The sequence below is a fragment of the Microcoleus sp. Pol12B3 genome, assembly GCF_036701355.1.
Lineage (GTDB): Bacteria > Cyanobacteriota > Cyanobacteriia > Cyanobacteriales > Microcoleaceae > Microcoleus.
In genome coordinates this window covers 1-57,671 of the sequence record NZ_JAUBQS010000035.1, presented here as the reverse complement: position 1 = coordinate 57,671, position 57,671 = coordinate 1, and the positions used below count along the sequence as shown (strand labels likewise).

At 44.1% G+C, this 57,671-nt stretch carries 46 protein-coding genes, 1 other RNA gene and 1 pseudogene (1 of these 48 running past the window's edge); 31 read left to right on the top strand and 17 right to left on the bottom strand.

Annotation, left to right across the window (positions count from 1 at the left end; all coding sequences use genetic code 11):
- Positions 1 to 489: the 5' end (the start) of a CHAT domain-containing protein gene (locus tag QUA53_RS18385; protein ID WP_333248996.1), read on the bottom strand. Its footprint begins 1,041 nt before the window's first position; 489 of the gene's 1,530 nt are visible here — the first part of the coding sequence; the start codon lies at positions 487 to 489; the stop codon falls past the left edge of the window.
- A gap of 292 nt (positions 490 to 781) precedes the next feature.
- Between QUA53_RS18385 and QUA53_RS18380 the strand changes: the two genes are divergently transcribed.
- From QUA53_RS18380 to QUA53_RS18365, 4 genes are all read left to right on the top strand, one after another.
- The gene (locus QUA53_RS18380) at positions 782 to 964 is read left to right on the top strand and encodes a hypothetical protein (protein WP_333099019.1); all 183 of its coding nucleotides are present in this window, start codon (positions 782 to 784) and stop codon (positions 962 to 964) included.
- A 538-nt stretch (positions 965 to 1,502) separates the two neighbouring features.
- Positions 1,503 to 3,503: an FAD-dependent oxidoreductase gene (locus QUA53_RS18375; RefSeq protein ID WP_445305241.1), complete on the top strand. Its 2,001-nt coding sequence runs from the start codon at positions 1,503 to 1,505 to the stop codon at positions 3,501 to 3,503.
- 292 nt (positions 3,504 to 3,795) lie between these two features.
- The gene (locus QUA53_RS18370) at positions 3,796 to 4,482 is read left to right on the top strand and encodes a methyltransferase domain-containing protein (protein ID WP_333220304.1); all 687 of its coding nucleotides are present in this window, start codon (positions 3,796 to 3,798) and stop codon (positions 4,480 to 4,482) included.
- On the top strand, positions 4,482 to 5,552 hold the full coding sequence (locus QUA53_RS18365) for an aromatic ring-hydroxylating dioxygenase subunit alpha (RefSeq protein ID WP_333099016.1): 1,071 nt from the start codon (positions 4,482 to 4,484) through the stop codon (positions 5,550 to 5,552). The genes QUA53_RS18370 and QUA53_RS18365 overlap by 1 nt, the downstream gene beginning before the upstream one ends.
- Before the next feature lie 247 nt (positions 5,553 to 5,799).
- On the opposite strand, the gene QUA53_RS18360 is transcribed toward QUA53_RS18365, so the two are convergent.
- A complete protein-coding gene (locus QUA53_RS18360; protein WP_333099015.1) occupies positions 5,800 to 6,273 on the bottom strand; it encodes a hypothetical protein in 474 nt (157 codons plus the stop codon).
- A gap of 151 nt (positions 6,274 to 6,424) precedes the next feature.
- On the opposite strand from QUA53_RS18360, the pseudogene QUA53_RS18355 reads away from it, so the two are divergent.
- A pseudogene (locus QUA53_RS18355) lies at positions 6,425 to 6,770 on the top strand (type II toxin-antitoxin system RelE/ParE family toxin).
- Positions 6,757 to 7,137, top strand: a complete 381-nt coding sequence (locus tag QUA53_RS18350; protein WP_333099013.1) for a transcriptional regulator — start codon at positions 6,757 to 6,759, stop codon at positions 7,135 to 7,137. The pseudogene QUA53_RS18355 and the gene QUA53_RS18350 overlap by 14 nt, the downstream one beginning before the upstream one ends.
- A 16-nt stretch (positions 7,138 to 7,153) precedes the next feature.
- Here the strand turns inward: QUA53_RS18350 and coaBC are convergent, their stop codons facing one another.
- From coaBC to QUA53_RS18325, 5 genes are all read right to left on the bottom strand, one after another.
- A complete protein-coding gene (gene coaBC / locus QUA53_RS18345) occupies positions 7,154 to 8,353 on the bottom strand; it encodes a bifunctional phosphopantothenoylcysteine decarboxylase/phosphopantothenate--cysteine ligase CoaBC (protein WP_333099012.1) in 1,200 nt (399 codons plus the stop codon).
- A gap of 248 nt (positions 8,354 to 8,601) precedes the next feature.
- On the bottom strand, positions 8,602 to 8,814 hold the full coding sequence (isiD, locus tag QUA53_RS18340; protein ID WP_006632739.1) for a protein IsiD: 213 nt from the start codon (positions 8,812 to 8,814) through the stop codon (positions 8,602 to 8,604).
- Between the two features lie 45 nt (positions 8,815 to 8,859).
- Positions 8,860 to 9,483, bottom strand: a complete 624-nt coding sequence (locus tag QUA53_RS18335; RefSeq protein WP_333099011.1) for an alpha/beta hydrolase — start codon at positions 9,481 to 9,483, stop codon at positions 8,860 to 8,862.
- 522 nt (positions 9,484 to 10,005) lie between these two features.
- On the bottom strand, positions 10,006 to 12,096 hold the full coding sequence (locus QUA53_RS18330) for a CHASE domain-containing protein (RefSeq protein WP_333099009.1): 2,091 nt from the start codon (positions 12,094 to 12,096) through the stop codon (positions 10,006 to 10,008).
- A 375-nt stretch (positions 12,097 to 12,471) separates the two neighbouring features.
- A complete protein-coding gene (locus tag QUA53_RS18325; protein ID WP_333099007.1) occupies positions 12,472 to 14,382 on the bottom strand; it encodes an ATP-binding protein in 1,911 nt (636 codons plus the stop codon).
- A 367-nt stretch (positions 14,383 to 14,749) separates the two neighbouring features.
- Between QUA53_RS18325 and QUA53_RS18320 the strand changes: the two genes are divergently transcribed.
- Both QUA53_RS18320 and QUA53_RS18315 read left to right on the top strand, forming a co-directional pair.
- Entirely contained in the window at positions 14,750 to 14,947 is a 198-nt protein-coding gene (locus tag QUA53_RS18320; RefSeq protein ID WP_333070153.1) for a hypothetical protein, read from the top strand.
- A gap of 537 nt (positions 14,948 to 15,484) precedes the next feature.
- Entirely contained in the window at positions 15,485 to 16,330 is an 846-nt protein-coding gene (locus tag QUA53_RS18315) for a cyanophycinase (protein WP_333099005.1), read from the top strand.
- Between the two features lie 161 nt (positions 16,331 to 16,491).
- On the opposite strand, the gene QUA53_RS18310 is transcribed toward QUA53_RS18315, so the two are convergent.
- Positions 16,492 to 16,740 carry a hypothetical protein gene (locus tag QUA53_RS18310; protein WP_333099002.1) on the bottom strand — a complete coding sequence of 83 codons (249 nt, stop codon included), beginning with the start codon at positions 16,738 to 16,740 and terminating at the stop codon, positions 16,492 to 16,494.
- Between the two features lie 808 nt (positions 16,741 to 17,548).
- Here QUA53_RS18310 and QUA53_RS18305 point away from each other — a divergent pair.
- The 3 genes from QUA53_RS18305 (at position 17,549) to QUA53_RS18295 (ending at position 20,400) form a co-directional block, all read left to right on the top strand.
- Positions 17,549 to 19,237: an alpha-amylase family glycosyl hydrolase gene (locus QUA53_RS18305; protein ID WP_333098999.1), complete on the top strand. Its 1,689-nt coding sequence runs from the start codon at positions 17,549 to 17,551 to the stop codon at positions 19,235 to 19,237.
- A 277-nt stretch (positions 19,238 to 19,514) separates the two neighbouring features.
- Positions 19,515 to 19,886: a BON domain-containing protein gene (locus QUA53_RS18300; RefSeq protein ID WP_333098997.1), complete on the top strand. Its 372-nt coding sequence runs from the start codon at positions 19,515 to 19,517 to the stop codon at positions 19,884 to 19,886.
- Between the two features lie 97 nt (positions 19,887 to 19,983).
- On the top strand, positions 19,984 to 20,400 hold the full coding sequence (locus QUA53_RS18295; protein WP_333098995.1) for a DUF2294 domain-containing protein: 417 nt from the start codon (positions 19,984 to 19,986) through the stop codon (positions 20,398 to 20,400).
- Here QUA53_RS18295 and QUA53_RS18290 read toward each other — a convergent pair.
- Positions 20,369 to 20,827, bottom strand: coding sequence for a response regulator (locus QUA53_RS18290; RefSeq protein WP_333098993.1), 459 nt, complete (start codon positions 20,825 to 20,827; stop codon positions 20,369 to 20,371). The genes QUA53_RS18295 and QUA53_RS18290 overlap by 32 nt on opposite strands.
- Before the next feature lie 555 nt (positions 20,828 to 21,382).
- On the opposite strand from QUA53_RS18290, the gene QUA53_RS18285 reads away from it, so the two are divergent.
- Positions 21,383 to 22,186: a DUF2267 domain-containing protein gene (locus QUA53_RS18285; RefSeq protein ID WP_333098992.1), complete on the top strand. Its 804-nt coding sequence runs from the start codon at positions 21,383 to 21,385 to the stop codon at positions 22,184 to 22,186.
- 361 nt (positions 22,187 to 22,547) lie between these two features.
- Positions 22,548 to 25,181: an EAL domain-containing protein gene (locus QUA53_RS18280; RefSeq protein ID WP_333098991.1), complete on the top strand. Its 2,634-nt coding sequence runs from the start codon at positions 22,548 to 22,550 to the stop codon at positions 25,179 to 25,181.
- 103 nt (positions 25,182 to 25,284) lie between these two features.
- Here QUA53_RS18280 and QUA53_RS18275 read toward each other — a convergent pair whose 3' ends face one another.
- Positions 25,285 to 26,937 carry an alpha-amylase family glycosyl hydrolase gene (locus tag QUA53_RS18275; protein WP_333098990.1) on the bottom strand — a complete coding sequence of 551 codons (1,653 nt, stop codon included), beginning with the start codon at positions 26,935 to 26,937 and terminating at the stop codon, positions 25,285 to 25,287.
- Between the two features lie 485 nt (positions 26,938 to 27,422).
- Positions 27,423 to 28,142, bottom strand: coding sequence for a response regulator transcription factor (locus QUA53_RS18270; protein ID WP_333098987.1), 720 nt, complete (start codon positions 28,140 to 28,142; stop codon positions 27,423 to 27,425).
- A gap of 398 nt (positions 28,143 to 28,540) precedes the next feature.
- Here QUA53_RS18270 and QUA53_RS18265 point away from each other — a divergent pair, with 398 nt between their 5' ends.
- A complete protein-coding gene (locus QUA53_RS18265) occupies positions 28,541 to 30,409 on the top strand; it encodes a PAS domain-containing sensor histidine kinase (RefSeq protein ID WP_333098986.1) in 1,869 nt (622 codons plus the stop codon).
- A gap of 252 nt (positions 30,410 to 30,661) precedes the next feature.
- Here QUA53_RS18265 and QUA53_RS18260 read toward each other — a convergent pair whose 3' ends face one another.
- Positions 30,662 to 31,189 (bottom strand): orange carotenoid protein N-terminal domain-containing protein, encoded by a 528-nt coding sequence (locus tag QUA53_RS18260; protein WP_333098984.1) that lies wholly within the window; start codon positions 31,187 to 31,189, stop codon positions 30,662 to 30,664.
- Positions 31,190 to 31,516: 327 nt separating this feature from the next.
- Between QUA53_RS18260 and QUA53_RS18255 the strand changes: the two genes are divergently transcribed.
- Positions 31,517 to 31,885, top strand: a complete 369-nt coding sequence (locus QUA53_RS18255; protein WP_333098983.1) for a hypothetical protein — start codon at positions 31,517 to 31,519, stop codon at positions 31,883 to 31,885.
- 208 nt (positions 31,886 to 32,093) lie between these two features.
- Here the strand turns inward: QUA53_RS18255 and QUA53_RS18250 are convergent, their stop codons facing one another.
- Positions 32,094 to 33,272, bottom strand: a complete 1,179-nt coding sequence (locus QUA53_RS18250; RefSeq protein WP_333099033.1) for a glycerate kinase — start codon at positions 33,270 to 33,272, stop codon at positions 32,094 to 32,096.
- Between the two features lie 96 nt (positions 33,273 to 33,368).
- Positions 33,369 to 33,701 (bottom strand): DUF565 domain-containing protein, encoded by a 333-nt coding sequence (locus QUA53_RS18245; protein ID WP_333098981.1) that lies wholly within the window; start codon positions 33,699 to 33,701, stop codon positions 33,369 to 33,371.
- Positions 33,702 to 34,062: 361 nt separating this feature from the next.
- Here QUA53_RS18245 and QUA53_RS18240 point away from each other — a divergent pair, with 361 nt between their 5' ends.
- From QUA53_RS18240 to nuoK, 13 genes are all read left to right on the top strand, one after another.
- Entirely contained in the window at positions 34,063 to 34,641 is a 579-nt protein-coding gene (locus QUA53_RS18240) for a hypothetical protein (protein WP_333098979.1), read from the top strand.
- 281 nt (positions 34,642 to 34,922) lie between these two features.
- Positions 34,923 to 36,875: a glycosyltransferase family 39 protein gene (locus QUA53_RS18235; protein ID WP_333098977.1), complete on the top strand. Its 1,953-nt coding sequence runs from the start codon at positions 34,923 to 34,925 to the stop codon at positions 36,873 to 36,875.
- 42 nt (positions 36,876 to 36,917) lie between these two features.
- Positions 36,918 to 37,445 (top strand): GNAT family N-acetyltransferase, encoded by a 528-nt coding sequence (locus QUA53_RS18230; RefSeq protein WP_333098976.1) that lies wholly within the window; start codon positions 36,918 to 36,920, stop codon positions 37,443 to 37,445.
- A gap of 137 nt (positions 37,446 to 37,582) precedes the next feature.
- Positions 37,583 to 38,026 carry a hypothetical protein gene (locus QUA53_RS18225; RefSeq protein WP_333098974.1) on the top strand — a complete coding sequence of 148 codons (444 nt, stop codon included), beginning with the start codon at positions 37,583 to 37,585 and terminating at the stop codon, positions 38,024 to 38,026.
- Positions 38,027 to 38,205: 179 nt separating this feature from the next.
- Positions 38,206 to 38,424: a hypothetical protein gene (locus QUA53_RS18220; RefSeq protein ID WP_333098973.1), complete on the top strand. Its 219-nt coding sequence runs from the start codon at positions 38,206 to 38,208 to the stop codon at positions 38,422 to 38,424.
- The gene (locus QUA53_RS18215; protein WP_333098971.1) at positions 38,421 to 38,690 is read left to right on the top strand and encodes a ParE family toxin-like protein; all 270 of its coding nucleotides are present in this window, start codon (positions 38,421 to 38,423) and stop codon (positions 38,688 to 38,690) included. Before QUA53_RS18220 ends, QUA53_RS18215 begins: the two co-directional genes overlap by 4 nt.
- A gap of 58 nt (positions 38,691 to 38,748) precedes the next feature.
- Positions 38,749 to 38,988 carry a type II toxin-antitoxin system Phd/YefM family antitoxin gene (locus QUA53_RS18210; RefSeq protein ID WP_333098970.1) on the top strand — a complete coding sequence of 80 codons (240 nt, stop codon included), beginning with the start codon at positions 38,749 to 38,751 and terminating at the stop codon, positions 38,986 to 38,988.
- Between the two features lie 61 nt (positions 38,989 to 39,049).
- Positions 39,050 to 40,831 carry a serine/threonine-protein kinase gene (locus QUA53_RS18205; RefSeq protein WP_333098969.1) on the top strand — a complete coding sequence of 594 codons (1,782 nt, stop codon included), beginning with the start codon at positions 39,050 to 39,052 and terminating at the stop codon, positions 40,829 to 40,831.
- A 168-nt stretch (positions 40,832 to 40,999) separates the two neighbouring features.
- Positions 41,000 to 41,390: a transfer-messenger RNA gene (gene ssrA, locus QUA53_RS18200) on the top strand.
- A gap of 365 nt (positions 41,391 to 41,755) precedes the next feature.
- The gene (gene nuoH, locus QUA53_RS18195; protein ID WP_333098966.1) at positions 41,756 to 42,874 is read left to right on the top strand and encodes an NADH-quinone oxidoreductase subunit NuoH; all 1,119 of its coding nucleotides are present in this window, start codon (positions 41,756 to 41,758) and stop codon (positions 42,872 to 42,874) included.
- A gap of 103 nt (positions 42,875 to 42,977) precedes the next feature.
- Complete coding sequence (gene ndhI, locus QUA53_RS18190; protein WP_333098965.1) at positions 42,978 to 43,553, top strand: NAD(P)H-quinone oxidoreductase subunit I; 576 nt, start codon at positions 42,978 to 42,980, stop codon at positions 43,551 to 43,553.
- Between the two features lie 116 nt (positions 43,554 to 43,669).
- Positions 43,670 to 44,293: an NADH-quinone oxidoreductase subunit J gene (locus QUA53_RS18185; RefSeq protein WP_333070831.1), complete on the top strand. Its 624-nt coding sequence runs from the start codon at positions 43,670 to 43,672 to the stop codon at positions 44,291 to 44,293.
- A gap of 79 nt (positions 44,294 to 44,372) precedes the next feature.
- Positions 44,373 to 44,678 (top strand): NADH-quinone oxidoreductase subunit NuoK, encoded by a 306-nt coding sequence (nuoK, locus tag QUA53_RS18180; protein WP_228042566.1) that lies wholly within the window; start codon positions 44,373 to 44,375, stop codon positions 44,676 to 44,678.
- A gap of 105 nt (positions 44,679 to 44,783) precedes the next feature.
- On the opposite strand, the gene folB is transcribed toward nuoK, so the two are convergent.
- Both folB and QUA53_RS18170 read right to left on the bottom strand, forming a co-directional pair.
- Positions 44,784 to 45,140 carry a dihydroneopterin aldolase gene (gene folB / locus QUA53_RS18175; RefSeq protein ID WP_333098963.1) on the bottom strand — a complete coding sequence of 119 codons (357 nt, stop codon included), beginning with the start codon at positions 45,138 to 45,140 and terminating at the stop codon, positions 44,784 to 44,786.
- 153 nt (positions 45,141 to 45,293) lie between these two features.
- Positions 45,294 to 46,661 carry a serine/threonine-protein kinase gene (locus tag QUA53_RS18170; protein ID WP_333098961.1) on the bottom strand — a complete coding sequence of 456 codons (1,368 nt, stop codon included), beginning with the start codon at positions 46,659 to 46,661 and terminating at the stop codon, positions 45,294 to 45,296.
- Between the two features lie 982 nt (positions 46,662 to 47,643).
- On the opposite strand from QUA53_RS18170, the gene QUA53_RS18165 reads away from it, so the two are divergent.
- Complete coding sequence (locus QUA53_RS18165; RefSeq protein WP_333098960.1) at positions 47,644 to 50,538, top strand: response regulator; 2,895 nt, start codon at positions 47,644 to 47,646, stop codon at positions 50,536 to 50,538.
- The gene (locus QUA53_RS18160; RefSeq protein ID WP_333098959.1) at positions 50,535 to 52,352 is read left to right on the top strand and encodes an EAL domain-containing protein; all 1,818 of its coding nucleotides are present in this window, start codon (positions 50,535 to 50,537) and stop codon (positions 52,350 to 52,352) included. The genes QUA53_RS18165 and QUA53_RS18160 overlap by 4 nt, the downstream gene beginning before the upstream one ends.
- Positions 52,353 to 52,374: 22 nt before the next feature.
- Here QUA53_RS18160 and QUA53_RS18155 read toward each other — a convergent pair whose 3' ends face one another.
- Positions 52,375 to 55,587 carry an ATP-binding protein gene (locus tag QUA53_RS18155; protein ID WP_333098958.1) on the bottom strand — a complete coding sequence of 1,071 codons (3,213 nt, stop codon included), beginning with the start codon at positions 55,585 to 55,587 and terminating at the stop codon, positions 52,375 to 52,377.
- Positions 55,588 to 55,936: 349 nt separating this feature from the next.
- On the opposite strand from QUA53_RS18155, the gene QUA53_RS18150 reads away from it, so the two are divergent.
- Entirely contained in the window at positions 55,937 to 57,322 is a 1,386-nt protein-coding gene (locus QUA53_RS18150) for a response regulator (RefSeq protein WP_333098956.1), read from the top strand.
- Positions 57,323 to 57,671 lie beyond the last annotated feature (349 nt).

Here is a 57,671-nt window from a genome sequence, read left to right as displayed (position 1 = left end):
GATTAATTCTAGTTGGTCGGTGCGGGGGATAGCGTAAATTAAAGCAGGATTTTTCTTTGTTTGAACTGCTAGGCGAGAGAGAGTTTTTGATATTGCTTCGGCGGTTTTTGTACGGGTTCCAAAGTCTTGTTCAAAGTATGTTTGATAGTCTTCTTCCCAGCTTTCTTCGATTCTGGTTACGGCTTCGGTGAGGTTGCCCCGATCGAGTAAATTTCTCATTTCTTGCCCGTTAAGCCCGCCCTGACCTGTGTTTTGGGCAATTGTAGCGAGGTTCGCGGTACTCCAGAAGAAAAATATTGCTGTCAAACAGTAAAAAATAGCTTTTTTAATTTTTTTCTGAGTCGTGTGTTTTTGGCGTTGCTGCTGGGATTGGTAGTGCATGATTTTGGGGCGGTTAAGGGCGCCGTTGGCGGCAGCAGTTGGCAAAAGTTGGGATGTGGGTGGGAATTTTGACTGTGCTGGCGATCGCCGCACGATTATAGCATTCAAGACGAACCGCAAATATCTACCGTAGGGTGTGGACACCAGCACTAACTGAGTCCCCGCACCAAGAAATTCGCGATTTATGTAAAAGTTTGTAAATTATGCAGGGGTTTTGCATAAACAAGACTTACACAAAAACCCGGTTTCTTCAAATAAGTCCTGTTTTTTACCTAGCAGCCAGGTGCATTTAACTGAGATGTTACACCATTCTCAATAATTCTTTTACGAACAGACTTTCCGGCCTGTTCCACAAAAAATTGATCACTTGTGGAATGGGCCCCAGAGCCCGTTCTTAAGAATGGTGAAAGATGTGAGTTTAACCGACATTACCTCTACGGGCGTCTTTGACTTTTTGCGGCACATCCGCACTTCTCAAGTTGAATCGGGTTTGCTCTTGGTGTTGAATGAGGAATATCATGAACCGAGCGACCTTATATTGAGTGATTTCAGTAGATATATTCTCTGCATTTACTTGTTTTAAAATAGTTAAGTCTTTTCACGCCAACTTACTTAAACATCGACTGATTAATTGTTTACTCTCGGAGATATTTCCCGTTATTTCGTACAATTAGTCTAGACTGCCTTTTGCCTAAGATTTAGTCGGAAAATATCCTAGTTTTTTAGCATCATTCGCGGCGGTTGCCAAGAGTTGAGCAACATAAATAAAAACACTTAATTATTTAGAGGATTTTACGCTCTGGGGTCGATCGCTTTTTCCTTTTTGATTATTGGTTCTCTGCTAGATAAATAAAGTCTGCCTCCTTCCACTATACATTGTGTGCGATCGCACTTGACCGAAAGCATCCAGGATACAAACCCCCGGATTCATCCGTCCATAAATAAAAACCTGTATCCGATGAAACTTGCCCCCCGAATTTATCCGTGAAGTCAAGACTTCAATTCTTTAATCTAAAATCTAAAATCTCAAATCTCAAATCGATTGACACGGTGCGATCGCGATCGGACTGAGGAATGTGTCTTAGTATTTCTTCACACATCCTGCTTTCAGTCTATGATATATGCCTTATGGCGTATTTGTGTTTAAAGCCCGTTACCGCGTACCGCTGATGAGTCAATCAACCAATTCACCGCTATCCCAACCAGTTTCTCGACGCACCGCCCTCAAATTCCTCGGAGTTGGTGCCGCTGGCGGGCTGCTGGGCTACTCTCGATTTTCCAAGCCAGAGCCCACCATTTTTGTGCAAGATTCTCTTGACTTGCCGCGAATGCTGAATAAGCGCAAAACCGTTGCAGTTGTGGGGGCAGGCTTGGCCGGGCTCGCCTGTGCTTACGAACTCTCCCAGCGAGGTTTCGCCGTAACATTGCTCGAAAAATCGCCCCAACTCGGTGGCAAAATTGCTAGTTGGCCGATTCAAGTCGGGAACGAAACTTTTATGATGGAACACGGTTTCCACGGTTTTTTTCCGCAATACTACAACCTCAAAAGTGTGGTTGAAGAACTAGAAATTACTGATAACTTTGTATCTTTAGAATCCTACGCCGTTCTGTTTCGAGACGGCAAATACAAACCCGAAATTTTTCGTCCCAACCATTCAGCTTTTCCCTGGAATATAGTTGACTTGGGGATATCTTCTCCCAATCGGCTTAAGTGGGGAATCAATCTGACAAAACCCGCTCACTGGCAAGTATTTCGGGAAATCGGCGGTTTTCAGACTCAAAAAAGTTTTGAGAGACTAGACAATATATCCGTTGCCGACTGGGTAAAAGGTGAATTCCCGCGCGGACTTTATGACTTGTATTTTCTGCCTTTTGCAAAATCCAGCCTCAACGCTCCCGACGAATTGAGCGCAGGAGAATTAATGCAATTTTTCCACTTTTACTTTTTCGGAAATCCAGAGGGTTTGGCTTTCAACGGCACGCGGCAAGATATGGGCACGAGTTTGGTGCAGCCTATTGCCAGAGCCATTGAAAGCAAAGGCGGCAAAGTATTGACAGATGTCGCAGTCAGTCAGATTCGCTGGGAAAAGGGTCAGATTGATTCTTTGACTTACCAATCGGGAGACGTGCAAAGTAAAATACCTTTTTGGGTAAAGCGAAATGCACTGTTAACTGACAGCAACTCTACCGAATATTTCGGCGCTGGGGACAGCGTATTTGCCGCCGCGCCGTCGGGAAAAGAGGCAATTTCTCTGAGCTGCACTCACCAAGGTTGCACTGTTCAGAAACAGAATGACGGTCAATTTCACTGTCCTTGTCACGGGGCTGTTTTTGATGCCGAAGGACGAGTTGTCAGCGGGCCTGCTCAGCGGGATTTGCCTCGATTTAAGGTAGTCGATGAAAAAGCAGATGAAATACAGTTAGCAGCAGCGGTTAACCAATCGCAGCCTCCAAATTTGGGAGAAACAGTGAAGGCTGATTACTATGTTTTTGCGGCTGATGTTCCGGGGATGCAGCATTTGTTTAGTTTGGCTAGCGGTGAAGTGAATCCGCAAGTGTACAGCCGGATCGAGAGCTTGAAAATAGCCGATCCGTTTGCGGTGGGCCGTTTTTGGTTCGATCGCGAATTTCCCTGGGAACACAGCAATTTCAGTTCGCTTTCCGGCTACAAACTGACTGACAGCATTACGCTTTACCACCGAATTCAGGATCAGTTCATCGAGTGGAATCAGAAAACTGGCGGTAGTGTAGTGGAACTGCACGCTTATTGTTACAAGGAGAAGGAGTTTCCGAACCAAGAAGTTTTACTGGCTACTTTTGAGCAAGAATTGTACGAAATTGTACCGGAATTAAAAGAGGCAAATATGCTGCACCGGGAATTGGTAAATCAAAAGAATTTCTCTGGATACCCGCCCGGTAGCTATGCAGAACGACCAGAAACTTGCTGCGCTGTTCCCAATCTTTTGTTTGCGGGAGATTGGGTAAAAATGCCGTTTCCTTGCGGTTTAATGGAAAGGGCAGTGAGCAGCGGTTTGTTGGCAGCTAATGCTATTTTATATCAGGAGGGTTTGCAGAGGCGATCGCTCTTGACGGTGAATCCCGAAGGCGTGTTAAAAATCTAAGGTTTGCAGCGGGGGCGGGTTTGATAAATCGTCAATTATCGGCTGCTCTTCTCGGTGAAAACCGCCCCCAACCATACGATTTTAGATTTTAGATTTTACGCAATGAGAATGAGTGATTTAATAAGGGCTTGGAGGTTTCCTACAGTTATATTCTTTTGTTAAAATGAGTTATGGTTTGTGGGTCTGGTTTACCTGAAGAGAAAAGGCAGAGCTTGCGAACAAAAAAATATCTGCGTTGAGGGGGGTGGATATACGGTTAAAATATTATTGAATGAGTATAAAGCAATAATAGATGCTGAAGAGTAACTGCAAAATTCGCAATAAATCTGTAATGTTTGATGCTTTTGCAACAGAATACGATTTCGTCGCCACCTTGCAAAGCCAGAACGATTTCTTTACTAAAAATCTATCGACAAGCAAAGGTGCAGTATTAGATATTGGCTGCGGTTCGGGAATTCTTGCTTTTGAATTAGCCCAGCATTACGATAATGTAGTGGCCGTCGATTTATCAGCAAAAATGCTGGACATCGCCCGTCAAAAACGCTCAGCACCCAATATCGAATACATCCAAATGGATGCCAGTCAATTAGCACTCGATCGCAAATTTGATTTAATAGTTAGTGCTACTACTTTTCACCACTTGCCAAACCTCCCTGCCTCCCTCGCTGCCATTAAAAAATTGTTAAATCCGCACGGAAAAATCGTTTTTTTAGATAATATATCGGAAGTCGAAACACCTGCGACACTAGGCTACATATTAGGTGCGGCGAGAGATTTTAGACCCGACTGTTCCACCTACGGATTTCGCAATGCTTTAAGATTATTAAGATTTAGACTGTCGCCAAGTTGGTTGAAACATTTAGCTAGCGACAGGTACTTGTCAGAACGGAGATTTAGAAAAATTTACGGTCGTTGCTTTCCGGGCTGTTATTTTGTAAAATTGGGTTGTTTTATGGGCGTAATTTGGGAACATTTGTAATGCAAAACAACGCGATAAAATCGGTATCTGCAAGGGGAGAAAAAACTCACATCCGCGAGTTGGGCATTAATCTCGACCGGTGGTATGCAATCGCGCGCAGCACCGAGGTGCACACACAGCCTGTCGCTGCGAAAATCTGGAATCGGGCGATCGTACTTTTCCGCGACAGTGCAGGTAAAATCAACGCTTTAGAAGATAGATGTCCGCACCGACAAGTTAAACTCAGCCACGGCAAAGTTAAAGGCGATTTGATCGAATGTGCTTACCACGGATGGCGGTTAAATGCAAGGGGAGAATGCGCCGAAGTCGATTATTTAGCAGAAAATCAAAAGCTACCTAACTGCCAAATTTGCTCCTACCCAATCCAGGAAAAAAACGGTTTTATCTGGCTGTTTCCCGGCGACGAAACCCAAGCAAAAAAAATAGACTTATTGGAGTTGCCAGAGTGGGAACATCTAAATTATATTGCCACAGTTTCAATCATTGACTGTCAGGCACACTATTCATTTTTAATTGAAAACTTGATGGATATGTACCACGGACACTTGCACAATGATTGGCAAGCTTGGGCAAATCCAGTGTTAGATAATTTAGAAGAAAACGAACATCAAGTAACTGCTCGCTATCAGGCACAAAGTTATTACAAAATAGATAAAATCTGGTCCATTTCTCAGTTGTTTTTTAAATCTCTGCGCCGACTGCACCCGGAACCGCTAGAGGTGAGTTATGTTTACCCGCACTGGGTTTCAACTTTGGGGAGCGACTTTAAGATTTACTGCTTGGTTTGTCCGGTGAGCGAGACAGCAACTCGGGCTTATTTAATTCACTTTACCTCATTAAATGCGTTTTGGCGGCTGCACAAATTGCCTGTATGGTTTCGCAAGTTTATCAAAGATAGCTGTTTCGGTGCTGCTCAAAAATTATTAGATGGTTTGGTGCGGCAGGATGTGTTAATGATTGAAGAAGAACAGCAGGCTTTTTTGCAGAATTCAGAAAGAAAAAATTATGAATTAAATCGGGCTTTAACCAGCGTGCAAAAGTTGATGAGAAGTCAGGCGGAAAATGGATAATTCAGGATCAGATTGAAACCTGCACAGGCTAATATGTATATTTCACAAAAATCAGGGAAGTAGAACCGAGGGGAATTCGGCTAGTCCTGAAAGCAGAAATTGTATTTGTTGGATGCGCTAGGATTTAGACTAAAAGTTAGTTTAAAAGAAGATGAATTGGCGATCGGATAATAAAAGCAATCGCAATTCATCTACGTTAATCTGCCCCTATCTGCGCTCAAAAAATCTAAATTCCCCAGCACAAACCTTACTTTTTAGGCCGCTGCTGCTGGTAAACGCTGATAACTTTATCGGCATAAGTAGCAGTTGCCCCACTTTTACAAGCTGCGGAATTCCCTGTCATCCACCAGCAAGCGGCGCGGCGTACAGCGGTTAATTCATTGTTGCTGCTAGCTTTGTATTCGTCGCGCAGCAAATCGCCCACGATACAGGTAACAATTGATTTGGCTTTTGTGGCGTCAGCCTCAAATTGTTGCGGTGTTAAATCTTGTTTGGTACAGAATTTTGCCCAGCGGGAAATATTGTTCGGTAAAACTTGCCACTGACTGTACATTCCGTCATTTGCTGCTTGTGGCGGGGCGGCTTGTCGCAGCGCTTCTACGAGGGCGGAAACTTGCGCGTCGGTGACTGCTTGCGCTGTGGCTGGAAGTGATTGCAATCCGAGGCTAATTATCAGGCTGCCGAATAGTAGATTGGTTTTTGCGATCGATTTAAAATTCATTCACAATCCCCTGTTTGATTTAAACTTTTGTTTCCTCAAACAAGGTTTACTATTTTGTGGCTAGAATACCTCTGTCTTAAGTATGATTTGCTTGTTGAATGGACTGTCGATCGCACTTACGATAGAAATTGTTAATCTGTACGATAAAATCATAGAAGTACAACCCAGGGAAATTCGACGTTACGCTACAGCAGAGGGTAGAGTACCATTCGGCGAGTGGCTTGATTCGCTCCGCGATCGGAATGTTAGAGTTAGAATCAAATCTAGGCTTGACCGAAGTTGAGCAAGGTAATCTCGGAGATTTCAAGTCAGTGGGACAAGGAGTTTTTGAACTCAGAATTAATTATGGCCCGGGCTACCGCCTCTACTTCGGACAAGTCGGCTTGACAATTGTGGTAATCCTCATAGCTGGGGATAAAAGCACCCAAGAACAGGACATTCGAGAAGCTATAGAATACTGGACAGATTATGAAAAACGTGAAAATGCCTACGAGTGACAGCTATCGCGAGTACCTAATTGAATCTCTCAGAGAGGCTGAAGAAGCTGCTGGTTTTATCGGGGCTATCTTGGAAGAAAAAGACCCTGAACCCGCACTTTTGAGAAATGCCATCAGAAAGGTAATTGAGGCTCGAATCAGGATGAATGCTCTTTCTGATTCAGCAAAAGAACATCACGAAAAACTCGATAAAATGCTGACTGAAAGCGGCGGTTCGGAAATTTACAGTTTGGTAGAATTGCTCGAAGCGTTAGGATTTAAACTAGAAATTGCTGTTGCAGATATTGATTTACCCCCTGACTCGAAATCAACGGATTTTGGGGAATCACAATTCTCGCCCGAACCAGTAGTAATTAATCCCAGTTAATGAGTAAATCGCGCCCTCACCCTTCCCTCACAAAATCAAACAATCTGTGAGCCATTTCTAGCTTGCTGCAAGATGCTATTCCTACTTGCTTGCCGGCGGCATTAATTAATATTGCTTGATTGGTATTGCTGCCGAAACCTGCACCTATTCGATCGATCGGGTTTGCGGCAATTACATCCAGTTTCTTCGCCCGCAATTTCTCCAAAGCTGGCTTGACAATATCCCCAGTTTGTGCTGCAAAGCCGATTAATTTTTGGTGCGGCTGTTTCAATTTTCCCAACTCTGCCACAATATCCGCTACCGGTGCCAAAGGCAAACAATTCGGGAGCGATCGCTTCGGCAATTTCTCACTACTGTACTCGGCAGGTTTCACATCCGCTACCGCCGCCGCCATCACCGTCAAATCCGCCTCGTGAAAGCATTGCAGCATCGCCTGCCGCATTTCTTCTGCACTCGCAACTGCGATCGCCCGCACACCTGACAGCGGCAATTCGCCAGTTATACTGTGTACCAGCGTCACTGTCGCGCCGCGGTGCCCTGCAGCTTGCGCCAAAGCTATACCCATTTTGCCGCTGGAAGGATTGCCGATAAACCGCACCGGATCGAGGTGTTCCCGCGTTCCTCCCGCACTGATCAACACCCTAATGCCCGCTAAATCTCGATCGCCCTTCGCGTACAACAGCGATTCAATATGAGGCAAAATCTCATAAGGTTCTGCCATGCGGCCCACACCCGCGCGATCGCACGCCAGCATACCCGCCCCCGGATTCGCAGCATGATAGCGCCGATAACTCAATATTTCCCGCCAATTCCGCTGCACCGCCGGCTGTTCCCACATATCCGTATTCATCGCCGGTGCCAGCAAAATAGGGCAAGTAGAAGCTAAGACAGTATTAGTTAACAAATTATCAGCAAAACCCCCCGCCAACTTAGCCAAAGTATTAGCTGTCAGGGGAGCAATCACAAAAACTTCCGCCCATTCTCCCAATTGAATATGCAGGGGGCGGCCGTGACTTGGTTGCCAAAAATCTTTGTCCGTAAAAGCAGGATGGCGGCACAGAGTAGCAAAAGTCAAAGGCGTTACAAACTCCCCGGCCGCATCAGTAAGAATAACTTTAACTTCCGCTCCAGCTTTCGCTAAAGTGGAAACTACTTCGCAAACTTTGTAAGCCGCAATCCCGCCACTAACCCCGATTAAAATTCGTCTGCCTTTCATGTCATACCATTTTAGATTTTAGATTTTAGATTTTAAATGGGGAATGACTGATTAATACCAGGGTTGAGAGCTGGCCTACATTCACATTCTTTTTTGAAACGGGTGTCATTTTTTCATAAAAAAGAATCAAGAAAGAAATTAAGATAAAAACAGACTAAAATCCCTCACTCATCTGTTTAATCTGCAACAAAATATGCTGCTAACTTCTTTCTCAATTCCGTCGAAATTTTTGAGCTAGATTTTTCAGTCTATGCTTCGTCGTAGGCTTCCATATCCAGAAGGTGGAGATAAGGTTCAACTAGCTCCGGCCGCTGAAAGGCAAGCGATCGCAACAAATGCCAATCATTCAATCCCTCAAAAGGATCTGTATAATCGTCAACTTCCAAACGGACAGCCAATTCTGCCACGTCCTGAGAAGTAAGTACAGCAATATCGCGCGATGCTTTGGTTAAAGTTTTCATTTTTTTCCCCTGCCCGAGACTTCCGCCATACTATATACTAAACCTTTAATCAGATTTCGACACAGTTTCTACAACAAAACTTCGCATTATCTCTATAACTTCCGGCAGAATCTCGTGTCCCATGTTAAATTCTTGATACTGCACCGCAGCTCCCCAAGCCGTCAAACTCTCGCGCGATCGCACAGCAGCACTAACAGGCACAATAGTATCTTGAGTACCGTGCACGATTAAAACAGGTGGCAAAGCACTCCCAGCAACTGGCGAAATCGGGTGTAAATAACCGCTCAGACAAATTAAACCGGCTACGGGCAAAGTCAATCCTACATCTAGAGTCATCGCTCCGCCTTGAGAAAAGCCACCTAAAATCGTGCGAGACAAAGGCACGCCCGTGCTGCTTTCCAAAGACAGCAAAAATTCCCTCAGCAATTGCCGGCTTTCTACCAATCCCTGAGCGTCTTTGCTTTGAAGGTTATACCACGCTTTGCCACTGCTTACTTGCGGATGGGGAAAGGGGGCATCGGGAAACACAAACTGATAATCCGGCAAATTGAAAGCCGGTGCTAAGGGAGTCAAATCCCGAGCATTAGCACCCCATCCATGCAAAGCGACAATTAAAGCGACAGGTTTGCGATCGGTTGTGGGCGGAATGCTAATAGATTGTAAAGACATCGTAGTTAATAATTGGTAATCTGGCCTTGCTACAATTATAAATTGTCACGACGGGTAAAACCCCAGATATTTGTTTTCGGCAATATTCCGCTGAAAATTAGCACGCGCTTGCCAATAACTATAACTGTTGACTGTTGACTGTTGACTGTTGACTGTTAACTGTTGAAAGGAGAGTGCGAAATCCGAAACCTTCCCAATTCTAGTGCGGATACTTCACCTTTTCTAAACAGGAATTAGGGAGCATCTCATATTTGTAAAAACACTTCTTCTGGCTCCTTCCGTCTTGCTATTTCCTATTTCCTCCTGCCTCGAAACTCTAATTTCTAGCTTGGCTGCAAAAGTGATATCGTTTCCGGTTGCATCGGAATAATAAAATCGAGTCAACAGTTAACACTCAACCATTGAGTTTTTCCACCCCTCCTTCTACAGTCAACAGTCAACAGTCAACAATCACGGACGGTGAAACCGGAATTGATATGAGATGCTCTCAGTAAGACTCAGCTAGAAGCGAGATTTCTCCCGCTAATTCCAAGTGGCACCTACCGCAGGCGAAACCTTAGAAACAGATTGCTTAGACTGTTGTCGCACAGGCACCTCAATCCAAAATTCAGTTCCCTCTCCCGGAGCCGATAGACACCTGAGCGAACCTTGATGTTTGTCCACTATTTGATAGCCGATCGACAATCCCAAGCCAGTACCTTTGCCTACAGGTTTGGTAGTAAAAAACGGATCGAACAAACATTTTTTTACATTGTCCGTCATGCCCGCTCCATTGTCAGCAATTCGCACGCATACACAATTAGAACTTAAAAGTTCAGTACGAATCCGAATCCTAGGTAAAAAAGCCGCATCATAGGAATTTTTACCATTTGGTAAAATGTGACTCCTTTCTTCATGTAAAACATCAATGGCATTGCTCAAAATATTCATAAATACCTGATTCAATTGTCCCGGCCAGCACTCCACTAAGGGCAAATTTCCGTATTCTGTGATGACTTGAATGCCCGGAAAACCAGGTTGGGGTTTCAGCCGACTATCCAAAATCATCAAGGTGCTGTCAATGCCTTGGTGAATGTCAACAGACTTCATTTCAGCTTCATCCAAGCGCGAAAAATTCCGCAGAGAAAGGACGATTTGGCGGATGCGTTCAGCTCCCATATTCATAGATTTTAGGATTTTAGGCAAGTCTTCACTGATAAACTCCAAATCGATCTCTTTTAGTTTGGCTTGCACTTCTGGTGTTGGGTTTGGATATTGCTGCTGGTATATTTCCACAAGTTCCAGCAAGCTTCGAGTATATTCGCCTGTATGGATCAGGTTGCCAGAGATGAAGTTGACAGGATTGTTAATTTCGTGGGCAACTCCAGCCACCAATTGCCCCAAGCTGGACATTTTTTCAGTTTGGATGAGTTGAAATTGAGTTTCCTGCAAATTTTTTAGTGCCGTTTCTAGTTCAGCGGTGCGCTGTTTTAGTTGAATTGTGCGATCGTACACTTGCTGTTCTACTTTTGCAGTACGTTCTAGAGACATCAACAGGTAAATCGTCAAGCTGCCAGTCATCAATAGCCCGATCGCGCCAATTGCCAGGGAACCCTGATGCGTCCTCAGACTGTTGTACCCCTTTCCGGGCAAAACTAGCAGCCTCCACTGGCGGTCTGCTACGTTAAATAAGCGAGTGCAAGCACTAGGATTTTGACAGATTTTTCCCCGCAAATTAGCTAACTCTGGCTTTTCGTATTTTGGGTTATCTATCAACTGCTTAGATTGTGAGTCGTAGCGCACCAGAAAGCGTTCTTTCTCTATAGCAGAGTTGTCATAGAGGTAAAAATTAATGTTGTCTAAATTTAGCGATTCTAAAGAAGAATCGACCATACTGGTGATCTGAAACAGACCCGCAATAACTCCCCTTATGTTTTGGCTGCCCTTGACCGAGTTATCGGGAGAATTTGTGGTCTGGGGTACTGGTAGAAATACTTGCAATCCCGGTTGATTGTTGCTGACTAATCTAATCCGCGCGGAAGCAGCTATTTTCCCGGTATTCACCGATTTCTCTAAAGCGGCTTTGCGATCTGGGCTGGAGGCAACATCAAAACCGATCACTTTGTTATCTTCTTCTAGTGCTTCTCTGTAAATAATTGGAAAGTATTCCGATCGCACTTTTACTTTAACCGGCTTTTTGTTAGGAGTTCGCTCGTAAATTTGAAATGCCGGAAAACCTTGGGCTCTAATTGTCCGTTCGTAAGCGGCTTTTTGAGCAGCCGGCACGCGCCGAATCCAGTTAACAGAATGTATAGCAGTATTTCGGGCAAGTGCAGGTTGAGCGAATTGCTTAAAATCTTCTCTGGTAACTTCAGTAGATGCCCTGTAGAATCCTTCAAGTGAGTACAGAACTTCTAAATTTTTATTGATGCTTTGCTGCAATGTCACATTCAGGCGATCGGCTTGCTGATGAAATTCCGCTTGCATTCGTTGGTTTTCCGAATGCCACACGACGGCTGCGGCTGCCAATGACAAACTCGTACCGGTGCAAATAGTCAAGGCTGCTGGAATGTAACGACGATGCGACAGTAAACTTTCGGTCAGCGAATTAAACCAATTGCTCGAAAAATTCATATTTCCACACCTTCTGCTACCGAAGTGCAATTTTTTAAAGACTTGTAAAATTCCTTGATAGCACGAAGGACAGCGCAGAAACGAGATTGTCTAAAAACTTATGATCGCAGGAATAGAATTTCGCCTGAGAAACCCACTTTATACAAAAATTTTGGTGTGGTAACGAGAAACTGGGGAAGAAACCGGCTATTTATGAATAGTGCATCCACGACTGAGGAATGGAAACCAATTGTAACTAAGTGTAACGAAGCCAGTTCCCATCTGGGTGATCCCAAGTTCCTGCCCCGGAAGAACCTGGGAACGACAAAAAACCTTAATCTGGTGGCGCGGGTACTCAATACCCGCCCCACAAAGCCAACTTAAATTTGGAACAGCTTACAAAACAGTCCCTATTTCCTTCAAATAAACCCGTGTAAACGGTTCATCATCCCCCAGAGTATACTGTTCGATCAATCCCTGGCGGCGAATAGAAATACTACTTCCTTCCCTCACCACCACAGTATCGTCATCAGTGCTTTCTCTGACCAACATCATCTCAGTTTCTCCCGGATTGTCCAGCACCACCATATTGCTGCCCCGATAAAACATTCCCTCAGCTTCCAAAATATCTTCTGGATATTCAGCAATTAACAAATCGAGCTTGGGATTCCGCAGCAAACTTTGCAAGTTCAGATGGTAATTCTTATTCAAAACTTTTTGAGAACGGTTAACAAAAAGTCCACCGCGACAAACAGCACCGATTGTCCAATCGGGATGCTGCAACAGAATATGGTCGATAGTTTCTTGTAGGTCGTGGATCGAGATTCTGTTGAAAGTAATAATCGGGATTCGGGCAGATTTTCCGGAGTCAAAGAAAGTTTCGATAATATGGGAAGGCACATCAACCCCTTCGCCGACAGCGGGGTTTAGGTGCATAAAAATTCCCGGCGCGGCATTGATCTCGATAATCCCAAAATTGCCGGTTTTCCAAGATTGGGCGAGAGTTTCTGTTATCACATCAATCCCCAAACAAGTTAACCGAAAATGTAGGGCGATATCTTGAGCCAAAACAATGTTATCCGGGTGAATAGTGCGGGTAGCGTCGATGCTGACGCCGCCTGCGGAAAGATTAGCGACTTTGCGTAGATACACAGTGCGATCGCGCTCTAGCACACTATCCAATGACAGCCCTTGTTCTTCCAGATACATTTCCATCGCTTCGTCGGACTGAATTTTGCTCATCGCCGAAGTTGGCGTATCCAAACGTTCTGGTTTGCGGTTTTCACGGCGGATCAATTCGCGAATTGTTGAGTCGCCATCACCTGTTACCCAAGCCGGCCGGCGTTCAGTTGCAGACACAAACTTGCCGTCAACGCACAGCAGCCTAAAATCCGATCCTTTGATGCTGTTTTCCACAATTACTCGCACCGGGTCGGTTTCGGGAATTGCCTTAACTGCTCTTTTAAAAGCTGCCTGCAATTCCTCACCATCTCGGACATCTGCTGTTACGCCAATTCCTTTATGACCGACTACTGGTTTGATAGCAACAGGGTAGCCAATTTCTCTAGCAACTGCCAGAGCTCCGTTTTCTGTGGAGACGATATCGCCTTTGGGAACAGGGAATCCTAATGTAGCGAGAAAAGCTTTACAATCGTCTTTGCGCGTGGTAAAATCTGAGTCTAAGTGGCTGTCAGAATCAAAAGTAGTTGCAGAGCCGCGAACAAGTTTTTTGCCGTACCCATATTGCATTAGTCCCTCATCCCACAAATAAAATGCGGGAATGCCTTTTTGGGATGCCGATCGCATTAACGAATAAACTGTCGGCCCTCCGTAGACTGACTGCCGGAACATATTTTGCAGCGCGCCCATTTGTGCTTCCAAGGGAAAGTCTTGATTTTGATTGATGGCTTCAAACCAATCCCAAACTGCGTAAACTACGGCTCTGGCGGTGCGGGCGTGAAGTGCTTCTATGCTGATTCTGTTAAAGTGAGAAAATGGCTTGACGTTCCAGTGTTGGAAGTGCAAACCCATGTCGAGTTTTGCTACTTCTGAGGCGGTACGGCCGAACAGTTGGGCATGGTTCGAGAAAGTTTCGTGCAGCAGTTGCGGGTAGCGATCGCTAATAATTTCCTGGTAATGTGCGATCGGCAAAGGTTCGCTCGCGCCCGTCACTGCGAAATCAAAAACTAAAGCCGCAGTGTCTAAATAAGGGTTTGGCCCCATATAGTGTTTGAAGTTGAAAACATCAAAAATATCGGTTTTTCGAGCATTGACGCGGGCTATTTCGGTACTTTTTTCTTGCAGCATTTTCTAACCTCCTTTGAGCTAATTTTTTACGGTAACTTTATAGTCGGTGCATGGGGTACTACCTGCGGGCATAGATATTCCAGCACTCAGACAAATACTCCGACCACTTCTGCCTTCAGTATTGCCAGAGAGGGGGAGTGGGAGAGTAGGGGAGATGGGGAAGAGGGGGAGAGGGTGAGAGTGGGAAAATATTCCTTCTTCCTTCAATATCTGACTAAGTATTGATGAGTAAGTATTGATAACTAAGCACTTATGACTAATGACTACTTCCTTCCCCCCTCCCCAAAAAAGCTATAACTTTTGAGAGGTACACTCTGTACTTATAATTGTTTATGACAGTGAAAGAAAATTTAAGAGGCAGCAAATTATGAAGATCGCACAAACTGCTCTCAGGGACAAAGTTCACCAATTAGCTGAGGAAGCATTTCACCGGAAGCTAATTTCTGGCTACGGCGATGGTCAAAACAGCAACGAATATCAGATTGTCTGGAACGGCAAACCCAGACACCTACCTTTAGAACGGGCGAGTACCATATTGAGCAATCTGATCGAGCGATCGCACTAAGGGGCGATCGGACCAATTGAAGACTTACGCTCATCAACCCGATTTCTACGAGCAATCAGAGGAGGATTAGCGAAGAATCGGAGCGGAAACCGGATTGATCACCGCGCGCGCGTCAACCCTGTACTTTAAGCTCATTTCTTGACCCCTCCTATCTCCTGTTAGGGGGGGTAAGTTTGTTTTGTCGATCGTCTAGGATGAGCTAAATAGATAGTCCTAGACGCAGAAACCGGTTTTTTTTACCAGTCCCGGACGCAAAAGCTTTCTCAAAAACCGGGGTTTCTCAGTTCAGGTTTTCCGTTCACACGCAGAATTTTCGTTTCTATTTCGGGTTTCTTTAGCCTAATACCTCTAGGACTATTGAACAAAAACATCGTTACAGCCACGAGCAAGAGTAAACACCCATATCACCCTTGCTGTGTGCGTCCTGGAGGGGTAGCAGTCTGAGATTTTTTTGTATTTATATATACCTTTTGGCAGTTTTCGGAAAAAGGAATTTTGTGTTTTAGTGAAATTTAATAAATTAAAAGTGGAGATAATATGGCGAGCAACGAAGTTCAGGGGAAGTTGCTAATTATTGGTGGCGCGGAAGACAAAGAGGGGGACTGCAAAATTCTGCGGGAATTCTTGCGGTGCGCCGGAGGCACTAAAGCTCATATTGTTGTCATGACGGCTGCCACAAGCCTGCCGGGAGAAGTAGGAGATAATTATATCCGAGTGTTTGAGCGACTCGGCGCTGAAGATGTGCGAGTTGTTGACACCCAGAGAGCCGAAGATGCCGACAATCCAGATTATTTAGAAGCGATCGAACAAGCCACGGGCATATTCTTTACCGGCGGAGATCAAGCGCGGATTATTAGCTGCTTGAAAGACACAAAACTCGACGCAGCTATGCACAAACGCTACTCTGAAGGGATTATCATTGGCGGCACCAGTGCCGGCGCGGCAATGATGCCAGACATGATGATTATTGAAGGAGACTCAGAGACAAATCCCCGCGTTGATGTGGTAGCAATGGGTCCGGGAATGGGTTTCCTTCCGGGAGTTGTCATCGACCAGCATTTCGCCCAGCGAGGTCGTCTGGGACGCTTAGTTTCGGCACTTTTGCTGCAACCTGCCGTTTTGGGATTTGGTATTGACGAAAATACAGCTATTTTAGTCAGCGGTGACGAGTTGGAAGTCATTGGGGAAAGCGCTGTAACTGTCATCGACGAGTCAGAAAAACTCCACGACAATCTAGAGGGATTGTTGAAGGATGAGGCTTTGGCGATTTGCGGGGCCAAGTTGCACATCCTCCCCCACGGATACCGGTTTAACTTGAAAACTCGCCAGCCGGTGCTCCATAACGTAGCCACTACAGCCGAGAGAGAAACGGCGATCGCCTAATTTACTTGCAACTGGCAAACCTCTTAAAATTATGTAGGGTGAGCAATGTACACCTTACCCCTTCTACCAACGAGGATGGTTGAAAGCCCAGTTGCTGTCTCCAGAACTAATAAAAAGAAGAGGATTTTACCTCTTCTTTTATTGCTGCGGTTTCTGATTTTTTAAGCACTTTTCTGTTCGCCAAAACTCGACTGCTGCCCTTCTTCAGTCGATATTAAATTCCACCCTTGAACTCTCAGCTTCTGAAATGTTGCCCATCCCTTAGAACCGCCCGGTTCCCGGTAGTCGGATACAGCAAACTGCGGAAAAGCTGTATAAGGCCGCCACGGCTGACGGGCATCGGTACGCAAGTGCAATATCTTTTCTCCATTGCCTCCGAGTCTGGGCAACCAACACATTTGTTTTAGCATTTTTAACACTCCAGAGTTTTACAGTAACGGTAATTAGCCAACATCCCACATTAAACTTTTAGAGCCTTAGAGCCACTGCTCGGAATATCTAACGGGTAACAGGGACGAATGAGATTTTCACCAATTACCAATTACTGAGGTAGCAGCAGTCATTAAAGCTGATGAAAGGTTCTACAAAGTTTGCCGGTCAAAAACTATAAAACAAGTGCTGCCAAGACATAAGCAAAAATAATCATTGCTATTCTCGGCTCAAACTTGGCTTAAAGTCCCAGGAAAACCAGTTGAATAAAGGATTCATTTTTATGGTTTCCCTTGGCTTATAATTACACGCCGATCATCGCTCTTTCCGCATAAAATGACATCTTTCTACGGTATTACCCCTGTCGGCTAAAAAATGTTTCTTTAGTTACAAATGTTAAATATTGACCACGATTTATCTAGTTATCAAAAGTTAAATTACTTTTCATACAATACTTCGGACAGTTTTTGATAGCCCACCCTAGAATAAGGGTTTCAAGGCTCCAAGGCAAGTTCGCTACCAACGGAAAATCTAGGGTTTCAGACTACTAACTAAAAACAGTCCTGACTATTTTTCATAAACAGCGCTTAATAATTTTTAGTTACTTTAACTACATTTTTGATTAAAATCAGGTTTCCGCGTACCTAGGGGGGCACCTTACTCGATCGCTAGGGTTGGCACTACTAAATCCTCCGGGTGCGCCCCCAAGCAGGTTACAACATAAGAGTTACAGGTTTAGCTCTTAAGAACGATGGCGACAGATTTGCAAAATTGTAAAAATCAATACTAATGACACTTATAAGTTCTGCAAGCAAGGTATTCATGGCCGCTGCAATTGAATTCAAACTCTTCGCTCCCAACAACAAAGCAGCTACACTGCTCGGCTCCTTTTCCCAATGGGCAGAAATTCCCTTAGAAAAAGATGACAAAGGTTATTTCCGCACTAACATTAAGTTACAAGACGGTATTTATCAATACAAATTCCGAGTTCAGTCGCAAAGTCCATGTTTTGAACCGGATGAATGGGTAGAAGTCAATGACCCCTACGCGACTGAAATTGACCGCACTACTGATACAAGTACAGTTCGCATCAAAGCCGGCGCGCGAATTATTGATACCTATGTTTGGCAGCACGACGACAAAGAACTCCCCCATAATGAAGAATTAGTCGTTTACGAAATGCACGTTGCTGATTTTTCCGAGTCCGATGGTTCCGATAGTTGCAGTAAATTCCAGCAGGTGAAGGAGAAATTAGATTATCTCTGCGATTTGGGGATAAATGCGATCGAACTAATGCCAGTTAATGAATATCCGGGCGATTATAGCTGGGGCTACAAAGTCCGCGATTTCTTTGCCGTAGAGTCTAGTTACGGCACAACCGCAGATTTGAAGCAATTGATTGACGAGTGCCACGGACGGGGCATTCGGGTGATTCTGGACGGGATTTACAACCACTGCGATGAAGAATGTCCCTTATTGCTAATCGATCGCAATTATTGGTACTACGGTGACAAACACTATCCCGAAGATCCGGCTAACTACTGGGGCCCGGAGTTTAACTACGAAAATTTCGACCCCAAACTTGGCATTCGTCCTGCTTGGAAATTCATCGGCGATGTCGTTAATTTCTGGATTCAAGAATATCATCTCGACGGCATTCGCTACGATGCTGTGCGGCAGTTGGACAATCGAGATTTCCTACACTGGATAACTCGCGAAGCGAAAAAAAGCGCCGGCGACAAGCCATTTTACAACATAGCAGAACACATTCCCGAACTTCCCGAACTCGTCGCTGCAGACGGGCCGATGGACGGGTGCTGGCACGAAAGTTTTCGCATTTTTGCCATAGAAAATCTCGCGGGGAATACTTTTGATATCGAAAAGCTCAAGCAAGTTCTCGAACCCAAACAACAAGGCTATCAAAACACAACTAATGCGATCAATTATTTAGCCAGTCACGACCGCGACCACTTGCTGGCCGAAGCCAGCTTTCGCGATATCGACCCAGAAGCGGCTTTTAAACGCGCTAAATTGGGAGCGGTTTTGTTAGTCACAGCAGTAGGAATACCGATGCTGTGGATGGGCGAAGAGTTTGGACAATCTACTCGGCAAACTCCCAACCAGCCGAATAAACTGCAATGGTCTTTGTTGAAAAATCAGCCAAATCATGAGTTGTGGGAATACTACAAACAGGTGATTCGGCTGCGGGAAAAAGTTCCGGCACTTTATACCGAAAATATTGAATTCATCCACGAAAATCCCGAAGCCAAAGTGCTGGCTTACTATCGCTGGAGTGATGAGGGAACGCGAGCAGTAGTTGTCGCTAATTTTTCGGATACTTATCTATCTGGTTACTGCATTCCTAAGTTTCCGGCGGCAGGAACTTGGCACGAGTGGATGTACAACAAAATTGTAGAAGTTGGGGAAGAAGGGTTTAAGTTTGATTTGCCGGAATGGTCAGCGCAAGTATTTGTTTGAGAGCGGGAGAATTATGTCTCCAGGCAGATGAACGGCCCAGTTGTACAACAGTAAATTGTATTTAAGACGGGCGCACCAAACTCAACAAACTGGGTTTTTCTACCTAGGTGGATGGCTGTAACGATACTTTTTTGTAAAAAAAATCGGTTTCTGCATCCAAGAGTGCGATCGTAATTCCTGGTATTGAGAATAACAATTACAGGGCGACTTGCCAAACGTGAATTAACACGTCAATTAACACGTCAATTAACACAAACTTTGTCGGAGGACAAATTCTATGGGTTGGTTAAAAAGATTGTTTGGTTTAGAAAAACTAGAAAATCAAGAAACTGTTGACGCTCCTGCTTACCAAGCACCTGTAGCTGAAGCTCAAGCTCAAGCGGCAGCGAGCGCTCAGACAATCCCGCCGGAACGCATGGGCTTGAACGGAGAATACGATCAAAGCGGCTTAGCTAAACGGGTGGCTCAGGCTTTCGATGCAAATCCAGATGTTGCGGATATTGAGACTGTTTATGTGGCTCAACATGGCACTACGGTGGTTCTCAAAGGTACAGTTCCCAGTCAGGAAATTGTCAGCAGGTTGGTGACAATTGCTAAAGGTGTTAAGGGTGCAACTGGGGTGGAAACCGATCAAGTTTCTGTCGGCTAACGCGACGGTTATTTCTAATAGTTAGCAGTTAGCAGTTAACTGTTAACTGTTAACTGCTAACAGTTTTTTTTTATCTCTTATGGCTTAACTAAAAAATATGACAGGGGAAACCTTAGAACCTACTCGGGGGAAATTAGAACGGACTCTTTCGCAGGGAATTCAAGCTTTGTACCGCTCTCAACTCGGACACTCCACGAGTCAGGCGCTCTGCAATCTTTTGGATAACAAATTGATAATAGTTGTTGAAAATGGGCTTACTCAACCCGAAAAACTGCTGGCTCAGAACGGTCACCAAGATTTGGCGTTGCAAGTGCGGACACAATTAGAATCACTTCTGGAATTGCAACTGAAAGAATTAATCCAAAAGGTTTTGGGCGTGGGAGTCACTGATTTGCTCCGCGATGCGACCTTGGAGACCGGCCGCACTGGAACGATCGCAATTTTGGACTCTGCACCTCAAGTTCGTGATTCTAATTATAAATCTAAAACTCAACCAAAACCAGTTGACAGTTGAGGTGCTGGCGGATAACTGTTTCTAAATCTTTGATGTTAAAAGGTTTGGAAAGGTATTCCACGCAGCCTGCTTCGAGAATTCGAGCGCGGTCTTCTGGTTTTGCTAGTGCTGTGACCGCAACAATCGGAATATGTCTGATCTGTGGGTTTTGTTGGACGCGCTTTACTACTTCCATACCGTCTATATCCGGCAGGCAAATGTCGAGTACGATTAGGTCTGGATGTCGATCGACTGCTGCTGAAAGAGCTGCGTACCCGTCAACTGCTCCCACGCACTCACAGCCCAATAAATCGAGTATTTGTGTCAGCAGCTCTAAGTTGTCATGATTGTCGTCTACCGCCAACACTAAAGGACGCTGCTCAACCGGGGGTTGACCGTTCGTGAAAGACGAGGATTCCAATTTATTGTTCCAATGAGGGTAGTTCATAAATGCCGAGCGAAACGATCAAAAAAGTTGTCTCCGAGGCATTCTTCAAGTGGCGCTGCGGCACTTGAAACAGATTGGCTCGTATTTGTAGTTCTCCAATGACCAGTTTTTGGTCTAACCCGATACAATATTGCTACAAGCTGCAGGCAAAACGACTGCAGTTGATTAACCGCATAGCATCTGCTTAATTCTACCTCTCCCAGCACCAATTACCCACTGAGGTACTCTTCGTGCGTCAGCCTTGGTAAAAATACGTAATAAATACGCAATAAATACGAAAAATGTTACCAATAAAGCATCCTCGCTTAATAACATTCAATAGCGGCGACAGCTTTTTAGGATATTAACCACATTAGACATGGGTTCCCCTACATGGATCTACCTAAAGGAAGATTCTAAACGATACTTAATTTTAATAACTTCCACCTGCTGAGAGATACTTAATTACTCTACTTTAGACTTCAATATTTTTAAGTAGTAATCATCACAATTTAAGCCAGTAAAAAAAATCAGTTTTTACATGAGCTTGACCGGATATTAACCTAGGAGGTTTTAATGACAATTCCACTCAGAGACGACCTAACTTACATTTTGCTCAAAAAGATTGGCACTGACAACGGCAGGGGAGAGTCGGAAATTAGGAACGCAGCGGAAGAATATGTCGGTCACAAGGTGGCAGAAGCGGAATTGCTCGGTCATTTGGACTACCTCAACCAAAGGGAATTTATCAAAGCTCAGTTTAGTGGCGATCCTTATGGAGGAGCTGAGTTATTGCCGCCTTTAGTGGCATTTCAAGAAGCCGAGTTAACAGAAAAAGGCCGCAAACTGTTACACAAAATGGAGACGAATCCTCCTACGTCGCTCCACCAGGAAGGATCTGCAGTTCCTATCGCTTCAAAGGATATGCCGTTTTTGGAAAAAGTGATGGTAAACGGTCACTTGGAGGATATTTTTGATGCCCGCGACATTACCGAAGTAGTGTACCGGATCATGCGCGATGTGATGACAACAGAAGCAATCGATCACGTGGAAGCTGAATTGCACAAAGAAGTTTTGCCTACGGATGACAAAACCCTGCAACAAGAAATAGCAGACCTCTGGAAAGATACAAATCCGCTGGTGGGATTGCTCAGCCGGATACGTCAGCCTTTGACCGGCGAGCCTGCACCTTTGGGGATCGATGGCAATTTGTTTGCACGGAGGGTGGAACTAGAAGGCGCACTTCCTTCAGGAGTAAAACCGGAAACTGCGATCGCGGCTGTATTTTCTGCCACGAAGGATGAGCTGTCCGAGGAGCGAATTCAGGAAATAGCTGGCTTTTTGCCGGACAGAATTCGGGGAATTTGGGAGTCAGCTTAATGAGACATTTTAAGGTATAAATACTTACCAGCCGGCTTGACCAAGCTGGTTTCTCTATACCTTTTGTCTTTTAACTCTGGAATTGCTTTCTAATGAGGACGAAAGTCCCGATTAAACTGGATCGGGCTTTCGTCCTCACTAATTTTCTGATGGCTCTTTTCTTGCTTTGTAAGTGCTGTAAAAAACCCGGTATATCACCGAAATTTGTCGAAAAAGCCGAAATATTCGCATAAACCGAGTTTCTCGCTCTGGGTTTGGGTCAAGCCCCTAGACGCCGCGAAAGTGTTGTAATGTATAATACAAGGCAAGTTAAGACTGTGGATCGCAAAAATGCTGTCAACAGCCCGGGAGATCAAAAGGCATGACCCGCACCAAAGTTAGACAAATGTCACGATCGACTTTACAACAAGAGATTTTACTCAATCGAATTACCAATCGCATCCGCAACTCTTTAGAACTGCAGGAGATTTTGACGACAACTGCCCGAGAAATCCGCAGCTTTTTAGAGAGCGATCGAGTAAAAGTTTATCGCTTTGAGGCCGACGGTAGCGGTGAGGTCATTGCTGAGTCGATCAACGGCAACAATTTGTCCTCTATGCTGGGTTTGCGGTTTCCAGCAGGCGACATTCCCCAGAGTGCTCGGGAAATGTTTCTCAAAGCGCGGCAGCGAGTGATTGTAGATGTGGAATTGAAGCATCAAACAATTAATCGGTTAGATTGTCCCGAAACCGGCAAAACTTTAGCAGTTGAAGACATTACCTATCGTCCTGTAGACCCCTGTCACGCTGAATATCTGAAGGCTATGGGGGCACGTTCTTCTCTGACGGTGCCGATTGTGCATCAAAATCACCTTTGGGGGCTGTTGGTGTCTCACCATAGCCAACCGAAACGGTTTAGCGATCGAGAATTGAAAATGGTGCAGTTGCTTGTCGATCAACTTTCAATTGCGATCGCCCAATCTTTTCTGCTGAGTCAAGCTAGACAGCAAGCGCGTGACGAAGCCGTTATCAACCAAATTACGAGTTTGCTGCATTCTCCTCTGGAACTCAACGAAATTCGGAAATCAGTTCTGGAACAAACTGTCAAGCATTTGCGTGGTTCGGGAGGGCGACTCTACCTTGCAGCCGAGTTTGGCGATCGACCGGCTTTGCTTTATACCTGTGGCCAGCAGCCCGCGGATCTCGACCTTGAACTCAGCCCGTTTTGGCAGCAGATCATGGGGTTGGACAACCAAGGCGATCGAACACAAACTGCTAATCATACAAGCCAATTAGATATTTTTGAAAATCTATATTCCCAGCATTACAGTTCAATTGACAGCAATGTTTCCAGTTTTATCGTACCGCATTTGTATGCAATTGCCGATATTTCTAAAGAACCTCAACTCAAATCTGTATCTGCCAATTTAGTCGCAGCTTCCATTCGTTCATTTTTGGCAGTACCGCTGCAATACCGCCAACAGTGCATCGGCTGTCTCACCGTTTTTCGCAGCCCTATAGAAACAGAAATTTTGTGGGCGGGGCGTTGCAGTTCGGACGCCCGGAACGATCGTCCCCGACAATCTTTTGCAGCTTGGAAAGAAATCAAAACAGGCGAAGCTCAAAAGTGGACTAGCGAGGAACAGAAGCTAGCACAATCTTTAGGAACTCACCTGTACATGGCTGCAATGCAGAGACGGGTCGAGGCGATGATTCGACATCAAGCTTCTCACGACCCATTAACCGGTTTACCTAATAGATTGCTGTTTAATGAAAGGCTGTCTTTAGCTTTAGCTAGTGCTCACCAAAACGCAGAAATGCTGGCGGTTATCTTTCTTGATTTGGATAGATTTAAAAATGTTAACGATACCCTAGGTCACCAAGTGGGTGATTTGTTGCTGCAAAGTGTATCTCGGCGTTTGGCTAACTGTTTGCGCGTGGGGGATTCGATGGCTCGTTGGGGCGGAGATGAATTTACTGTGCTGCTGTACAATCTCAATAGCCCTGAGGAAGCAACTAAAATTTGCCAGCTAATTATCCAGAGTTTAAGCAGTCCTTTTGATTTTGACGGTCTAGAACTTTATATTAAGGCTAGCTTGGGAATTGCTTTGGCTCCTTATGACGGAGAAGATGCAGAAACTTTGCTGAAAAATGCTGATGCTGCAATGTACAAAGCTAAACAGAAAGGTCGCAATAATTATCAGTTTTACACGCGGGCGATCGGCAGTAAAGTCTCCGAGGATCTTAACTTAGAAAATCATCTTTACAAAGCTCTAAAAAAATCCGAGTTTGTCCTGCACTATCAACCGCAAATAAATTTAAAGACTGGTAAAATAGTCGGCATGGAAGCTCTGATTCGCTGGGAACATCCCGAACGCGGTTTGATTTCTCCCGATCGATTTATTCCCTTAGCTGAGGAAACAGGATTAATCTGCCAAATAGACGAATGGGTGATGCGGACTGCTTGCTTGCAAAATCGAGCGTGGCAGTTACTGGGATTGCCGCCGATGCGGATAGCGGTGAATTTATCAGCCCGGCAGTTTCTGCAACCTCACACGGTACAAACCATCGCTGAAATTTTATCAGAAACAAAGTTAAATCCCGAGTATTTAGAAATAGAAATTACCGAGAGCATTGCCATGACAGATGTGAGCTTTACGGTGTCGGTATTGCAGCAGTTGCAGGACATGGGAATTCACATTGCTTTGGATGATTTTGGTACCGGTTATTCTTCGCTGTGGTCTTTGAAAAACTTTCCCCTCAATAATTTAAAAATAGACAAATCTTTCGTTGCCGACTTGGTGACTGGCAGCAGCGGTGCTACTATTGTGAAACTGGCGATCGCCTTGGGACAGGGCCTGAATTTACAGGTGATTGCTGAGGGAGTGGAAACAGCAGAACAGTTGGCATTTTTGCACTCGCATCAGTGCGATATGGGTCAGGGTTACTTTTTTAGCAAACCAATACCGGCGGCGGCTATAACCCAATTGTGCTTAGAAAATCAATCGGGGAAATAATATCAATTCCGGTTGCACCGTCCGTGATTGTTGACTGTTGACTCACAGTTAACAGTCAACACTCAACAATTATAAGGAGTGCAACCGGAATCGATAGGACAACTTACTGCCAAACAAACACTTTCGCTTCGTATTCCGGCAAGTCAATCATAATATTGTCATCGCCCGATTCAATATCATAATTACCTGTCCATTCGTGCCAAGTTCCGTTTGCCGGGAAGTGGGGAACGCTGTAACCTGCTAGATAATTTTCCGACATATTCGCCACTACTACCACTCTCGAACCTTCATCGTTCCAGCGAGTGTAAGCAAAAACTTTTGAGTCGGGGTCTTCGTGGAAAAAGTCGATGTTTTCTGTGTAAAGTGCTTGGTTATTTTTACGCAGGTGAATTAAGCCTTTGTAGTATTCCCACAAACCTTTATTCAGGTCATTTCCTAGCAGCGTCCAGTCAATTTTAGATTGCTCAATTGTTTTGGCTTTGTATTCGCCAAATTCTTCGCCCATCCAAATCAGCGGCACGCCAACTGCTGTCATTAACAGCACGGTTCCCAACTTCGCCCGTTTGAATGCTGCTTCATCCAAAATTCCGCGATCGCCCAATTCGGCAAAAACGCGATCGTGGTCGTGATTGCTCAAATAATTGACTACATTCGTAGCACCCAAGAAACCTTGCCGCTTGCAGTCGATTACCTCTTTGAGCCGTTCTAAATCAAAATTGTCCCCGCAGAGTTGTGGAATTATGGAGTGATAGAAACTGTCGTGCCAGCAGCCGTCCATCGGCCCGTCTACATTCGTGATGCTGGGATTTTCGGGAATGTATTCGGCAACGGTATAAAACGGTTTGGGGCCGGCAACATTTTTGGCTTCTTGAACTATCCAGTGCATGAAATCGTAGTTGGCAATTTGTCGCGCCGCGTCGAAACGAATGCCGTCGAGATGATATTCTTGAATCCAGAAGCGGACTGTATCGCCAATAAATTTGCGCGCCGGGAAAGTTCCTAAGTTTTCGTCGTAAAATTCGTAGTTAAATTCCGGGCCCCAATTGTTGTCAGGATCGCGCGGGGCGTGGTGGTACCAATAATCGTGATCGATTTGAGTGAGGGGGCTCGATGATTCCGAGTGGTTGTAAATCCCGTCCATGATGATGCGAATACCGCGCCCGTGACACTCGTCTATCAGGTTTTTGAGTTCTTCTGTGGTTCCGTAGCTGGACTCGGCAGCGAAGAAGTAGCGGGGGTTGTAGCCCCAACTGTAGTCGCCTGGGTATTCTTTGAGGGGCATGAGTTCGATCGCGTTGACGCCGAGTTCGACTAGGTAATCGAGTTTTTCGACGACGTGCTTGTACTGGCCGCGGGCGAAGGGATCGGCTTCGCCGCCGGAAAAGTCGGCAACGTGCATTTCGTAAATCACTAATTCCCGATCGGCCGGTAGCGGTTTATCGTCGTGTTTCCAGACGTAGGTATCGACAATGCGATCGCCATCTTTGATCCGAACAATGCCGTTTTGAGTAGGATCGTCGATATCAGTCGCGTAGGGATCGACTATATCTACCCACTGATCCGCTTCCAGAAACCAGCTTTTCGACTGAACGCGAAATTTGTATTGATAAACGCCATCCTCCAACTCAACTCGCGTGCGGAAATAACCCTCTTCGTCCTTTTCCATCGGAATTTCTTCCCAATTAGAAAAAGAGCCAATCAAGGCAGCTCCTTTGTTATAGGGAGCAAATAACTTGAATTCAATTGGGGCGGTCATAATACCTCTTTCTAAAACATTTCAGTAGCAGTTGATACTTTTAATTTCGCTAACTTAAGCGAACTCAGCATCGCTCTGCGGATATAATTTCTTTAAGGCTTAACTATTCCTAAAAGTATCGTAATCTGGCTTCTGCCTGCGCCTTTTATGAAGTGAGATCGCGCAATATTGGCAGTGGGAGCGAAATTAATCTAACTGGGCATCGCTCAACAATAAGTATTAGTAATATGATAGTTTTTTAGCATCTATCTTAAGGTATATTTACTTTTTTTAAAAATGAAAAAAATATCTGTACTAGGATAGATGCGCCTTTAAAACTTATTACTGTTTTAACAACAAACAATTGCTTAGCTGGTGCACGCTGCTACCCCTAATTTTTGGGTAACAATTAGTGAGTCGGTGTGCAGCGCACACCCTTAATCAGTGACCGTAAGGTGCGCCCAGCGCACCCTACTTTTAACTTGATTTTGCCTGATGATAAGGCTTCATCCAACCAAGCCAGAACGCAGGGCAAGAACGGCTGCCTGAGTGCGGTCATCCGCGCACAACTTGTTCAAAATATTGCGGACGTGAGTCTTGACTGTACCGACAGTAATGTACAGCTTTTCGGCGATTGCAGCATTGCTGTAACCCTGCACGATCAGTTCCAAAACTTCTAATTCCCGCTCGGTTAAAGGGTAAGTCTCAATGATGTGACTAAACTCGGGTTCGGCAGCCTTAATTGTGACTCTTTTGCCCTCAGCCTTCGGTTCTTCCGGCGCGGTTTCCTGAGTGCGAGCTTGTTTCAGGACGATACGGGCGATCGCCGGATCGATCCAAGAATTACCTTCGTGAGTTACTTTTACTACATCTAATAACTGATCGAAGCTAATATCTTTCATGCAGTAAGAGTCAGCTCCGGCGGCAAAAGCTGCCAGAACTTCTTCTTCATTGTCCTGAAAAGTCAGAATCAAAATTTTTGTATCTGGATCGGACTCCGCTACGGATTTTTTGAACTTTTGTGTAAGTTCAATGCCATCAAAATCCGGCAATCCAATATCTACAATTGCCACGTCAGGTTTTGAAGACTGAAGCAGTTTCAATCCATCTGTAGCGTTAGCTGCATCGCCGACAACTTCTATCGTGTCACGCTGTTGTAAAGCTGTGCGGATGCCGACTCTTGTCAGGTCATGGTCTTCTATCAAAGCAACGCGAATTTTACTCATCTTTCTTCCAATAGTCCGCTAAACTTTTAAAATATCGTCAACTGACTCAGATAAACTGAGTAAATTTGAGAATGTGTCCTGATTTAGGGTTTTACAGGCTGCACATCATTTTTAAGCATACTCATGCAGCCGCCAAGAATGCAAGTTAATTTTTAAGTTATTTTGCGGCGATGCCTGCACGAGCCTTCCTCTGGACAGGTAAGCTCTCAATGTTTTAACAGTTTAACTGAATTATCTCATTGTCCGCCCGTTGATAGAGGTAAAGATATCACTACCGAGATAATTTTAAAGTATAAAAAATTTTGATGCACTTGGCACGTCAAAATCCATAAAGCTAGCAGCACGAGTCTTTAGCCGGTGTTAGGGCTCAAGTCCAATGCTTATTTATATAACCTGTTATGACTCAGCATGACCGCAATAAGTCTTTTCCGTCGGAGTTTTCCGACTCTGAAATCTTACACAAAGTATCTGAAATAACATCCCCCCAACCGCAAGTTGGCGACTGCGAAACTCAGGACGATCGCCTGCTGTCGGCAATTCCTCACATAGGTTGGGAAACAAAGACCGACGGCTGGGCGACTTATTTCTGTCAGCGCTGGGAGGACTACACGGGCGTACCAGCAGCAGCAGCTTTGGGTTTCGGCTATCTGGCGCAGGTTCACCCAGAAGACCGTCCTCGTCTTTTGGCGAGATCGCACACTTCTAAGTTCCCGCCGTCAAGTTACGAAATTATATTTCGTCTGCGGACGCGAGAGGGCATTTACCGCTGGAACCTGGCCACAGGAACGCCCGCTAATCTAGACAGTCAGGAAGTTTGGAAGTGGGTGGGAACCTACACCGAAATCGACGCCATCCAAAAAACTCCAGCCGAACCCCAAGCAGAACCAGAATTCTTGCCCGATCGAGTGCCCTCAAAAAACAATTTTACAGCAAAAAATTTGTGTGGAGCCCGGACGGTATGGGACGCGGCACACGAGTTGCACGCGCTCGATCGATTTACAAATTTGTTGAGCCAGCGCGCGGGTAGCTTGTGCCAGTTGTTGCAAGGCATTGCGGATGCGACTGTAGAGGCGATCGCAGGAGCGGAATTTTGCCTAGTTGCTCTCCTGGAGTACGATTGCAGCGGCCTCAAAGTCAGCGCTGTCGGGGGCACGGAAAACTTTGGTGAGGGTACAACCCCGCACGTGCAAAACAAGCTGCTGTGGAAAGCATTTGCGACAGGAGAGTCTGTACTGTTGCGGTCGGAGTCTGGCGACGGCGGGCTGCCGGCGGCGGCCTGTGCTGCAGCGATCGAGTCGGCGCCAAGCGGGCGTTTGGGTGTGTTGGCCATCGGCAACGGGAAAGACAGCAGGGCGATTAACGCTCATACTCAGCAACTGCTGGCGGTGATGGGAAAACAAGCGGCGATCGCGATTAACAACGCGCTGGCGATCGAAAAATTAAAAAAGCAGGAACAGCTTTTAGACTTGCAAAACGAGCTGCTAATTCGCCAGCAGGAAGAACTGGAAAATCAGGGGCGACGCATTCAACAGCAAAAATTGGAATTGCTAGAAGCAGCCAAGTTAAAATCGCAATTTTTGGGCATCATGTCCCACGAATTGCGAACTCCCATGAATTCGATTATCGGCTTTTCCCAATTGCTGCTGCGCCAGCACAAACAACTGCTGACCGCCCAGCAAACAGAAATGGTGGGGCGCATTTTACATAACGGCAAAAATCTCCTTCTGCTGATTAACGATATCCTCGACCTCTCCAAAATCGAGAGTGGCCGCACAGAATTAAAAATTGAAAAATTTAATTTAGCGCATTTAGTAATGGATGTCGCCCTGGAATTCGGAAATCAAGCCACCGATAAGAACGTGGCAATGTCCGTCAGCGTCTGCTTGCAGGATCAGTTGATAGTTAATGACAAGTTGCGCCTGCGGCAAATTTTGGTCAATCTCGTTTCCAACGCGGTTAAATTCACACATGAGGGCAGCATTTACATTGAGGTGCGGGCATTAAATAGCGATCGGCTAATTATCACGGTTCGGGATACAGGAATCGGCATCTGTGAAAAGGATCTTCCCCACATTTTCGACAAGTTCCACCAAGGCGACCAAAGTACAACTCGCCAATATCCCGGCACTGGTTTAGGACTAGCTATTTGTGCTTCTTTAGTCAAGATGATCCACGGTAAAATTACCGCCGAAAGTCAACCCAACAAAGGTTCGATATTTCGGATCGAGTTCCCGCGAAAAATTTACCCTAAAAAACTCAATTTCTGACTGAAAACCTTTTTATATTTATCACAATGGCCGATTTTAACCGATCGTACAAAAATTTTCGTCCCTCTCTAAGACACGAAAAAATAAATATGACTAAGAGCAAAAAAAGGTTTTACCTAGTAATTATAGCAGTAGGGTGCACCTCGGCGCACCCTACATATAGAGGTTTTGGGTAATCCCTTTATTCTTGAGTCCCTCTCTGCTAGGAGGAGAGTTTGTGTAGGATAGGTTGCAACAGCAGACTTTTATGTCTTAAAGACTAGAAGTTTTCCCTACTTCCGCCTGAGTAGCAATTGGTTTAACATCGGTGTAGCCCATATTATTAGCTACGTCGCGCAGCACTGTAATTTGCTGTTCAAAATCAAGACCTTCAATTTGACCCAACACGCCATTGACAGCCTCCGTTGCCTCATATCCTTCGGGGATATCGACAATTGTTTCCCCCATACCAATAGCCCAAGCATACCAAACTACCAACTGATTGTTAGCAGTTAAAGCTCCGTAAGCGTGAGAATACGGCGTGTCGTCGCCGTTGACAATACCGCGCATTATATTCAGTTGTTGGTCATGGGAAAGCTTGTAAAAATCATCCAGCAGCATGGGAGCTAATTCTGGTTCGGCGGCGGCGGGAGCTGCTGGTGTAATTGAATCTCCCATTTTTTCATAAACAAAGTAGAGCAGCGCCAGTTTTTCATCTGTACCCAACCCGTTGATTGTCTGAACGATGTTTTTAGTGTCGTTGGAGAGAGAGTGAGGATTGGTGGCGGCGGGTGAGTTCATAAACAAAATTCCTTAAAAATGCTTTCAGAATATACAAATATCAAGATTTGTAAGTACAAGTCACCATCCCCGAGAGGTAATACAATTTTAGTTTTTAGATTTTAGATTTTAGATTAAACAATGGGGAATGGCTTAGTATGTATGGGTTGAGCGCTTGGCTAAAGCTGCATTCTTTTCGGAAAGTGATGTAATATTAAGGCACTAACCTAGAATAAATCATCCTTAAGATAGAAGCCAACGATACATCTGCGGGTAGATGAAAAAGCCTGGGAGTAAAGTAATAATTGATACAGTGAATTGTTAAATAAAACTAGCAAGGAGTCGGCTATGTCTCAAATCAATACAGAAGTCAATAACACTGAAAACTTTGACGCTCAGCAGATCACTGAAAGCGCGGAAGCTGGAGAACAAAAGTTGCCGACCGTTGATGTATCAGCAGACTACGAAGCTTCAAAAGAATTCAGCGTTAGTGACATCGACCGCACAGGTGCCGGCGCTCAAGCTGCCGCCGCTGCAACTGCACCTAAATTTCCTATTCCCGCTGCTCAAGATAATATTGCAAAGCCGGCAGATACAAGCGGCAATCCCAATGATTTTCGTTCGATGGCTCAGGAAATTAAGCCTGCTGGTACACCGGGCGAAGTTACCGACGATTTGATGCAGAAAGCGATCGATCTTGGTACTCCCGGCAGTTAATTTAGAAATTCTCCATCCTCGATGCAAAACCTCTGTATTGTAGGGTGCTGATGTCCCGCCTTACCCCTATAATTCCCGCGTCAAATCACGTTTTGCATAAGTCATGAATTGTCGAGTGAGTGTACGATAAGCTGCTATACAGTAGGGACACAACTTTGTTGTGTCCTTAAAGACTGCAATAGGGTAGCGACACAACTTTGTTGTATCCTTAAATGTTTAATTTTAAGTCGATCGCCCGACAAATTTTGCCGACAGTGCGATCGCCCAAAATTTCAATTACTAAATCCACACCATCCCCCTCAACCATCGACTTAATAAATAACTCGGGATGCAGCGCTTTCCAGAAATATTCAACAAACCGATTAATCTCAGCTTCTGACATTCCCGACTTCCCCGCCGCCATCATTTCCCGTTCCGCCTGATTGCGCCACACTTGAGAAATGCGATAATCTTGGGGATACAAAACAATCAACCGATCTAATCGGTTCCACAGCGGCAGATAGTCGTGCAGCTTCTCATTCATATCGCGCGCAAACTGACAGTCGCTTTCTGTGGAAATCGGAAACGGTGCAGTCGCCAAAAACTCGTTTAATTTAGCATCAACCACCGGATTCACGCCGACAAACCAACCTTCAAAAAGTACAATATCCGCACCGGAAATAATTTCGGGTTGACTTCTATCTCCTGCACCTCCATAGGCTGATTTGTCAAACCTGGGAATTTCTATATTTTTAATTAGAGCCGGTTTTACGGCATCAGATTTGGGATTGTCAACTGCTGCTAATTCGCGAGTTGGAGAACGGCGCAACTTGTCTAAAACTGCGATTCCCAAGTCAATATCGTGAGTGCCGGGGGGGCCGCGCCAAATTAAACGCGGGTCGGCTTTTTGGAGTTGTTGGCGATCGGCATAAGTCTTGTAAAGATCGTCTAAAGAAATGCTGACAGTAGAATATCCCAATTTTCCCAGAATCAGCCTCAAAACTTGGCATAAAGTAGTTTTTCCCGTTCCTTGCACTCCTAAAATTCCTTGAATTAGAGGACGATTTAAACTTTGTTGGGCAGCCGATAATTGCATTGCCAGCGGCAGCCAAAGATTCCACAAAGTTTCGAGGAAAACTGTTGACTTTAGCGGGAAAGTATGCAGTACGTCAAGAATAGAAAAGAATAAATCGGTTTTGCAGCGGACAACATCGGCTACACTGTCGGGAGTAATGCCAAAAGCGCGCGCTCGCAAATCATCTGCAAGTTCCCAAAAAGCCAGGTGCTCGAAGTCGGGCGCGATCCTCTTCGTTGGCGTAGCCCCCGTAGGGGCGGGCTTCGCTAACGGGCGATCGCCGGCTTGCCATCGATGTAAAATTTCAACAGGGGTTACAGTCGATCGAGCCATCTTCTCAAAACTCTTGATGCCAGAGGGGGTTTTGTACAAATCCTATCTGCAATTGACAAATATTTCATCCTAAATCCGCGCCGATTGAAAAAGTTTTTAAGAACCTAGTTTGAAAGCCTCCACAAATAAATTGTAAGTGATACCAATTTTCAGAGCATTGAGCATATGCACCGAAAAAGAACCTACTACAGACCGCAGGCGGGCGTAAACCAGCCAGTTGGCGAACTCCGTCAACAACACCAACAGCCCGGCCGCGATAATATCCCACTCAGCGGATTGTCCCGCGATCGTCGAAATAGCTGTTCCCAAAAAAGTGCCGAACAGCAGGCTAATTAGCAGGAGCGAAATCCGCCGCCAAGGATTGTTCAGCCAGCCTCCGAAGCGATCGCCCAGAACATCAATCAATCTGTTAATTCGGGTATTCTGCATAAAAATTATACGGTTTGAGATTGGAGATTTGAAATTTGAGATGCGGAATGACTGATGAATATTGGGGTTTGGAGTACAGGCCTATAGTGGTACTCTTTTTTTTAACTGCTATTAAAAGCTAAACCGATGAGCAAACAAATGCCCCTCCTGATCAACTCCAAATTCTTACCGGGGGGAGTATGTCGCAATCTAAAATCTAAAATTTAACATCTAAAATGGTATTGAGCGATCGCGGACTTATAGCCGAGAACGCTCAAGTAATTAAGTGTAACTGTATCTTGTGGCACAGCAGACCCTGGTTTTACATTAAAAATAGTTAAGACTAATTTCGGGTGCAGTCTATCCTTTAAGCCTAAAATTTATGAATCTTAAAATTTACCAGATCGTAATTGGAGTGTCGATCGTCCTAATTACAGGAATGTTTCTAGGACGTTTTGAAATCACTATCTCCAACGGTTCAAATCAGTCCAGCGACTGGCCCTCACAAGCCACCGCACTCCCCCCAATACCCCCCGTTTCCCCAGTCGCGACAGCTTCTGCCGACACCGCCACCGATCCCAAACCAGACTCAACACCAACCCCCCCAGATCCAGAGGAGGAATTGCTTTCCTCAGTCCCTGTAAATGCTAAAGCCTCCGGCCTTTTGCGCGTCAGCAACCGCAGCGAACACCCAGTGCGAGTAGCCCTGCTGTCGAAACGGCAAGCCGAGAAATCCTATGGAAAACCCGCGCACTGGGATTTTGCGCCGGGGGAAGGCGGCGGCAAGGGACTGATGCTATCGCTGCCGGAGGGCAAGTTACAAGTCAAACGAGGAGACATTCTGGTGGTTTTTGCTCAGGATGGTTCTCGCCGCTACTGGGGGCCTTTCGTCGCCGGGGAGACATCCTCGCCCGCTTGGAACAGCACAGCCGGAGAATGGCAATTAATTTTGCAGCCGTGAACCCTTAGCTGCAGGTGCCGAGATTTTAATCGAGAAACACGGTTGATACGGTCTTATTGAGAATGATTCGGCTGTGTGAGGTTAACCTCACATAGCCGAATCATTATAAATACCAGGCATCTTGCCTGTTCTACAAAGCGTGAATTTTGTTGTGGGGAGTAGGAGCGGGGTTGCTCTAGCCCGCCCATAAAAGCCTTATTGAGAATGGTGTAACATCTCAGTTGAACCGCATTCGATCGAATTGGGAGTTTCGAGAATGCGAATCTTTCGGTAGACTCTCTATGCGAGCTAAAATTTTAAATCTAAAATCGCAGGAAGTTTCCGTGAAGGAAGTTATTAAAAATTTGTCAGAGTTTAGAAATCGCCCGTTAGCGAAGCCATCGAAGAGGCTCGCACCTTTGCTGCTATCAATTTTATGGCTGTGCGCGATCGCCTCTGTGGCTTTTTTGTGGAACCTCGGCAACATAGGCTTAGTTGACGAAACCGAACCGTTGTTTGCCGAAGCCGCGCGTCAAATGACCGTGACAGGGGATTTCATCACTCCTTATTTCAACGGCGAAACCAGGTTTGACAAGCCGCCGCTGATTTACTGGCTGATGGCCGTGGCTTACCGCACTCTGGGCGTTAACGAATGGGCCGTGCGTCTTCCCTCGGCATTGTGCGCGATCGGTCTGACTTGCCTCGGATTTTATACCTTATCGAAGGAAGAAGGAAGAAGGAAGAAGGAAGAAGGAAGACAGAATGAGGAACAAGCAAAATTCCCCCCCTCGGACACTCTCCCCCTCGGACACTCCCCCAATATCCCAATCTTTCTTTCTACTCCTTGGATTGGTGCGGCGCTTATAGCTTTAAATCCCCAAACTATTGCCTGGGGACGGACTGGCGTTTCAGATATGCTATTAGTCGGCTGTATGTGTTCGGCACTCCTCGCATTTTTTCTCGGTTACACTCTAGAAGAACAGAGAGAACAAGCAGAATTTTCCACTGTTTCCGCTTCCAGATTTCCGAATAAGTGGTATCTGACTTTTTACGTACTAATTGCCTTAGCAATTCTGGCTAAGGGGCCTGTGGGAATTGTCGTCCCAGGACTGATTGTTGGCAGCTTCGGGCTTTATTTGGGAAATTTTCGGCAACTTTGGCGCGAAATGCGTCCGGTGTCGGGAATCTTGATTATTTTGGCGATCGCCCTGCCTTGGTACATTTTGGTTATTTTAGCCAACGGTCAAACTTATATTGACAGCTTTTTTGGCTATCACAATTTCCAGCGTTTTACTGGGGTAGTCAACAAGCACTCGGCGCCTTGGTATTTTTACTTTTTTGTAGTGCTAGTGGGTTTTGCGCCTTGGTCGATTTATTTGCCGGTGGCGATCGCCCGCACCCGTTTTTGGCAGCGCAGTTACTGGCGTCGTCAACCGCGATCGGCTCAGTTGAGTTTATTTGCCCTATTTTGGTTCGGCTGCATCTTTGGCTTTTTCACGATCGCCGTGACGAAATTGCCAAGTTATGTATTGCCTTTAATCCCCGCCGCTGCGATTTTGGTAACGCTGCTGTGGAGTGATATTATTACAGGCAACGAACCCGAAAACAGGCGGGGAAAGTTAGAAAAAAAACCGAATTCTTTACCGCGAGGGCTGTTAGTTACATACATTTTTAATGTGATATTTTTATTAATTGTAGCCGGAGCAACTTTCTACAGCTACAACTGGCTGGGAGACGACCCGGCAATGCCCAATTTTCCCCAAGCAATTCAGCAGTCGGGATTGCTGATTGTCGGCGGTACGATTTGGATAACTGCAGCGGTGGCGATCGCACTTTTACTTTGGCAGCGGCAACAACGCTGGATTTTGGTTGCTAACCTCATCGGGTTAGTAGCATTTATCATATTTGGTCTGACTCCCGCCTACAAAGTGGTCGATATCAACCGTCAGTTACCTCTGAGACAGTTAGCGCAGGTTGCGGTTCAACAAAAACTGCCGGGGGAAGAGTTTATTATGGTTGGTTTCTGGAAACCAAGTCTGGTTTTTTATACCCAAGAGCCGGTGACTTACTACCGATCCCTCACAAAGGCGCTCGACTACCTTAAGGAATCTAAAAACCCAACTTCTCCCTCTATTTTGTTGCTGGGATATCCAGAAAAATTTGTGCAATTAGGATTGCAGCCAAATCAATATCAATTGTTGGACAGTCGGGGCGCTTACCAACTCGCAAGGGTTCCGAGACAAGCATTTCGATAGTGCCTATAGTGTGAGTTCATACTTGTTAAACAAGGTAGAAAAATGATTACAACTAAGAATCTTCAACTACTTCCCGTCGAAAGGATTCACATAGAAGCTTTCTTACGAAGTAAAAGCGAGCTTGCAGCAATTTTAAATGTCATAGTGCCTAATAGTTGGCCTCTTTTTCCGGAAGCATTTTCCCTCCCGGCTGACGAAGCTTGCGAATCCAATCCGCCTCCAACTGACTGGCACAGCTACTTCTTTATTCATCCAAAAAATCAAGTGCTTGTCGGTAACGGAGGTTTCAAAGGCTCACCTGATGAGTCGGGAACTATAGAGATAGGTTATGAAATTGCTTCCGAATATTGGAATCGCGGCTTTGCAACTGAGGTAGCACAGGGAATGATCGATTATGCTTTCGCTCACGAGGAGGTTAAAGCAGTCATCGCCCACACTTTAGCTGAAAAAAATGCCTCGAATAGGGTGTTGCAAAAAGTAGGAATGAAGTTCATTGCAGAGGTGGACGATCCTGAAGAAGGCAAGATATGGCGATGGCAAATAAGCAGGGATGAATATCATCCGACTTGAACCGTAACGCCGTTGGGCTGTTTAAGTCACTGGTTTTGGCGGTAATTTGAAGGCTCTCGGTTGGAGCATTAAATCTGCCAGATTGAATAAAAGCTATAATCTAGTCACTACCTAAAACCCGAATATGGGAGCCTACAATGGTTTCAATTCTCAACAAACTCTCCTCGTTAGTCTTGGAAGGATTAGTCAAAGTAATGAGGGAAAAGCAGCAACTCAGCTTTAAACAGGCAGTTGTGAGACAAACTATATACTACGTCTCTAAACAGTTACCACCCGAAGAGAAAGATAATGGAGAACGCTACTTCATCTCCTTAGCCAATCAATGGCTTAAGCAGCCGACAGAGGAAAATGCCAAAAATGCTTCAATGGGGGTTGCCTGCGATTATATAGATGGAGGTATGAGATATTTCGATTATCCATCATATTTTCTTACACCTGCTGAGGCAGCAGGCAGTAGTGCATATGGTGCAACACAATGCGCTTTAACAGCATCTGGAAACGATTCACGAGCCGCCTATCAATGGCAAATTACTGCTTCATGGGCTATTTTGAATAACAAAGAACCACCGCTGGTGAAATAGAAATGCTTAATCAATATTTCGACGTACTAACATCCGCTTAAAGCTAGTATAAAACATAGAAGCTGCTCTCCTGTACTTAGGATGATCATTAGCCTGCCATCTGTTCGACCTACCCTCAACTTGCGTGAAACAATGGATAATGGATAGGATGCCATTTTCATTGTAAAAGTGTGGTAGCCATGACTGAGTTACTCGAACGTGCGATCGCCAAGTTGAAAACATTGTCTGCCAGCGAGCAAGATGCCCTCGCTTCAATGATTCTGGAAGAACTTGAAGACGATATTCGTTGGGATCAAGCATTCTCCCGTTCCCCAAATGCTCTTGCTAAACTCGCAGCGACCGCAATGGCTGAGTATCATGCAGGTCAAACCCAAGAACTCGATCCAGAAATATTGTGAATTCACGCACTACAACCGAGTTCCGTAGATTATTTGCTGATTTACCCGAACAAGTTCAACAGCAGACGCGCGCGGCTTATCGCCAGTTCAAGGAAGACCCAAGTCATCCAAGCCTGCGTTTCAAGAAGGTGCATCCAGAGTTACCAATCTATTCGGCCAGAATTAGCAAAAACTATCGAGCACTTGGTCAGTTGGATGCAGACACTGTAATCTGGTTTTGGGTTGGTTCACACGCAGACTACGATAGATTTCTGGGGCAGTTGTAGCAGTATCTACAGCCAGCCAATATCAATTAGAAAAGTGTATTTAGACAAGTGGAAAATTATGATCCAAATTAATGAAGCTCAACAGCAGTTGCAGCAGTCTATCGATTCGGTGAATCAGTCGCACCAACTGATCGCGATCGCAGGACAAACTAGCAATGCAGTGTTATTATCTGAATCAGACTCCGCATCGGTTGCCCGTGAAACATTGTATCTTCTCTCAGTAGCGGGGATGCGGGAATCGATTCGGGAAGGAATGGCAACGCCGATCGAGGATTGCGATCGCTCTTTGGAGTGGTGAGGAGATCCCACTATACGTGCAATAATCAGCCATATTATCTGGTACGCGATCGCCTGAACCTATGGATGCGCTAATCGGCAAAACTTTACAGGGTGGAAAGTATACCCTCGAACAAGAATTGGGAAGAGGCGGCTTTGGAATAACCTTCAGGGCAAATCACCGCTATTTAGGACAGCCTGTAGTCATTAAAACCCTCAACGAATCTCTGCGGCAGCAACCCAATTTTGCTGAGTTCGATCGCAAGTTTCAAGACGAAGCGAGGCGGTTGGCTTCCTGCGTTCATCCGAATATTGTCCGCGTCAGCGATTTCTTTGTCGAAGACGGGCAGCCTTACATGGTGATGGACTACATTGCCGGTCAGAATTTGGGCGATGTCGTACTGCCAAATCGGCCGCTGCCAGAAGAACTCGCTATTCTCTACATAACTCAAATTGGCGCTGCTTTAAAAGTTGTTCATCAAAAGGGTTTGCTGCACCGAGATATCAAGCCGCAAAACATTCTGCTGCGCCAAAACACCCAAGAAGTTGTGCTGATAGATTTTGGCATTGCCCGCGAGTTTACTGCCGGTGCAACTCAATCTCACACTAATATGGTGTCCGACGGCTACGCGCCGCCAGAACAGTATTTTGCCCAAGGGAAATATACGCCCGCCACAGATGTTTACGGTATGGCAGCGACGCTTTACACTTTACTGACAGCACAGGTGCCGGTGGCTGCAATTTTACGCACCAGTCAGCCGATGCCTTCGCCCCGCGATTTGCAGCCTCAGCTAAGTGCGGCTGTCAGTTCTGCGGTGATGCGGGGGATGACGGTAGAAGCTCAAAATCGCCCTGCTACCGTGGATGAGTGGCTGTCGCTGCTGCACGGGCAGCCTCATGGTGCAGCGTCGCCGAGCACCGGGCCGACGGTGGCGGTGATTCCGGGACACGGGCCTCAGTCGCCTGCGGGTTCCAGAACAGCGCCTGCTGTGGTGTCTTCTGGGGACAGCAACCGCAAGGTTTGGTGGATTTTGGGGTTCGTGGCGATCGCACTTATTGTTGCAGGTTTTGTCGGTATTGCTAGGGTTTTCCTCAACCGGCCGTCTTCGGAACCCGCACCTGTGGCCCAGGACGATCGCACTTCGGCCCCTGCAGATCCAGACGCGCGCTCAAGCCCCGCACCAATTCCCGCGCCGACACCAACGCCAGCCCCGACTCGCAGAGAAACTCCGCGGCCGGCTGCTGAAACTCCGCCGCCGGCTGCTGAAACACCAGCGCCGGCTGTTGAAACTCCAGCGCCGGCTGCTGAAACTCCAACACCAGCCCCAGCGCCAACACCAGCGCCTTCTCCGGAGGCTGCCGAACCCACACCAACGGAAAAACTTGTTGACAAAGAGTTGCCGCCAGATCGATCGCCCGCACCCAGCGAACAACCGGGAACCAATTATCAAAAGACTCCCACAATCCCTGGGTATGCCGTTGGTACGGCGGAAAGTCAGATTTTATCCGAATTGGGAGAACCGACTGACTCTCAAGCGCGGGGCTATTGGCCGAATACTCGCACCGCACTTTACGAAATATTGCTCAACCGGATTACTCTCGGCTACATTTACGATCGCGATTCGGGCCAGCTAGTACAAACAGAGGGTTCTTTTGCCCAGTCGGTGGACGATTTGGTAGTGCGAACCGCGTTAAACGGGATGGTGGGCGGCGCCAGCCGAGAGATTTTGCAAGGCTTGGGCGACGTGCAGCAGCGCCGGAGTAATCGGTTTACGTTTAGGAAGGGTTCGCTCGAAGGGACGATCGAACGCAACGAGCGCGATCGGATTTACATCGGCGTCTGGGACGACAACTTGCATAATTAGGAATTACGCACGGGTGGTCAGAAACCGGGTTTTTGCTCCAAGACTTCGTTAAAGCCGACAAAAACCGCAAAAAACCCGGTTTCTTTAATCCCCAATCGAAAATCCAAAATCTAAAATCGCTTGACTTGACGCCACACGAAATATTGTCTATGATAAAAGAACACACGAGGGGCTGTAATGGTTTCGACAGGGTGGCGAAAGCTGCTCCGTGATGCAGGTCGAGAGGGAGTCTACTCTCGTTAATATCGGCTCAAAAAAAATAGTAAATGCGAACAACATCGTTCCTTTCGCTCGCAAAGCCGTCGCTGTAGCCTAAAAACTTCTTAAGCCCGGTTTAGAGTGTATGCCACCTAACTCCGTTAACGGTAGCATAACAACCCCCAACGGATGCCCTAGCTAAACGTTTCTAGTCGGCTAGCTAGGAAAGCAATCACTAGAAAATCCCCCCATTTGGGATAAAGATGGTTCCCGCCCTGAGGATTAGAAGGGATAAACCTGTGAACGATCGGAAGGTAAATACCCGCTTTGGACGGCAGTTCGATTCTGCCCAGTTCCATAAAAAAAGTAGCGTAAAATCAATGGTTTAAGCCATTTGAAAGCCACTTTACAGCATTAAAAGGGCCCAGAGTTAACTCTGGGCCCTTTTGTTTGGGATTCAATCTAAAACCTAAAACCTAAAATCTAAAATCTAAAATCGCTCGGATCGAGCCACTAAGTAAAAATACATAAATTACCCACCCATTAGCTACGCTGCGGACTCATATAATTAGAACTTCACCCTGTCTGTGCGTTCTTGGAGCCTGTCGGGCGATATACTATTAGGCGGTAAAGCATTAAAAATCTTTACAAAGACCCCGATTTTTAAGCCTACTCCTACGAAGGACGGGTGAAAAATTATATGCTGATCGCTCAAAAGCTGGACAAATGAACCCAGGAATTGACTTACAAGGAAGTTTCGTAGAAGCCCTGATGAATTTGGGCTTACCGGCGGACATCGCCCAAGTGCTTTGGCTACCGCTGCCAATGTTGCTGATGATTGTCGCTGCCGTTTTCGGGGTACTAACTAGCGTCTGGCTGGAACGGAAAATTTCCGCCGCCGCTCAACAGCGGGTAGGCCCGGAATTCATCGGCCCTCTGGGAGTTTTAGCGCCCGTTGCTGACGGTCTGAAGTTGGTATTCAAAGAAGACATTGTACCGGCAAAAGCTGACGCGCTACTATTTACCCTAGGCCCGGTAATTGTGGTGATTCCAGTTTTTCTCTCCTACTTAATCGTGCCCTTCGGAGAGCATATGCTGATCGCCGATATGGGGACAGCGATATTTCTGTGGATTGCCCTGTCTAGCATTCAGCCGATCGGCTTGCTGATGTCCGGCTATGCTTCAAACAACAAATACGCCCTCCTCGGAGGACTCAGAGCCGCGGCTCAATCCCTCAGCTACGAAATTCCCCTAGCTTTGGCAGTATTGGCAGTCGTGATGATGTCCAATAGCCTCAGTACGATCGACATCGTACACCAGCAAGCCGGCTACGGCATTCTCGGCTGGAATATCTGGCGCCAACCCGCAGGTTTCCTGATTTTCTGGATCGCAGCACTAGCAGAATGCGAACGCTTGCCCTTTGACCTCCCGGAAGCAGAAGAAGAATTGGTAGCAGGATATCAGACTGAGTACACAGGCATGAAATTTGCTTTGTACTATATCGCTTCCTACGTTAACCTCGTCCTTTCTTGCCTGCTAGTAGCAGTTTTGTACCTAGGCGGCTGGGAATGCCCGATTCCTGTCGAAGTGCTGACAAATGCCCTGGGATTGAGCGAAACGACTCCTTGGTTGCAGGTAATTACCGGCTTGCTGGGCATTACAATGACCATGCTGAAAGCGTACTTTTTCCTGTTTCTGGCAGTTCTGCTCCGGTGGACTCTGCCGCGAGTGCGGATCGACCAATTGCTAAATTTGGGATGGAAGTTTTTACTTCCCGTTGCTCTAGTTAATTTGCTATTGACCGCAGCTTTGAAACTTGCCTTTCCCTTTGCTTTTGGCGGTTAATTAATAATAGGTAAAGGGCAACAGCTAAACAAAAATAGCTGTTAACCAATTACCTATTATCAATTAGCAATTACCAAAAACTCAAGTACAGAGAGAGAACACCATGCTAAAATTCCTCAATCAAGTAGGCGAATACGCCAAAGAGACTCTTCAAGCTGCTAAGTATATCGGTCAAGGGCTAGCTGTTACTTTTGACCACATGAGACGCCGGCCGATTACGGTGCAGTATCCTTACGAGAAACTAATTCCTTCGGAACGTTTCCGGGGTCGAATTCACTTTGAATTTGACAAGTGCATCTCCTGCGAAGTATGTGTTCGGGTGTGTCCGATCAACTTACCTGTAGTGGATTGGGAATTTAACAAAGAAACTAAGAAGAAGCAACTCAAGCACTACAGTATCGATTTCGGAGTGTGTATCTTCTGCGGCAACTGCGTAGAATATTGTCCGACTAATTGTTTGTCGATGACAGAAGAGTATGAGTTGGCCACCTACGAACGTCACGAATTGAATTTTGACAACGTGGCCCTCGGACGTTTACCCTACAAGGTTACAGACGATCCGATGGTGACACCGATGCGGGAATTCGCTTATTTGCCGAAAGGTGCGATCGACCCTCATGAAGTTTCCTACACCGATCGCCGCGCCGGTCTGCGTCCAGAGGAAATTATCGAAAAGTAAGTAATTAGTCATTAGTCAGCAGTCATCAGTCATTAGTGAAATAACCAATTATTAATGACTGCTAACTAATGAGTAAAAACGAACAATAGAAAACTAATAATTGAGGATAAAAAATTGTGAATCTAGCTGAAGGGGTTCAAATTGTTTCATTTGGCATACTGTCGGTAATGATGATTGCAGGAGCACTAGGAGTAGTGCTGTTCTCAAATATCGTTTACTCAGCATTTTTGCTGTGCGGCGTATTTACCAGCATCGCCGGCTTGTACCTGTTGCTGAATGCCGACTTTGTAGCAGCAGCGCAGGTATTGATTTATGTTGGTGCTGTTAACGTCTTGATTTTGTTTGCGATTATGTTGGTGAACAAGCGAGAAGATTTCCGCACAATTCCCAACGCTTGGGTGCGTCAAGTAGCAACAGCAGTAGTTTGCGTAGGCTTGTTTGCGCTTTTGGGTACGATGGTGGTCTCTACTCCTTGGGCTATTGTCGCGACGACAGGAGCACCTGCCGAAAGTTCGATCGTCACGATCGCCAAACATTTCTTCACCGACTTTTTGCTGCCTTTCGAGTTAGCATCAGTGTTTTTGTTGATGGCAATGGTGGGAGCAATTGTGTTGGCGCGTCGCGATTTTTTCCCGGATGAACTGTCAAAGAAGCTATCCGAAACACCTGCTTTGAGTTTGCCGGAAAGACCTCGCGAATTAGTTTCTGCCGGAGATGTGTCTTCGCCAGAATCTAAGTAATATTATGGTGCGCTAAGCGCACCATATTGTTAGTTTTTTAGTAACTTTAGATTGAGACAAAATCGCCAAATTTATGCAACTGCAACTCCAGTATTTCCTGTTATTAGCTGCCGCTCTTTTCTGTATTGGTATTTACGGTTTGATTACCAGCAGAAATGCAGTGCGCGTGTTGATGTCGATCGAGTTGATGCTGAATGCTGTCAATCTCAATTTGATGGGTTTCTCCAATTATCTTGACCCTGTACAAATTAAGGGCCAAGTATTTACCGTGTTTGTAGTTACGGTAGCGGCGGCTGAAGCTGCCGTAGGTTTGGCAATTGTTTTGGCGATTTATCGCAACCGCAATACCGTAGACATGGAAGAATTTAACTTGCTGAAGTGGTAATTAATCAATAGTCATCAGTCATCAGTCATCAGTCATTAGCCACAAACTAATGCAGATTAAAGACTGATGACTAAGGACTAAGAACTAAGAACTAAGAACTAATGACTAATGGCTTCTAGTAATTTCTAGAGTAATTCTACCCCCGAAATCAGGGATGGGGGCAGCAGGTTTCGAGAGTTGTATTTTAACTTTTTCGACTAACGGTAGTTCTAAAAGCGCTTGAGCAATAGTATCTGCTAGGCGTTCGATTAATAAAAACTTCGAGTCTTTGACTAGCTTTTGAATCAGAGTAATGGCGCTGCGGTAATCAAGAGTATGTTGAATATCATCACTTTTTCCAGCTTGCGATAAATCCAGCCATAAAGTAACATCCACTTCAAACCACTGCCCCAAAACTTGCTCTTCCGGCAGATAGCCCGTATATCCGTAACAGCGAATTCCTGTAAGTTGAATAGAATCCATTTTGCAATAAACTAAAAGTGCGTTGTCTATACCACTTTGTATTAAACCAGATAAAGTTCTCTTTCTCTTCCCTCTCTTTTTTTGCCCTTTTCCTTCTTCCTCTGCGTTCTTTGCGCCCTCTGCGGTTCAATCACTCTTATTCTATCTTAGATTTTATAACTCTCCTCCTTTCTCCAACTTGTCGAGTAAATCCTCAGCAACTTCATACCATTTCCGCCTAATTTCAGCATCTTCTGGCTTTTCTGTCAAGCTGCGCCCTTGTAATTCTGGATATTTATTGTAATATAATTCATCCACTTTTTGATAGAATATATCTTGATTGATGTTGAGATTTTTGCGTCGTTTACCAATCTTTTCTTGACGAATTATTTCGGCTTCCTCTAAGGACGTATCGGGAGGTTGCTGGCGCGAAGAAAATTTAGGTAACTCCGGCAGCTTGGGCAACGTGAAACCAGATTTGACTACACTAAAAGCTAACATTCCCGGCAATAAAACCACGCTTAAACTCCCTAGGGTTTTCCAAGGTATTAACTGGAAAATGTTGTTGTTTTTAACAATTTGAGGGTTTGGGTTAACAGGAGTATGATTGCTGGTAGCAGTTTGAGTGGTGTTTTTGAAAGGGCGGCCGACAAAGTTCATTGTCACCATTTGGGAAATTATACTGCCAATGTGAGATAGTTTTGGATCTTTGAGTGCTTCGCGGACTTCTTTTGCGGATTGGTAGCGATCACCCGGTTGTTCTGCTAACATCCGATCCAATACCGTGGCTAAATTTGAGCTGACACTGACGTGCGATCGCCAATCCCAAGCTTTATTATTGATATCGTACAATTTTTGAGGCTTTTTGCCGCTTAACAGTACCAAAGCCGTGACGGCTAAAGCGTACAAATCGCTAGCAGCAGACACTTTCCCCAGTCGCATTTGTTCGGCCGGCGAATAACCCTGTTTGCCGATCGCCGTATCCGATTGTCCGTTAAACTGAAGTACGGCATTGGCTGCGATTTGTTTGACTGAACCGAAATCAATTAAAAAGGGTAGTTTGTCAGCGTCATGCTGAATAATATTATCCGGGGAAATATCGCGGTGAATTAAATTTTTTGAGTGGATGTATTCTAAAACTGGTAAAAGCTGAAATAGTAGTTGAGTAACTTCAGCTTCGCTAAAATTTTTACCTTGTTGCTGGCGCGATATCAATATTTCTTCGTAGGTTTGACCCTTGATATAATCTTGCACTAAAAATAAAGATGGATTCCCGCCCAAATCAGTTCGCAGGAGTTCTCGAAACCTTGGAATTTGCGGGTGTTGGAGGTGGTAAAGCATACTCGCTTCGCGATCGAACAATTCGGCCGCTTTCGGGCTGTGAACCACCGGAGAAAACTCTTTGAGCACGCAATGTTCGTTGTAGCGGTTGATATCTTCGGCGAGATAAGTGCGGCCGAAACCGCCTCGGCCCAATTCGCGGAGGATACGGTAGCGTTTTTCGAGAGTCGAACCAGGGATGAGGAGGGAGGAGTTAGACATAAACCACGGCAAATTGTTCGATTTGGGGAGTCGCCGAGCACAGTATAGCTTATTGTAGCTAAGTTTGTTTGAATGCGAGGGAAGGAAGGGCGATCGCCCCAGCAATATCAATCCTCTACTCAATAGCTTTAGCGATCGTTGGATGATGTAGACTCTCCCTAATCATTATCAAAAAAACCACTAAACTAAGCGCTATTTCTGGACTACCTTTTAACTAGAATTGCTTCTCATCCTGATGCTGTCGTCAAATCGAGGTGAAGTCAACTGGCAGTGCATATTCTGCACAATTGTGTCCCATTAGGTGATTCAGCTTTTGGGGAGATGTCTAATGTTTCTGCTCCCCATGACAACTTGAGTAATTTTACTTAATTGTGTCCGATCTGGAAATAGCGATCGCCTCTAGGGGTAGTTATACAAAATATAAACATTTTGTCAATGCGTAAGTCATAGAAGTAAGATACTGGAGAGCGGTCTTTTCTGAGAGTTAGCAACAATTCTATACATAAATTTTTGTCAAAAAATGTACTACTCTATGGTCTCGAGCAATAGAATATTTACCAAAGGTAAAAGTCTTCCGTAGAGAAGAGGAGAGAATAGTTATAGGACTAGAGTCTATTACATTAATTTTAATGTAATGTAATAAAGATGACATTAATTAGCATCTTCGTTCAACTAGAATAGATATTCGTCAAAAGACAGCGTAATATTAATATAAATCAAGTAACGGCTGGGCAAATTCTAAAAAAGTCTCAATCAGTTAGTGAATGACTGCAACTCCCAAAGTTCCGTTAGGTCTGCTCTGGTTTCCACATTTTATCCTAAATATTGTTGTGAGTATATAAATAACGGGGTATGTCTCTCTACAGAATGGGCAAATAGCTACACAATAAATTGTCAAACTCCGCCATGAGGCTAGAATACAGATTGACAATTATCCTCATAGCCCTTTGAAAATAAATCATTATCAATTACTTATTAGATTATGAAAAAAAACCTAAACCAGCGCCTCACAGAACCCATAAATTTAATGGCGTTGTTGTTGATTTTTATATTTCCTTTTGCTCTAGTAGTTTATCAATTAATTGCTGAAATTGATATTAAAATTGAGTTTGCTCAAAAAGAAAAACTCGGCTTGGCTTATAACTATCCATTGAAAAATTTGCTTGTCGCTGTTATTGAACACCGCACGCAAGTCAATCAATATTTAAATGGGGACAAGTCTTTAGCCCCTGCGATCGCCAGGGCAACAGAAAAGATCGAGACGGCAATCCAAAACCTCAATGCCGTGGAAAAACAGCTATCGCCCCAATTTAAAGCTAGCCCGCAATGGCTAGCGCTCAAAACTTCCATTAATGGCAACTTGCAGCAATTAAAAAAGCAAAAATTAAACTTATCTCCTACCCAAAGCTGGCAAGCACATACAACAGTTGTTAACGATATCCTCGATTTAATTGCACACATCGGAGATGTTTCTAATCTCATTCTCGACCCATCTTTAGACAGTTATTATTTAATGGATACCGTTGTCACGCAGCTACCATTAACGATAGAGAATACGGCTCAAGCTAAAGATATCGGTGCAAAGATCGCCACTCAACAAGCTAAACAAAAAATTGCAGACAGCGATCGAGCCAAACTTTTGATTATTCGGAGTTTAATTGCACCGCCTATCCAAGCAGTGCAAAGAGGCTTGCAAATTTCGGCGAATGCTAATCCGCAAATTCAGCGGCAGCTATCCACTAGCGTACGCGAAAATTTCAAGGATATCAAAAGATTTATTGACTTACTCGACAAAGATATCATTAATGCCAATACCATCAACTTACAGCCATTCGTATATACAGCTACAGCCACAACTGCCCTAGAGTCCCAATTAAAACTTTACAATACAGCTTTTCCACTTTTAGATCGTTTATTGGAACAGCGACTCAATCAGTTAGTTGGTAGAAAATATCAAATCATCGGGTTTGCACTGCTAGTATTAGCGGTAGTGACTTACACTTTTATGGCTTTTCTCAGCAACCGCAAAAAGCGCCTGCAATTTGAAAAAGAATTACAAGCTGCTGAAGCCAAATATCGCAGCATTTTCAACAATTCAATTAATGGAATTTTCCAAGTTACACCAGCAGGGGAATATCTTAGCGCTAATCCAGCCTTGGCTGAAATTTATGGTTACAATTCTTCTGACCAATTAATTGGCAAATTAACCAATATTAAACAACAACTTTATGTAGATCCCAACCACCGAGAAGAATTCATGAAAATTATAAGCGATCGCGGCAGTGTTGCCGACTTTGAATCTCAAGTTTATCGCCGCGACGGTAGTATTATTTGGATTTCAGAAAATGCTCGCGCTATGTGTGATGAAAATGATAATATTCTCTACTACGAAGGTACAGTAGAAGATATTACCGAATACAAACGTGCCGAACAAGAAATTTATGCCGCTAAAGAAGCCGCAGAAAATGCCAACCGCGCCAAAAGCGAGTTTCTGGCTAACATGAGTCACGAACTGCGAACCCCACTCAACGGGATCTTAGGCTATGCCCAAATCCTCAAACGTTCTGTAAAACTAGGAGAACACGAACAAAATAGCATTGAAATTATCTACCAGTGCGGTTCTCACCTGCTAACTTTGATTAACGATATTCTCGATTTGTCTAAAATAGAAGCTCAGAAAATGGAACTTTACCCTACAGAATTTCATTTTCCCGCTTTTCTACAGGCCGTTGCCGAAATTTGTCGCATTCGCGCCGAACAAAAAAGTCTCAAATTTAGCTACCAACCCGATCCCGATTTACCCATTGCCATTCACGCCGACGAAAAACGCTTGCGACAAGCATTAATTAACCTTATTGGTAACGCCATCAAATTTACCAAAATAGGAGAAATAAGTTTTAGTGTCAGTTTAATTGAAAAAAATATTAATTTTTCCCATCAAACTTGCTGTAAAATTCGCTTCAGTGTCAAAGATACAGGAGTAGGAATTAAACCCGAAGAAATTGCCAAAATATTTTTACCTTTTGAACAAGTTGGATCTCGCAAAAATCAAGCTGAAGGAACGGGATTAGGACTGGCAATCACTCAAAAAATTATTCAATTAATGGGTAGTACCATTCAAGTCACCAGTCAATTACAAATGGGCAGTATTTTTGGGTTTGATTTAGAGCTATTAGAAGCCACAGAATGGGTTAATACAAGTTCTCAAACTGACAAAGGTAAAATTATTGGATTTAAAGGAAATTCCCAAAAAATTCTCGTGATTGACGATCGTTGGGAAAATCGATCGGTCATTGTTAATTTACTGACTCCTCTAGGATTTGAAGTAATAGAAGCGACTAACGGGAAACAAGGATTGAACATAGCAACTCAGGCTAAACCAGATTTAGTGATTACAGATTTAGTTATGCCAGAAATGGATGGATTTCAATTGATGGAATACTGGAAAACAAGCTTAGAATTAAAAGATATTAAAATAATTGTTTCTTCGGCAAGTGTTTTTGAAACAGACCAAAATCAAAGCTTACAAGCTGGAGCTGTTGATTTTTTAGCCAAACCAGTTCAAGCTGAAGAACTTTTAGAAAAGTTAGAACTTCATTTACAAATAGAGTGGATTTATGAAGCTGCATCATTGATGCCTTCAGGAAGGAAACCCAATTACGATAAAATTGTTCCTCCTCCTCCAGAAGCATTAGATAAACTGTTTAATTTGGCTTTGCGAGGTAATTTGAAAGAGATTATAAAACAGACAAAAACTCTTGAAGAAACCGATCCAAAATATATGTCATTTGCGTCAAAATTGCGGCAGTTAGCTAAAGAGTTTCAAGAGAAAAAAATCTTGGAAATGCTCACTCAATACAAGGAAATAAATTTATGAACAATTTAAATTCTTACTCAAATACAATTTTGGTAGTGGATGATGTCCCTGCTAATTTAGGAATCTTAGCGGATTTCCTCACTGAAGCTAGTTTTGAGGTTTTGGTCGCTCAAGATGGAGAAAGTGCTATTCAAAAAATCAATTATGTGATTCCAGACCTAATTTTATTAGATATAATGATGCCCGGAATAGACGGCTTTGAAACTTATGAACTTTTGAAAGTAAACCCCTTATGGAGTCAAATTCCTGTAATTTTTATTACGGCTCTTTCGGAAACCGATAATGTTGTCAAAGGTTTATCTTTAGGAGCAGTAGATTATATTATTAAACCTTTTCAAAAAGAAGAGGTTTTAGCGAGAATTAAAACTCATTTAGATCTGCGACATTTAACTCAAACTATTGAATTTAAAAATCAGCATTTATTGCAAGAAATTACTGAACATACGAAGGCTCGTGCCGACTTAAAACAGCTAAATCAAGAATTAGAAATCCGAGTCCAAGAACGAACAGCAAAACTTTCTCAAACGCTGCAAGAATTGTACAGAAGTCAAGCTCAATTGGAGCATAATGCTTTTCACGACTCCTTAACAGGTTTGCCAAATCGAGACTGGTTGATTAAGCAATTGCAGGAGTTAATTGCAGCGAATACAAGTTATTCTGTTTTGTTTATTGACTTAGATCGTTTTAAAATTATCAATGATAGCCTAGGACATTTAGCAGGAGACGAGCTACTAAAGTGCGTAGCCAAGCGGATGCAAGGGTGTTTAAAACCTTGCCAAATAGCAACGCGAATGGGTGGGGATGAATTTGTTGTTTTAGTAGAAAAAGAAACCGGAACTTCAGTCGCTCAAAAATTATTAGAACAGTTTAAGTTACCCTTTAAGTTTAATGACTGTGAAGCGATCGTAGAAGCGAGTATTGGTATAACTTCTAGTGCAATGAATTATCAACAACCGATGGATATCCTTAGAGATGTGGATATTGCAATGTATCGAGCTAAAAAGCAGGGAAGTGGTAACTATCAGGTTTTCGATCCGCAGATGCAAGCGGATGCGATCGCACGCCTCGAACTGGAGCAAGACTTGCGAAAAGCGATCTCTCAACAAGAATTTTGCTTGTACTATCAACCTATTGTTTCCCTCATTACTGAAGAAATTAAAGGTTTTGAAGCTTTAATCCGCTGGAATCATCCCAAAGGCATAATTTCACCCGATACATTTATCCCTATTGCTGAAGAAACAGGATTAATTAATCCTTTAGGTTGGTGGATTTTAGGGGAAGCTTGCAACCAGTTACGACGGTGGCAAGAGCAATTGCCCGATCTGCCTTTAAAACTGAACGTTAACTTTTCTCCCATTCAATTCCAGCAAGTTAATTTCTTTGAACAAATTGCAGAAATTTTACAACAAACTGGGATAAAGAAAAACACTTTAAATATAGAAATTACTGAAAGTTGTCTATTAAAAACAACAAATTTAAACTTTGAATTTTTAAAAGGTATTGGTGTTGGTATATGTATCGATGATTTTTGTACTGGCTACTCTTCATTAAGTTTACTCAAAAATCTGCCAATTGATACTTTAAAAATCGATCGTTCCTTTTTGCAAAACCTGGCTCGAAATCCCAAGGATACCATTTTAATTCAAACAATTATATTATTAGGTAAAAATTTAAATATGGAAATTGTTGCGGAAGGATTGGAAACTCAAGAACAAATAGAAATTCTTCGAGAACTAGGGTGTATTTTCGGACAAGGTTACTTTTTTTCTCGCCCCTTAGATAGTCATAATGCTACGCGGTTTATAGGCTTATAATTAAAATATTACCACCTGATTTTTAACCATCAATTTGATTTGTGTTATCGGCTTTGTAATCGTTGATAAATAACCGTAATTGTTTTTCCTGAAAGCTGGCAGCCAATTCACCTACCCGTTCGGCAAAGGGAATATATTTTGCATCCAATTTTTTTAACTGTTCAACTTGTTGAGTCACAGCTTTTAAATTACCTCTCATAACCAAATCGTATAAAATTACCAGTTCTTCATCTGGTGGTGGTACTAACAAAGAATCTGAATCCGATCGCACGGATTGATTGACATTTTGAGTGAGGTGAGAGGACTCTTGATATACCCAAGATATCCCTAAATGCTTTTGTAGCAATACAAATAACTCAGCCGCCTGTAAGGGTTTGGGTAAAAAAGCATTTGCCCCCATATCTAAACTCTTATGCTGCTCAGCTTCAAAAACGCTAGCTGAAGAAACGATAATGACTAAATCTTTAAATTTAGGTTGAGAGCGGAGACGGCTTACTAACTCGAAACCATCCATTTCTGGCATTACTAAATCAGTAATAATGGCATTAAATTGGTCACGCTCGACTTCTTTTAAAGCTTCTTTGGCATTAGCAGCTTCTAGCACTTCAAAGCCAAGGGGTGCTAACAAATTAACCAGCACAGATCGATTTTCCCACTTATCGTCAACTGCGAGAATTTTCAGTTTTGTTCCCTGATAGCCAGCGATCGCAGCTTGTAGCTGAATTGCCGATTCCCATTTACTAGCAGAAGGTAAATCTAAATCAAACCAAAATTGGCTGCCAGCATTTAACTGACTGTTAACTTGAATACTACCACCCATCATTTCGATAATTTTTAAGCTAATTGCCAATCCTAAACCCGTTCCTTCTGACATCTTATCGGTATTGCCTACCTGTTCAAAAGGTTGAAAAATTTTCTGCATTTTCTCTTCGCCGATCCCAACTCCCGTATCTTCAATTTGAAAGCGGATAGTGTTGAGGGCGTTTAATTCCTTCGAGTTAGGTTCTAAGGCTACTGATTTTATGAGTTGAACTTTGAAAGTAACGCCCCCTCGATCGGTAAATTTTACCGCATTACCTAAGAGATTAATTAAAATCTGCCTTAAGCGTTTTTCATCCCCTTGCACGTTGGTGGGTAAGGAAGAGTCAAATTGACCAATAAAGCTGATAGCTTTTTGTTCGGCTCTGAGGCGAAAGATTTGGCTGACATCCTCTAAAAATGCCCAAAAATGAAATTGCGTCGGGTAAAGTTCTATTTTGCTGGCTTCGATTTTAGAAAAGTCGAGGATGTCGTTAATTAAAGTGAGCAAATGAGAGCCACATTGATAAATAATTTTTAGACTACTCACCTCTTGATGGTCTAAGTTTTTTGAACGCATGAGGATTTGAGCGTAGCCTAAAATCCCGTTGAGTGGTGTGCGAAGTTCGTGGCTCATGTTTGCCAAAAATTCGCTTTTGGCTTTGTTAGCAGCATCGGCAGCTTCCTTGGCTATTTGCAATTCTATTTCTGCTTGTTTGCGATCGGTAAGATCGGTGTGAGAGCCGACTAAACGTAGGGGTTGGCCTTCCGCATCCCGCTCGACAACCCGACCTCGCGATAGTATCCACCTGTAGCTACCGTTTTTGTGCCGCATCTGAAATTCCCAACTATAAGGTTCGTTAGTTCCACTTTTTAAATAGTCTTCTAAAGAGTCTAATATCGGTTGTAAATTATCGGGGTTAACCAGTGTTTTCCAAGAGCTAAATAGGTTAATAATTTCGTTGTCTTGATAGCCTAACATGGCTTTCCATTGGGGTGAAAAATAGATGGTGTTTGTTTGGATTCGCCAGTCCCAGATGCCTTCATTAACGCTTTCTAGAGTTAATTGATACCTTTCTTCGCTTTGCCGGAGTGTCTCTTGTATCTGTTGGCGATCGCCCATTTCTTGCTCTAATGCTTGAGTTCTTTCTGCGACTTTTTGTTCTAAGGAGTGCGAATAATCTTCTAATTGTGCGTAGGACTGCTTGAGTTGCTGGCTCATTAAATTGAAAGAAGTCGCTAAAGCGCTGATTTCTTTAACGGAGGAAGCAGTTACTTTTTGCTCAAAGTCGCCGCCAGCGATCGCGCTTGTGGCTTTACCCAAACGCCGAATCGGTCGGGCTATCCATTCAGAAGTCACAATTCCCAAAACAGTTGCCAAAAATAGTGCCAAAACACATAATAAAATCGTCGTATGTCTACTCCTGTTAATTTGTTCCATAAAATCCTTTTCTGGAACCGCCATTACAATTAACCAATCAATCCCTTTACCATCTTGAAAAGGAAGAACTTGTACGAATTGTTTTTGTCCGTTTAGTAAGAAATCTAACGGCTGAGAATTTTTAATATAATTGAAATTGTTAAATCGCTCTGTTAGATATTTTGCAGTCGCTTGGGTTAAAATATCTTTGCTGTCAGTGGCTGGAAATCTTTGCCTATTTCGGTATGGTTTTTCTGATGTGGAAGTTGCCACTAGCATTCCGCTTCGCTCGATAATAAAAGTTTGTCCTGTTTTTCCAACTTTTAGAGTTTGCAAAAAATTCCCAATTAGGGATAAACGTAGAGTAGTTAACAAGACAGCAGTAGCTTTTCCATTTTTATCAAAAACTGGTTGCCCTGCTGTCATTATAGGGGTGATAATAAGTTCACCAAAATGTATCTTAGTCCAGGTGGGTTTACTAGCTTCCATGCTTTCTTTGTAAGCTGTAATTCTTCGGGGATCGAAATTTTTAACCACTTTGATTAATTTTCTTCTTTCTCCTTGACTGCCAGCCAAATACATGAATACTTGGTTCGGCTTGGTTGGACTTGTTGCTTGAAGGACTAGCTTTCTTTGATCGTTACTAATAATAGATACACCTTGGCCTTTTTCATTGATAATTGTTAGACCATCTACGCTATTAAAGCAATTTTTTTGTTGCCAAAAATGACGCTCCCATACTGTCAGGTTGTCTAGGCTAAATTGACCAAGACTAATAGCATCTGCATTAATTTGATTAACTAAATGGGGAACCGCTAGATAGGTATGCAAATTCTGCTCAATTCTCGTGGCAATTTCACGGCGCAACTGTGCCGCTACATTATTCACAGCTTTCTGTCCATTTTGTAACGAAAAATATCCGGTTAACCCTACGGCTGTAAAGATTTGTAAAACAAAGGGAAGAATTAAGACACGGCGTAGCGGCATTTTCTGGAACCTAGCAACATTTGTACCCATAACTTTTTAGGAAAAATGTATTTGTCTATACTCTAGAGCAACAGACTATTCACCAGACGTAGGACTCTTCTGTAGAGAAAGGGATAGGAAAGCCATAAGACTAGAGTGCGTTACAAAAACTTTACTTTCAAACAAAAAATGTTACATTTGTTAGCATCCTCGTTGAACTATAATATGATGATACACCAAGGAAACAAAGTTACTTTTTTCCCGCCCCTGAGATAGTCAGACCGCTACGCAGCTTATAATTGAAAAATCCTGCCGCAGATTGGCTCTGCAAACTGGCAGATTAGATAGTCAGGACGCTACGCGGCTTATAATTAAAAACCAAGGAGAAGGCTAAAGCTTTATGAATAATTTATCTTTCTCAAAAAACACCCTCTTAATTGTAGATGATAATCCTACAAACTTAGGTGTTATATTTAACGTTTTAGATGAGGCTGGACTAGAAGTTTTAGTAGCTCAAGATGGAGAAAGTGCGCTGCAAAAAATAGAATATGTCACCCCAGATTTAATTTTATTAGATATAATGATGCCGGGAATTGACGGATTTGAAACGTGTTCTCGACTGAAAAGTAACCCGTCAACTTCAGGAATCCCGATAATTTTTATGACGGCTCTTGGCAACACCGATCAAAAAGTCAAAGGTTTGAGCCTTGGGGCTGTAGATTATATCACTAAACCCTTTCAAAAAGAAGAAGTATTAGCTAGAATTCAAGTTCATTTAGAGTTGCGAAACTTGAGCAAAGATCTGGCAAGCAAAAATCAATTGCTCGAAGAAAAAATTGAAGAAAAAACGACTTTAGAAAAAACTTTACAACAGTTGAATCAAGAATTAGAAAAACGAGTTGAAGACCGAACCTCTGAACTAAAACAAGCTCTACAGACCATACAACAAGCTCAACTCCAATTAATCCAAAGCGAAAAAATGTCTACCCTCGGTCAATTAGTGGCTGGAGTGGCTCATGAAATTAATAATCCAGTAGGCTTTATCAAGGGAAACCTGACTCATGCTGAAACTTATATTCAAGATTTATTAGAAATTGTTCATCTTTATCAGCAACAGTTTCCCTCTCCAGGTGCAGCGATCGCCACTCGTGCCGAAGAAGTGGATTTAGAGTATCTAATAGAAGACTTACCCCAGCTTATTTCATCCATGAAAATGGGCGTAGAACGTATTCGTCAAATTAGTGTATCTTTAAGAACTTTTTCCCGCCCTGATAGTACATCAAAAGTAGAAGCTAACCTGCATGAAGGGATTGACAGTGCATTACTAATTCTACAACATCGATTAAAAGCAAATGATCTACGTCCGAAAATAGAAGTCGTTAAAGGATATGGAAATTTACCTCTAGTACCGTGCTACCCCGGACAGATAAATCAGGTATTTATTAACATTATTGCTAATGCCATTGATGCTTTAGAAGAGAATCTTATAAAGCAAAATTTGGCAGAAATTCAAGCAAATCCCAGACAAATTATGATTTGCACTGAAGTTGACTGCCAGCGAAATATTGCCATGATTCACATTAAAGATAACGGTTTGGGAATGCCCGAAGAGGTACGCACTAAAATATTTGATTATCTATTTACAACCAAGCCAGCAGAAAAAGGTACGGGATTGGGTTTATCAATTAGTCGTCAGATTGTTGTAGAAAAACATTGTGGTCAACTGAGTTGCTTTTCAGAACAGGGTGTTGGGACAGAGTTCATTATTGAAATTCCTTTAGCCTAAAGAGAGAGCGTAGGAATTAACGAATTTATTGGAGACTAAACCGACGTAGCAGGCAACGTCTCTACTCGGTCAATGAGACCCTTCATTTATACGCGCTATATAGCGGTTCAAAGCAGGATTTATCAACGCCCTTGGAGAAATGATGATTTTCATCCCCGCAGTTCCCCCAGCCAATCAATAAAAATTAAGAGAAGCCGCTAGGACTTACACATTGACAAAATGTTTATATTTTGTAGTTTATATTTTGTATAACTGCCCCTAGAGGCGATCGCTACAGCACTTCCGGATGTTATGAGGTACAGTAGCAGCAATTAGTAAACCAGTTTTTGAGATGTTTCGGATTAATTAA

Coding starts and splice junctions, on each gene's coding strand:
- QUA53_RS18220 (WP_333098973.1), top strand. CDS start 38,206: ATGACTGAGTTACTCGAACGTGCGATCGCCAAGTTGAAAACATTGTCT.
- QUA53_RS18360 (WP_333099015.1), bottom strand. CDS start 6,273: ATGAATTTTAAATCGATCGCAAAAACCAATCTACTATTCGGCAGCCTG.
- QUA53_RS18305 (WP_333098999.1), top strand. CDS start 17,549: ATGACACTTATAAGTTCTGCAAGCAAGGTATTCATGGCCGCTGCAATT.
- folB (WP_333098963.1), bottom strand. CDS start 45,140: ATGGATTCTATTCAACTTACAGGAATTCGCTGTTACGGATATACGGGC.
- QUA53_RS18270 (WP_333098987.1), bottom strand. CDS start 28,142: ATGAGTAAAATTCGCGTTGCTTTGATAGAAGACCATGACCTGACAAGA.
- QUA53_RS18265 (WP_333098986.1), top strand. CDS start 28,541: ATGACTCAGCATGACCGCAATAAGTCTTTTCCGTCGGAGTTTTCCGAC.
- QUA53_RS18365 (WP_333099016.1), top strand. CDS start 4,482: ATGCAAAACAACGCGATAAAATCGGTATCTGCAAGGGGAGAAAAAACT.
- QUA53_RS18160 (WP_333098959.1), top strand. CDS start 50,535: ATGAACAATTTAAATTCTTACTCAAATACAATTTTGGTAGTGGATGAT.
- QUA53_RS18225 (WP_333098974.1), top strand. CDS start 37,583: ATGGTTTCAATTCTCAACAAACTCTCCTCGTTAGTCTTGGAAGGATTA.
- QUA53_RS18300 (WP_333098997.1), top strand. CDS start 19,515: ATGGGTTGGTTAAAAAGATTGTTTGGTTTAGAAAAACTAGAAAATCAA.
- QUA53_RS18285 (WP_333098992.1), top strand. CDS start 21,383: ATGACAATTCCACTCAGAGACGACCTAACTTACATTTTGCTCAAAAAG.
- QUA53_RS18235 (WP_333098977.1), top strand. CDS start 34,923: ATGCGAGCTAAAATTTTAAATCTAAAATCGCAGGAAGTTTCCGTGAAG.
- QUA53_RS18310 (WP_333099002.1), bottom strand. CDS start 16,740: ATGCTAAAACAAATGTGTTGGTTGCCCAGACTCGGAGGCAATGGAGAA.
- nuoH (WP_333098966.1), top strand. CDS start 41,756: ATGAACCCAGGAATTGACTTACAAGGAAGTTTCGTAGAAGCCCTGATG.
- QUA53_RS18350 (WP_333099013.1), top strand. CDS start 6,757: ATGCCTACGAGTGACAGCTATCGCGAGTACCTAATTGAATCTCTCAGA.
- QUA53_RS18210 (WP_333098970.1), top strand. CDS start 38,749: ATGATCCAAATTAATGAAGCTCAACAGCAGTTGCAGCAGTCTATCGAT.
- QUA53_RS18255 (WP_333098983.1), top strand. CDS start 31,517: ATGTCTCAAATCAATACAGAAGTCAATAACACTGAAAACTTTGACGCT.
- QUA53_RS18260 (WP_333098984.1), bottom strand. CDS start 31,189: ATGAACTCACCCGCCGCCACCAATCCTCACTCTCTCTCCAACGACACT.
- QUA53_RS18280 (WP_333098991.1), top strand. CDS start 22,548: ATGACCCGCACCAAAGTTAGACAAATGTCACGATCGACTTTACAACAA.
- QUA53_RS18155 (WP_333098958.1), bottom strand. CDS start 55,587: ATGGGTACAAATGTTGCTAGGTTCCAGAAAATGCCGCTACGCCGTGTC.
- QUA53_RS18295 (WP_333098995.1), top strand. CDS start 19,984: ATGACAGGGGAAACCTTAGAACCTACTCGGGGGAAATTAGAACGGACT.
- QUA53_RS18150 (WP_333098956.1), top strand. CDS start 55,937: ATGAATAATTTATCTTTCTCAAAAAACACCCTCTTAATTGTAGATGAT.
- QUA53_RS18170 (WP_333098961.1), bottom strand. CDS start 46,661: ATGTCTAACTCCTCCCTCCTCATCCCTGGTTCGACTCTCGAAAAACGC.
- ndhI (WP_333098965.1), top strand. CDS start 42,978: ATGCTAAAATTCCTCAATCAAGTAGGCGAATACGCCAAAGAGACTCTT.
- QUA53_RS18250 (WP_333099033.1), bottom strand. CDS start 33,272: ATGGCTCGATCGACTGTAACCCCTGTTGAAATTTTACATCGATGGCAA.
- QUA53_RS18290 (WP_333098993.1), bottom strand. CDS start 20,827: ATGAACTACCCTCATTGGAACAATAAATTGGAATCCTCGTCTTTCACG.
- QUA53_RS18380 (WP_333099019.1), top strand. CDS start 782: ATGGTGAAAGATGTGAGTTTAACCGACATTACCTCTACGGGCGTCTTT.
- isiD (WP_006632739.1), bottom strand. CDS start 8,814: ATGAAAACTTTAACCAAAGCATCGCGCGATATTGCTGTACTTACTTCT.
- QUA53_RS18275 (WP_333098990.1), bottom strand. CDS start 26,937: ATGACCGCCCCAATTGAATTCAAGTTATTTGCTCCCTATAACAAAGGA.
- QUA53_RS18335 (WP_333099011.1), bottom strand. CDS start 9,483: ATGTCTTTACAATCTATTAGCATTCCGCCCACAACCGATCGCAAACCT.
- QUA53_RS18165 (WP_333098960.1), top strand. CDS start 47,644: ATGAAAAAAAACCTAAACCAGCGCCTCACAGAACCCATAAATTTAATG.
- QUA53_RS18320 (WP_333070153.1), top strand. CDS start 14,750: ATGAAGATCGCACAAACTGCTCTCAGGGACAAAGTTCACCAATTAGCT.
- QUA53_RS18240 (WP_333098979.1), top strand. CDS start 34,063: ATGAATCTTAAAATTTACCAGATCGTAATTGGAGTGTCGATCGTCCTA.
- QUA53_RS18315 (WP_333099005.1), top strand. CDS start 15,485: ATGGCGAGCAACGAAGTTCAGGGGAAGTTGCTAATTATTGGTGGCGCG.
- QUA53_RS18230 (WP_333098976.1), top strand. CDS start 36,918: ATGATTACAACTAAGAATCTTCAACTACTTCCCGTCGAAAGGATTCAC.
- QUA53_RS18245 (WP_333098981.1), bottom strand. CDS start 33,701: ATGCAGAATACCCGAATTAACAGATTGATTGATGTTCTGGGCGATCGC.
- QUA53_RS18375 (WP_445305241.1), top strand. CDS start 1,503: ATGCCTTATGGCGTATTTGTGTTTAAAGCCCGTTACCGCGTACCGCTG.
- coaBC (WP_333099012.1), bottom strand. CDS start 8,353: ATGAAAGGCAGACGAATTTTAATCGGGGTTAGTGGCGGGATTGCGGCT.
- QUA53_RS18330 (WP_333099009.1), bottom strand. CDS start 12,096: ATGAATTTTTCGAGCAATTGGTTTAATTCGCTGACCGAAAGTTTACTG.
- QUA53_RS18325 (WP_333099007.1), bottom strand. CDS start 14,382: ATGCTGCAAGAAAAAAGTACCGAAATAGCCCGCGTCAATGCTCGAAAA.
- QUA53_RS18370 (WP_333220304.1), top strand. CDS start 3,796: ATGCTGAAGAGTAACTGCAAAATTCGCAATAAATCTGTAATGTTTGAT.
- QUA53_RS18205 (WP_333098969.1), top strand. CDS start 39,050: ATGGATGCGCTAATCGGCAAAACTTTACAGGGTGGAAAGTATACCCTC.